At 58.1% G+C, this 55,769-nt stretch carries 62 protein-coding genes and 1 pseudogene (1 of these 63 running past the window's edge); 42 read left to right on the forward strand and 21 right to left on the reverse strand.

Features of this window, described 5'->3' with window-relative positions:
* Positions 1–129 precede the first annotated feature (129 nt).
* Positions 130–819, forward strand: a pseudogene (locus tag FYJ31_RS09580) (ATP-binding protein); the annotation flags it as partial.
* A 496-nt stretch (positions 820–1,315) separates the two neighbouring features.
* Here FYJ31_RS09580 and FYJ31_RS12920 read toward each other — a convergent pair.
* Both FYJ31_RS12920 and FYJ31_RS12925 read right to left on the reverse strand, forming a co-directional pair.
* Entirely contained in the window at positions 1,316–1,864 is a 549-nt protein-coding gene (locus FYJ31_RS12920; RefSeq protein WP_071477897.1) for a transposase, read from the reverse strand.
* Positions 1,848–2,162: a hypothetical protein gene (locus FYJ31_RS12925; RefSeq protein ID WP_229774041.1), complete on the reverse strand. Its 315-nt coding sequence runs from the start codon at positions 2,160–2,162 to the stop codon at positions 1,848–1,850. Before FYJ31_RS12925 ends, FYJ31_RS12920 begins: the two co-directional genes overlap by 17 nt.
* 511 nt (positions 2,163–2,673) lie before the next feature.
* On the opposite strand from FYJ31_RS12925, the gene xylA reads away from it, so the two are divergent.
* Entirely contained in the window at positions 2,674–4,023 is a 1,350-nt protein-coding gene (gene xylA / locus FYJ31_RS09590) for a xylose isomerase (RefSeq protein ID WP_136501113.1), read from the forward strand.
* A gap of 208 nt (positions 4,024–4,231) precedes the next feature.
* On the opposite strand, the gene FYJ31_RS09595 is transcribed toward xylA, so the two are convergent.
* Positions 4,232–5,251: a LacI family DNA-binding transcriptional regulator gene (locus tag FYJ31_RS09595; protein ID WP_154536569.1), complete on the reverse strand. Its 1,020-nt coding sequence runs from the start codon at positions 5,249–5,251 to the stop codon at positions 4,232–4,234.
* A gap of 353 nt (positions 5,252–5,604) precedes the next feature.
* Here FYJ31_RS09595 and FYJ31_RS09600 point away from each other — a divergent pair, with 353 nt between their 5' ends.
* The 4 genes from FYJ31_RS09600 to FYJ31_RS09615 all read left to right on the forward strand — a co-directional run bounded on the left by FYJ31_RS09600 (position 5,605) and on the right by FYJ31_RS09615 (position 10,597).
* Positions 5,605–6,894, forward strand: coding sequence for an extracellular solute-binding protein (locus FYJ31_RS09600; RefSeq protein WP_154536570.1), 1,290 nt, complete (start codon positions 5,605–5,607; stop codon positions 6,892–6,894).
* Between the two features lie 126 nt (positions 6,895–7,020).
* Positions 7,021–7,998: a carbohydrate ABC transporter permease gene (locus tag FYJ31_RS09605; protein WP_442778615.1), complete on the forward strand. Its 978-nt coding sequence runs from the start codon at positions 7,021–7,023 to the stop codon at positions 7,996–7,998.
* An 8-nt stretch (positions 7,999–8,006) separates the two neighbouring features.
* Entirely contained in the window at positions 8,007–8,888 is an 882-nt protein-coding gene (locus FYJ31_RS09610; RefSeq protein ID WP_154536572.1) for a carbohydrate ABC transporter permease, read from the forward strand.
* Positions 8,889–8,965: 77 nt separating this feature from the next.
* On the forward strand, positions 8,966–10,597 hold the full coding sequence (locus FYJ31_RS09615; protein WP_071477901.1) for a glycoside hydrolase family 43 protein: 1,632 nt from the start codon (positions 8,966–8,968) through the stop codon (positions 10,595–10,597).
* A gap of 153 nt (positions 10,598–10,750) precedes the next feature.
* Here the strand turns inward: FYJ31_RS09615 and FYJ31_RS09620 are convergent, their stop codons facing one another.
* The 10 genes from FYJ31_RS09620 to FYJ31_RS09665 form a co-directional block, all read right to left on the reverse strand.
* Complete coding sequence (locus FYJ31_RS09620; RefSeq protein ID WP_154536573.1) at positions 10,751–11,986, reverse strand: ISL3 family transposase; 1,236 nt, start codon at positions 11,984–11,986, stop codon at positions 10,751–10,753.
* A 124-nt stretch (positions 11,987–12,110) separates the two neighbouring features.
* On the reverse strand, positions 12,111–12,956 hold the full coding sequence (locus FYJ31_RS09625) for a Cof-type HAD-IIB family hydrolase (RefSeq protein ID WP_065472387.1): 846 nt from the start codon (positions 12,954–12,956) through the stop codon (positions 12,111–12,113).
* A 97-nt stretch (positions 12,957–13,053) separates the two neighbouring features.
* Positions 13,054–13,902: an ABC transporter ATP-binding protein gene (locus FYJ31_RS09630; protein ID WP_154536574.1), complete on the reverse strand. Its 849-nt coding sequence runs from the start codon at positions 13,900–13,902 to the stop codon at positions 13,054–13,056.
* 151 nt (positions 13,903–14,053) lie between these two features.
* On the reverse strand, positions 14,054–15,304 hold the full coding sequence (gene glgA / locus FYJ31_RS09635) for a glycogen synthase (protein WP_154536575.1): 1,251 nt from the start codon (positions 15,302–15,304) through the stop codon (positions 14,054–14,056).
* Between the two features lie 128 nt (positions 15,305–15,432).
* Positions 15,433–15,897, reverse strand: a complete 465-nt coding sequence (locus FYJ31_RS09640; protein WP_071477515.1) for a hypothetical protein — start codon at positions 15,895–15,897, stop codon at positions 15,433–15,435.
* Positions 15,898–16,004: 107 nt separating this feature from the next.
* Positions 16,005–17,900 (reverse strand): DUF5696 domain-containing protein, encoded by a 1,896-nt coding sequence (locus FYJ31_RS09645; protein WP_154536576.1) that lies wholly within the window; start codon positions 17,898–17,900, stop codon positions 16,005–16,007.
* 159 nt (positions 17,901–18,059) lie between these two features.
* Complete coding sequence (locus FYJ31_RS09650) at positions 18,060–19,700, reverse strand: peptide ABC transporter substrate-binding protein (RefSeq protein ID WP_154536577.1); 1,641 nt, start codon at positions 19,698–19,700, stop codon at positions 18,060–18,062.
* Positions 19,701–19,888: 188 nt separating this feature from the next.
* Entirely contained in the window at positions 19,889–21,424 is a 1,536-nt protein-coding gene (locus tag FYJ31_RS09655; protein ID WP_154536578.1) for a glutamate synthase subunit beta, read from the reverse strand.
* A gap of 1 nt (position 21,425) precedes the next feature.
* Positions 21,426–25,997, reverse strand: a complete 4,572-nt coding sequence (gene gltB / locus FYJ31_RS09660; protein ID WP_326831203.1) for a glutamate synthase large subunit — start codon at positions 25,995–25,997, stop codon at positions 21,426–21,428.
* A gap of 158 nt (positions 25,998–26,155) precedes the next feature.
* Entirely contained in the window at positions 26,156–27,202 is a 1,047-nt protein-coding gene (locus tag FYJ31_RS09665) for a LacI family DNA-binding transcriptional regulator (RefSeq protein WP_154536579.1), read from the reverse strand.
* Positions 27,203–27,464: 262 nt separating this feature from the next.
* On the opposite strand from FYJ31_RS09665, the gene FYJ31_RS13105 reads away from it, so the two are divergent.
* Together FYJ31_RS13105 and FYJ31_RS13110 are read left to right on the forward strand one after the other, a co-directional pair.
* Complete coding sequence (locus FYJ31_RS13105) at positions 27,465–27,596, forward strand: hypothetical protein (RefSeq protein ID WP_256755803.1); 132 nt, start codon at positions 27,465–27,467, stop codon at positions 27,594–27,596.
* 117 nt (positions 27,597–27,713) lie between these two features.
* Positions 27,714–27,842, forward strand: coding sequence for a hypothetical protein (locus FYJ31_RS13110; protein ID WP_014484945.1), 129 nt, complete (start codon positions 27,714–27,716; stop codon positions 27,840–27,842).
* 148 nt (positions 27,843–27,990) lie between these two features.
* On the opposite strand, the gene FYJ31_RS09670 is transcribed toward FYJ31_RS13110, so the two are convergent.
* The 3 genes from FYJ31_RS09670 to lepA form a co-directional block, all read right to left on the reverse strand.
* Positions 27,991–29,055 (reverse strand): glycerate kinase family protein, encoded by a 1,065-nt coding sequence (locus FYJ31_RS09670; protein WP_229774052.1) that lies wholly within the window; start codon positions 29,053–29,055, stop codon positions 27,991–27,993.
* Between the two features lie 99 nt (positions 29,056–29,154).
* A complete protein-coding gene (hemW, locus tag FYJ31_RS09675; RefSeq protein WP_065472376.1) occupies positions 29,155–30,333 on the reverse strand; it encodes a radical SAM family heme chaperone HemW in 1,179 nt (392 codons plus the stop codon).
* Positions 30,334–30,396: 63 nt separating this feature from the next.
* A complete protein-coding gene (gene lepA / locus FYJ31_RS09680) occupies positions 30,397–32,277 on the reverse strand; it encodes a translation elongation factor 4 (RefSeq protein ID WP_154536581.1) in 1,881 nt (626 codons plus the stop codon).
* 146 nt (positions 32,278–32,423) lie between these two features.
* On the opposite strand from lepA, the gene rpsT reads away from it, so the two are divergent.
* On the forward strand, positions 32,424–32,684 hold the full coding sequence (gene rpsT / locus FYJ31_RS09685; protein ID WP_012577807.1) for a 30S ribosomal protein S20: 261 nt from the start codon (positions 32,424–32,426) through the stop codon (positions 32,682–32,684).
* 211 nt (positions 32,685–32,895) lie between these two features.
* On the opposite strand, the gene FYJ31_RS09690 is transcribed toward rpsT, so the two are convergent.
* Together FYJ31_RS09690 and FYJ31_RS09695 are read right to left on the reverse strand one after the other, a co-directional pair.
* Positions 32,896–33,666 carry a trimeric intracellular cation channel family protein gene (locus FYJ31_RS09690; protein ID WP_143724705.1) on the reverse strand — a complete coding sequence of 257 codons (771 nt, stop codon included), beginning with the start codon at positions 33,664–33,666 and terminating at the stop codon, positions 32,896–32,898.
* Positions 33,667–34,195: 529 nt separating this feature from the next.
* Positions 34,196–35,095 carry a MazG nucleotide pyrophosphohydrolase domain-containing protein gene (locus FYJ31_RS09695; RefSeq protein WP_195839491.1) on the reverse strand — a complete coding sequence of 300 codons (900 nt, stop codon included), beginning with the start codon at positions 35,093–35,095 and terminating at the stop codon, positions 34,196–34,198.
* 353 nt (positions 35,096–35,448) lie between these two features.
* On the opposite strand from FYJ31_RS09695, the gene FYJ31_RS09700 reads away from it, so the two are divergent.
* Entirely contained in the window at positions 35,449–36,840 is a 1,392-nt protein-coding gene (locus FYJ31_RS09700) for a site-specific integrase (protein ID WP_071477943.1), read from the forward strand.
* A 68-nt stretch (positions 36,841–36,908) separates the two neighbouring features.
* Here the strand turns inward: FYJ31_RS09700 and FYJ31_RS09705 are convergent, their stop codons facing one another.
* Positions 36,909–37,700: a 3'-5' exonuclease gene (locus tag FYJ31_RS09705; protein WP_326831204.1), complete on the reverse strand. Its 792-nt coding sequence runs from the start codon at positions 37,698–37,700 to the stop codon at positions 36,909–36,911.
* Positions 37,701–38,033: 333 nt separating this feature from the next.
* On the reverse strand, positions 38,034–38,285 hold the full coding sequence (locus tag FYJ31_RS09710) for a hypothetical protein (protein WP_071477945.1): 252 nt from the start codon (positions 38,283–38,285) through the stop codon (positions 38,034–38,036).
* Between the two features lie 144 nt (positions 38,286–38,429).
* Here FYJ31_RS09710 and FYJ31_RS09715 point away from each other — a divergent pair, with 144 nt between their 5' ends.
* Positions 38,430–38,744 (forward strand): helix-turn-helix domain-containing protein, encoded by a 315-nt coding sequence (locus tag FYJ31_RS09715; RefSeq protein WP_071477946.1) that lies wholly within the window; start codon positions 38,430–38,432, stop codon positions 38,742–38,744.
* 115 nt (positions 38,745–38,859) lie between these two features.
* Here the strand turns inward: FYJ31_RS09715 and FYJ31_RS09720 are convergent, their stop codons facing one another.
* Positions 38,860–39,057, reverse strand: coding sequence for a hypothetical protein (locus tag FYJ31_RS09720; RefSeq protein ID WP_015713547.1), 198 nt, complete (start codon positions 39,055–39,057; stop codon positions 38,860–38,862).
* Positions 39,058–39,135: 78 nt separating this feature from the next.
* Between FYJ31_RS09720 and FYJ31_RS09725 the strand changes: the two genes are divergently transcribed.
* From FYJ31_RS09725 to FYJ31_RS09870, 31 genes are all read left to right on the forward strand, one after another.
* The gene (locus FYJ31_RS09725; protein WP_143081261.1) at positions 39,136–39,636 is read left to right on the forward strand and encodes a solute carrier organic anion transporter; all 501 of its coding nucleotides are present in this window, start codon (positions 39,136–39,138) and stop codon (positions 39,634–39,636) included.
* Positions 39,637–40,096: 460 nt separating this feature from the next.
* Entirely contained in the window at positions 40,097–40,996 is a 900-nt protein-coding gene (locus tag FYJ31_RS09730; RefSeq protein ID WP_071477947.1) for a prohibitin family protein, read from the forward strand.
* A gap of 332 nt (positions 40,997–41,328) precedes the next feature.
* Positions 41,329–41,607: a hypothetical protein gene (locus tag FYJ31_RS09735; protein ID WP_154536584.1), complete on the forward strand. Its 279-nt coding sequence runs from the start codon at positions 41,329–41,331 to the stop codon at positions 41,605–41,607.
* A gap of 146 nt (positions 41,608–41,753) precedes the next feature.
* Positions 41,754–42,344 (forward strand): hypothetical protein, encoded by a 591-nt coding sequence (locus tag FYJ31_RS09740; RefSeq protein ID WP_071477950.1) that lies wholly within the window; start codon positions 41,754–41,756, stop codon positions 42,342–42,344.
* A complete protein-coding gene (gene bet / locus FYJ31_RS09745; RefSeq protein WP_154536585.1) occupies positions 42,338–43,297 on the forward strand; it encodes a phage recombination protein Bet in 960 nt (319 codons plus the stop codon). Before FYJ31_RS09740 ends, bet begins: the two co-directional genes overlap by 7 nt.
* A complete protein-coding gene (locus FYJ31_RS09750) occupies positions 43,281–44,036 on the forward strand; it encodes a hypothetical protein (protein WP_071477952.1) in 756 nt (251 codons plus the stop codon). Before bet ends, FYJ31_RS09750 begins: the two co-directional genes overlap by 17 nt.
* 184 nt (positions 44,037–44,220) lie before the next feature.
* Positions 44,221–44,784, forward strand: a complete 564-nt coding sequence (locus FYJ31_RS09755; protein ID WP_071477954.1) for a hypothetical protein — start codon at positions 44,221–44,223, stop codon at positions 44,782–44,784.
* Positions 44,771–45,124: an HNH endonuclease gene (locus FYJ31_RS09760; protein WP_071477955.1), complete on the forward strand. Its 354-nt coding sequence runs from the start codon at positions 44,771–44,773 to the stop codon at positions 45,122–45,124. Before FYJ31_RS09755 ends, FYJ31_RS09760 begins: the two co-directional genes overlap by 14 nt.
* Before the next feature lie 426 nt (positions 45,125–45,550).
* Positions 45,551–46,156 carry a hypothetical protein gene (locus FYJ31_RS09765; protein ID WP_229774042.1) on the forward strand — a complete coding sequence of 202 codons (606 nt, stop codon included), beginning with the start codon at positions 45,551–45,553 and terminating at the stop codon, positions 46,154–46,156.
* The gene (locus FYJ31_RS09770) at positions 46,153–46,404 is read left to right on the forward strand and encodes a hypothetical protein (protein ID WP_154536586.1); all 252 of its coding nucleotides are present in this window, start codon (positions 46,153–46,155) and stop codon (positions 46,402–46,404) included. The genes FYJ31_RS09765 and FYJ31_RS09770 overlap by 4 nt, the downstream gene beginning before the upstream one ends.
* A complete protein-coding gene (locus FYJ31_RS09775; protein ID WP_071477956.1) occupies positions 46,401–46,646 on the forward strand; it encodes a hypothetical protein in 246 nt (81 codons plus the stop codon). The genes FYJ31_RS09770 and FYJ31_RS09775 overlap by 4 nt, the downstream gene beginning before the upstream one ends.
* A 54-nt stretch (positions 46,647–46,700) precedes the next feature.
* The gene (locus tag FYJ31_RS09780; protein ID WP_071477957.1) at positions 46,701–47,195 is read left to right on the forward strand and encodes a class I SAM-dependent methyltransferase; all 495 of its coding nucleotides are present in this window, start codon (positions 46,701–46,703) and stop codon (positions 47,193–47,195) included.
* Positions 47,196–47,438: 243 nt separating this feature from the next.
* A complete protein-coding gene (locus FYJ31_RS09785) occupies positions 47,439–47,891 on the forward strand; it encodes a helix-turn-helix domain-containing protein (protein ID WP_195839492.1) in 453 nt (150 codons plus the stop codon).
* Positions 47,884–48,087 (forward strand): hypothetical protein, encoded by a 204-nt coding sequence (locus tag FYJ31_RS09790; protein ID WP_071477959.1) that lies wholly within the window; start codon positions 47,884–47,886, stop codon positions 48,085–48,087. Before FYJ31_RS09785 ends, FYJ31_RS09790 begins: the two co-directional genes overlap by 8 nt.
* The gene (locus FYJ31_RS09795; protein ID WP_012577832.1) at positions 48,077–48,364 is read left to right on the forward strand and encodes a hypothetical protein; all 288 of its coding nucleotides are present in this window, start codon (positions 48,077–48,079) and stop codon (positions 48,362–48,364) included. Before FYJ31_RS09790 ends, FYJ31_RS09795 begins: the two co-directional genes overlap by 11 nt.
* Entirely contained in the window at positions 48,357–48,641 is a 285-nt protein-coding gene (locus FYJ31_RS09800; protein ID WP_071477960.1) for a hypothetical protein, read from the forward strand. Before FYJ31_RS09795 ends, FYJ31_RS09800 begins: the two co-directional genes overlap by 8 nt.
* Positions 48,638–48,802, forward strand: a complete 165-nt coding sequence (locus FYJ31_RS12525) for a hypothetical protein (RefSeq protein ID WP_174773053.1) — start codon at positions 48,638–48,640, stop codon at positions 48,800–48,802. Before FYJ31_RS09800 ends, FYJ31_RS12525 begins: the two co-directional genes overlap by 4 nt.
* Complete coding sequence (locus FYJ31_RS09805; protein WP_143081262.1) at positions 48,799–49,044, forward strand: hypothetical protein; 246 nt, start codon at positions 48,799–48,801, stop codon at positions 49,042–49,044. The genes FYJ31_RS12525 and FYJ31_RS09805 overlap by 4 nt, the downstream gene beginning before the upstream one ends.
* The gene (locus FYJ31_RS09810; protein ID WP_069483776.1) at positions 49,041–49,253 is read left to right on the forward strand and encodes a hypothetical protein; all 213 of its coding nucleotides are present in this window, start codon (positions 49,041–49,043) and stop codon (positions 49,251–49,253) included. Before FYJ31_RS09805 ends, FYJ31_RS09810 begins: the two co-directional genes overlap by 4 nt.
* Before the next feature lie 36 nt (positions 49,254–49,289).
* Positions 49,290–49,529 carry a WhiB family transcriptional regulator gene (locus FYJ31_RS09815; RefSeq protein WP_081356701.1) on the forward strand — a complete coding sequence of 80 codons (240 nt, stop codon included), beginning with the start codon at positions 49,290–49,292 and terminating at the stop codon, positions 49,527–49,529.
* A gap of 2 nt (positions 49,530–49,531) precedes the next feature.
* Positions 49,532–49,858, forward strand: coding sequence for a hypothetical protein (locus FYJ31_RS09820; protein WP_015713524.1), 327 nt, complete (start codon positions 49,532–49,534; stop codon positions 49,856–49,858).
* Entirely contained in the window at positions 49,855–50,064 is a 210-nt protein-coding gene (locus FYJ31_RS09825) for a hypothetical protein (RefSeq protein WP_154536588.1), read from the forward strand. The genes FYJ31_RS09820 and FYJ31_RS09825 overlap by 4 nt, the downstream gene beginning before the upstream one ends.
* A 380-nt stretch (positions 50,065–50,444) precedes the next feature.
* Positions 50,445–50,837: a hypothetical protein gene (locus FYJ31_RS09830; protein ID WP_154536589.1), complete on the forward strand. Its 393-nt coding sequence runs from the start codon at positions 50,445–50,447 to the stop codon at positions 50,835–50,837.
* The gene (locus FYJ31_RS09835) at positions 50,834–51,208 is read left to right on the forward strand and encodes a hypothetical protein (protein WP_071477963.1); all 375 of its coding nucleotides are present in this window, start codon (positions 50,834–50,836) and stop codon (positions 51,206–51,208) included. The genes FYJ31_RS09830 and FYJ31_RS09835 overlap by 4 nt, the downstream gene beginning before the upstream one ends.
* Positions 51,209–51,214: 6 nt before the next feature.
* Positions 51,215–51,493, forward strand: coding sequence for a hypothetical protein (locus tag FYJ31_RS09840; protein ID WP_229774043.1), 279 nt, complete (start codon positions 51,215–51,217; stop codon positions 51,491–51,493).
* Between the two features lie 606 nt (positions 51,494–52,099).
* The gene (locus FYJ31_RS09845) at positions 52,100–52,876 is read left to right on the forward strand and encodes a hypothetical protein (RefSeq protein WP_229774044.1); all 777 of its coding nucleotides are present in this window, start codon (positions 52,100–52,102) and stop codon (positions 52,874–52,876) included.
* Positions 52,860–53,351 carry a hypothetical protein gene (locus tag FYJ31_RS09850; protein ID WP_025221607.1) on the forward strand — a complete coding sequence of 164 codons (492 nt, stop codon included), beginning with the start codon at positions 52,860–52,862 and terminating at the stop codon, positions 53,349–53,351. Before FYJ31_RS09845 ends, FYJ31_RS09850 begins: the two co-directional genes overlap by 17 nt.
* Before the next feature lie 128 nt (positions 53,352–53,479).
* Positions 53,480–54,331 (forward strand): hypothetical protein, encoded by an 852-nt coding sequence (locus FYJ31_RS09855; RefSeq protein ID WP_081356702.1) that lies wholly within the window; start codon positions 53,480–53,482, stop codon positions 54,329–54,331.
* Positions 54,328–55,107 (forward strand): phage antirepressor KilAC domain-containing protein, encoded by a 780-nt coding sequence (locus tag FYJ31_RS09860; RefSeq protein ID WP_071477967.1) that lies wholly within the window; start codon positions 54,328–54,330, stop codon positions 55,105–55,107. The genes FYJ31_RS09855 and FYJ31_RS09860 overlap by 4 nt, the downstream gene beginning before the upstream one ends.
* Complete coding sequence (locus tag FYJ31_RS09865) at positions 55,104–55,361, forward strand: hypothetical protein (protein WP_071477968.1); 258 nt, start codon at positions 55,104–55,106, stop codon at positions 55,359–55,361. The genes FYJ31_RS09860 and FYJ31_RS09865 overlap by 4 nt, the downstream gene beginning before the upstream one ends.
* A gap of 23 nt (positions 55,362–55,384) precedes the next feature.
* Positions 55,385–55,769, forward strand: the 5' portion of a protein-coding gene (locus FYJ31_RS09870) for a hypothetical protein (RefSeq protein WP_154536591.1). Its footprint extends 101 nt past the window's final position; the window shows 385 of its 486 coding nt (coding positions 1–385); the start codon lies at positions 55,385–55,387; its stop codon lies off the right edge, out of view.

The raw sequence follows: 55,769 nt of genomic DNA on the forward strand, positions 1-55,769 counted from the left end.
AGATCGAACGCGGCGCACGCGACCTTCCCGAACTCGAGCAACGGGCCATCCAGTGGATACACTCGACAACCAACCCAAAACAACACACCCAAACGCTTGACAATGTATAGGAGCATCGAAATACAGGTGTCCAAGCCGTTCGACACGGAACCGGCCAACAGGGAACGTTCGAAATGCGAGCGGCTCCTGCGCCGCGCCGAGTTCTCCGTCGCCAAGGGCCTGGACGGCTACGACTTCTCGAACGTGAGGCTCCCGGACGGGTACGCGCTCGACGGTCTGCCGGACCTGGACTTCGTGCCCCGCGCGCAGGACCTGGTGTTCCACGGCAAGACCGGCAGGGGCAAGAACCGCCTCGCGATCGGCCTGGGCATGAGGGCCGTGGAACGGGGCCTGAACGTGCGGTTCCACCAGACCGCGGAGCTCGTGCTCCAGCTCGGCAAGGCCAAACGCGACGGGAACCTCGACGCGATGCCCGGGGACATCGGCAGGGCCGACCCGATCATCTTGGACGAGTTCGGCTACGTGCCGTTCGACATCGACGGGGCGCGCCTGCTCCACCGGATCATCGCGGGCAGCTACGAGAGGCGGAGCATCGCGTCCGCCACGAACATCGGGTCCGGCAAATGGGGCACGGTCTTCGCGGACGACAAGCTCGCGGCCGCGATCATCGACAGGATCGTGCACCATGGACGTCTGCTCGAGTTCACCGGGCAGAGCCACCGCGCCGGCGAGGCGCTCATGTTCGGAAGGACGTCCGCCGGACCCGCGTCCGAACCCAAGGAGAAGACAAAGGAACAGGCCGGAACGCTCCTTGGCTAAAACCGAAAATGTTTCGTGACTAATCACGAAACGCCGACTTGACTAAATACACAAAACACATTCTTCGGACGTCTCAAGCAGGAGTCTTTCCATAAACGCAGCTTCGCGAACGTCCCATGGACTGGTTCATCGGCATGCTCGGCGACTGCATGGTCCGATACCGGGACAAGATGATCAAGACGGAGTCCGGACACGGGCATCATGGATCGTTGACGCGAGCTCGGCCTTGCGACATGATTGGCGGCGATGGAATCAATGATGAGTCCAACAAAACGTCACCATCCCCCTGCCGTACAACAAACATGACGACTTTATTAGAGCCTTCTGCTGTTTTCGTGGGTTAGAGGATGGGTGTTGGCAGGTGGATGGGTAGGCCGCTGCGTCGGAGTTTGATCATGGCGATGAGATTGTCGACGTGGCGGAAGACGTAGGCCATGTGGATGGTGACCTTGATCTTGTCGTTGAATGCCTCGGGCCCGGCGTTGGAGTGGCCGAGTCAGATGGCCCCGAGGATGTCGTCCTCGCGTCCGCGGGTCTTCCCGCATGGTTCGACGATCTCGGGGATGCGGCTGTGTGAGGCCCGGAAGATCCATCGTTCCAGACCGGCCCCGGCTTGTCCGACGGGCCGGCGCGGGAGCGTCCCGGGGAGTTCCTTGGGTTGCCATGACCGGTAGGGCCGGCCCTTGGGATCCGTGTCCCCGAGCGCGGCGAGGGCCGTGTCCGGCCGTTCGGCGAGATCCTCCGGGTTCTTGAGCACGGCGTATCTGACGTCGCGCGTCGCCCCGGTCGCGGTCTTGTCGTTGCCGCACCGGGCCTGGTTCCGCAACCGTTTGCGCACCTGGTCGAGCGCATCGCTCATCCGGGAGACGATGCGGAACGGGTCCAGGAAGCGCCCGGCGTTCGGCGGGTGCTTCCTCACGCCGGCGTCGATCCGTATGGAGGCGCGCCGCTCGTCGGTCGGCTGTCGGAAGAACGGGCCGAGCGCCTCCTTGCCGTATCCGTCGTGCGCCCGGACGACCCGTTCGCGCTTATGGTCGACGGCCACGGTGATGCACGTGTGCCCCCTTCCCGTAGCTGGTCTCGTCCACGCCCATCGCGGTGAGACCATCGAACATGGACGGCATCGAGGATTCCAAGCGGGCGGCGACCCTGCGCGCGATATGGCCGGCCGTCCTGCACGCGATGCGTGGGAATCCGCCCACGGTCTTCTGGTTGGCGGCCGCCACCGGCCACGCATACCCCATCCCGAAATCCCTGGTGAACCGGCTGCCCGGCTCCGCCCACGGCACTCGGGCGACCACCACGCCATGCTCCGCGCACGCCTCGCGCGGCGCCAAGCCCATGAGCTCGACCCCATGGCGGCCGAAGTCCTGGTGGCGCCGTCGCCGTCGCCGCCCCCGTCGTCGCACTCAGGGCACTTGCGCCCGCAGCGAACACCGGGGTGCCGCCTCCGGCACCGCACCCGGACCACCGGCGCGAGAGCGGGACGCAACGGGGAATCGTCCGCCGGCACGTCCTCAACGACCATGCCTTTGACGTTCGGCAATCGTTTGAATGGGCTCTTCGGCCAAGGCGCTTTCTTCGGTTGTGTTTCTTGGTCGAAAAACAAACCTGCAGGAAGCGCCCCTCACACATTGGAATTCAACGGCTCACCGACGAACCACCACCCACGAGAACAACAGAAGAGCCCTTTATCACTGCTCTGATAAACGGCGATTCCCCAACAGAAACACCGTATAATTCACTGAATTGACAAAGTTAGGTAATTCATTTTATTATCTATTATGTCAAGGGTGAAAACCCGTTGGGACAATCAAGCTTGCGAATAGTAAGCCAATAGCAAAGGAGCATTCCATGGGACTTTGGGACATCGACAAGATTCCATACGTCGGCCGTGAAAAGGGACCGCATGAGGGTCTGGCTTTCCATTATTACGATGCTGACAAGATCGTCGCCGGCAAGAAGATGAAGGATTGGCTGCGCTTCGGCGTTGCTTGGTGGCACACCTTCGACCAGCAGCTTGTTGATCCGTTCGGCACCGGCACCGCCCAGCGTCCGTGGTGTGGCAAGTACTCCGATTCGGAGGACGAGGCCTTGGCCAAGGTCGATTACGCTTTCGAGTTCTTCCAGAAGCTTGGCGTCGAATACTTCTGCTTCCACGACCGTGATATCGCTCCGGAAGGAGATACCCTGCGCGAGACCGACAAGAACTTGGACAAGGTCGTCGACAAGATCGAAGAGAACATGAAGTCCACCGGCATCAAGCTGCTGTGGAACACCTCCTCCCTGTTCACAAACCCGCGTTTCGTGTCCGGCGCCTCCACCTCCCCGTTCGCCGACATCTACGCCTATGCGGGCGGCCAGCTGAAGCACTCTTTGGAGATCGCAAAGCGTCTGGGTGCCGAGAACTACGTGTTCTGGGGTGGTCGCGAAGGCTACGAGAACCTGTGGAACACCCAGATGAAGCGAGAACAGGAGCACATGGCCAAGTTCTTCCACATGTGTCATGACTACGCAAAGGAAATCGGTCTGGACGCCCAGTTCCTGATTGAGCCGAAGGCCAAGGAACCGACGATGTTCCAGTACGACTTCGACGCCGCCACCGCCATTAACTTCCTGCGCACCTACGATCTGATGGATGTCTTCAAACTGAATTTGGAAGGCAATCACGCCAACCTAGCCAGCCACACCTACCAGCACGAGATTCGCACCGCCCGCGAGGCCGGCGTGCTCGGATCCTTGGATGCCAACCAGGGCGACAAGCTCATCGGCTGGGATATGGATGAATTCCCGACCGACCTGTACGAGACCTCCACCGTCATGTGGGAAGTCCTCGCTGAAGGCCAGATCGGCCCTCACGGCGGTCTGAACTTCGACGCCAAGCCACGTCGTACCTCCTTCACCGCCGAAGATCTGTTCCGATCCCACATCGCCGGCATGGACTCCTTCGCCGCCGGCCTTCTGGTCGCCGCCAAGATGCACGAGGATAAGGTCATCGAAGACCTGCAGGCCGAGCGCTACAGATCCTTCGATTCCGGCATCGGCGCGACCGTCGAGAATGGCAGTGCCTCCTTAGTTTCCTTGGAGGAGTACGCTCTGGATATTCCCCAGTCCAAGCTTATTGAGGCCACCAAATCTGATCATCTCGAGTCCGTCAAGGCCACGATCAACAACTACATGATCGACGCCTTGGCCGAGGCGTGAGCCGAATCAGGAGTTTCCGTCAGGACTCCTGATTCATCGCTGGATCAAACAGTGGGACCCGACTGGAACAGGGCTGCATGTGGTTTGCCGAGGCGCCGGCGCTTCGGCAAACCACATGCAGCCCTTCCTTCTTCCTAAAGATACCTTCGCATGCAAGCTGTCTGCCGGTTGTCACCGGCAGACAGCTTGCATGTGTTTTTGTGCTGGATCACGCTTTCAACTGCTGCGTGCTGTTGCGTACTACGAGAGAAGTCGGCATGATGATGTGTGGTTGGAGCACGTCACCGGTGGTCAGCGCTTCGACTATCATGCGTACCGATGCGCGTGCCATATCTTGAAGCGGCTGTTTAACGGTGGTTAGCGCGGGACTTAACAACGCGGCGGTCTGTATGTCGTCGAAGCCCACAACGGAAAGGTCTTCGGGGATGCGTAGTCCGAGTTGCCTCGCGGCCTCGTAAACACCCATGGCCTGCCGGTCGCTGCCGGCGAAAATGGCGGTGGGGCGGTTGGGTTGCCTCAACAGCGAGATTGCTTGCGCATAGCCTCCAGCCGTGGTGAAATCACCGTCAGTGATGTACTCGGGGTTGGCCTCAATACCTTCCCCCACAAGAGCTGATGTGTAACCATCTAGGCGAGCTTTGGAGCACATCATTTTTTCTGGTCCTGTGATGATGCCGATGCGCGCGTGACCGAGTGCGAGCAGATGCCGAGTGGCGATTATCCCGCCGGTCCAGTTATCGGCCTGCACCGATAAGGCGCTCGGGTCGGGATTCCCGAACGGATCGAACAAGGTGAATGGGATGCCTCTTGAATGCAGTTTGTTCCGTTCGATGCGTGTGAGGCTGGAGAAAACGAGGATGGCCCCATCCGTCTGCCTGCGTAGCATGTTGTCGGGCCAGGACGAGTCCGGATGTTGATGATCGCCGCTTTCCGTGGTGGTCACACTCAGGTTGTGCAGTTTGGCTTCGCGTATTGTGCCGCGAAGCACTTCAAGGGCCCAAAGACTGTCGAAATCTTGGAATACAATCTCGATGGTTTTTTGATTTTTCCCGGTAGAAGGTTTATGGGGGTATTTGTACCGTTTGAGGGCGGCGTTGATGATTTGTCTGGCCTCCTCGGAAATATCGGTTCTGCCGTTGAGGGCCTTGGACACGGTGGATAACGAATACCCCGTTTCCTTGGCGATGTCCGCTAATCGAATTGATGGCTTCTTTGCTGTGCTGCGCATAGGAATCACCCCTTGTAAGAATCATTATAGACGAAAGACATAACGAAACTTTCGGTAATGAATATTCGAAATTTTCGATAGTTGAACATCTCGGGAAAATGTTGAAAAATCAACGAAGATACTAAGTTCATTGATTTAATAAAAAACTTGACTTCAACTTACCGTGCTCAATATACTGTGAGTCACAGCGAAAGCAAAACGAAGCTTTCGAAAAGAATTAGCAAGTAATTCAATACACATCGAACATGAAATCCGCGACGAAAGACAAGTTGCGCTTTTCAATCCCCTGTGTATGAAAGTGATTGCTTCGTTGTCGTCATGCAAATGATGGTTTGGTTAACAAGGAGACAACAATGAGGTTCAAGACTATTGCGGCGGCCACTCTCGCTATGGCCACCATGTTGGGCATGGGTGCCTGCGGGTCGAATGGCGGCGCCAATAACACCACTTCTGATGGCAAAACGGTCATTACCTTCTGGACCAATGCCACAACAGGAGAAGGCAAGACATATTTCGCCGATATCGTCAAGCAGTTCGAATCGACCCACAAGAACGTGAAGGTAGAAACCCAGGCCATTCAGGATGGGGATTTTGATGGAAAACTGCAGACCGCTTTACAGGACCCGAGCTCCGCGCCTGATGTGTTCTTCCAGCGCGGCGGACAGAAGCTCCGCGATATGGTGGATGCCGGTCAGCTGAAGGACATCACCAAGGGTCTGGATCCGGCGGTGAAGAAAAGCGTCGGCAGCGCGATAGATGCCACCACGGTGGATGGCACGCTTTACGGTATCCCCTATGCGGTGACCCCTGGAGGCATCTGGTATTCCAAGGATTTGTTCGCTAAAGCCGGCATCGAAGGCACTCCTACCACTTGGGACGAGCTCAAGACGGATATCAATAAGCTCAAAGACGCGGGCATCACTCCGATTGCCCTGGGCGCCAAGGATGCGTGGCCGGCAGGCCATTGGTGGTATTGGACCGCACTGCGCGAATGCTCTACTGATGTGTTCAACAAGACCATGAAGAACAAGGATTTCAAGGACAAGTGCTGGATCAAGGCCGGCAAGGATGTGAAGGAACTGTTGGACATGAACGCGTTCAATGATGGTTTCTTGACTACCTCAGCCCAGCAGGGTGCTGGTTCTTCGTCTGGTTTGATCGCTAATCACAAGGCCGCGATGGAAGTCGTGGGTTCTTGGGAACCGGGCATCATCAAGAATCTGACGCCCGACAAGAAGCCGTTGAGCGACCTCGGCTTCTTCACATTCCCGTCCACTGATGGAAAGGGAGACGCCAAGGCCATGATGGGCGGCGCCGATTGCTTCTCCGTCAGCGCCAACGCTCCCGATGAGGCTGTGGAGTTCGTCAACACCATCATGAGCGAAAAGAACCAGAAGGCGTATGTCAAGGCATTTGGCGCCCTTCCCGCCAATAAAAAGGCTCAAGGCGTTGTGAGTGAGAATGCTTTGAAGGAAGCTCTTGACGCATACAATAACACTCCTTCCTATTCGCAATGGCTCGATACCCAGTTCGGTTCCAACGTCGGAAACGCTCTGAACGCCGGCGTGGTGAACATGCTTTCCGGCAAGGGCGGCCCCGAGGACATCGTTAAGGCTGTGACGGACGCTGCGGCCAAGGGGTGACGGATTCCATGCGTTGGGTGCCGAGCCGACGCGATTCGGCGGGTTCGGCACCCTTCCGTGTGATGAAGATATTCGTATGAGGAGGAAGTTGCAATGAATGAATGCAATGGCAAACGTGGACGTGCGATGTCATCGTCCGTGCGTGGAACGCAGAAAAGAAAGCTGATTTCCGACAAATGGCGTTCGGGGTTCGAGATCATGGTTCTCTCCGCTCCGGCGATCATGCTCTTCTTAGGATTCGTGATTTTCCCGGTTTTTATGGCGGCATACTACGGCTTCTACCAGTGGAAGGGATTCGGATCCCCCTCCGTCAACGGCAAGTTCGTCGGCCTCGGGAATTATGTCACTATTCTTAAGGACCCGGCTTTCCAGCAGGCGGTCGGCCATAACTTCTTCATCCTGATCATGTCGCTTGTGGTGCAGATACCTCTGGGTATCCTTTTCGCCCTGCTGATTAACCAAAAGATGAAGGGGCGTGCGCTGATTCGTACGCTTATCTTCGTGCCTTATGTGATTTCCGAAGTCATCGTTGGCACCGGCTGGTCGTTAATCCTGCAGACCCAGGGCGCGCTCAATGACTTGTTGGGAAAGATCGGCATCAAGGGCGTTGACTGGATCTCGAATCCGAAGATAGCGATTTGGACGCTGATTGCCATCATCTCTTGGAAATATATTGGTTTCTATGTGATTCTGATGCTTGCCGGCCTGCAGTCCATTCCTGAAGAATTGTATGAAGCGGTGAAGGTCGATGGCGCAAGCTACTGGCAAATCCAGAGAAACATCACGCTGCCTCTTCTGGGGCCGACGGTCCGCATCTCGTGCTTCATGTCGATCATTGGCTCTCTGCAGCTGTTTGACTTGGTGTACATCATTTGGGGCCAGTACGTTTCAGCGACCGCTGGAACATCGACCATGGCGACATACATGGTTCGGGAAGGACGTCTGTCCAACAATTACGGTTACGGCAATGCCGTCGCTGTGGTGCTGTTCCTGATTTCCTTGGTCATCGCCTTGGTCTATCAGAAATTCGTATTGAGCCATGATCTGGAAGGCGCCTTGACCGATAAACACGAATCCAAGCGCCATCACAACAGGAAGGGATGAGCGAAGAAATGAGTGGTGCAACAATGAGCGCGAAATCTTCTGCGTCGGCAATGAAGATGCACAAGTCATCGAAGAATCCGTGGGGTAATCCCATCGTGTATTTCTTCGCCCTGCTGCTGGTCGATGTCTGTATTGTTCCGGTGCTGTACATCATTATCGGCGGTTTCCGTACGAATTCGCAGATCACCAATGATCCATCCGGTCTCCCGCATCCGTGGATTGTGGAGAATTACCTGCAGGTTCTTCATTCCAGTGCGTTCTGGAATGAGATGGGCAATTCTCTGATCGTCGGCTTATGCGTGATGATCGGAACTGTGATGCTGGGATTGATGGTGAGCTTCGTCATCGCCCGCTATCCGTTCCGTCTCAGTGGCGCGATGTATTCGCTGTTCGCGGCTGGCCTGATGTTCCCGATGACGGTCGCCATCACCCCGTTGTATCTGCTGCTGCGCAATCTTGGCCTGTCCAATTCGCTGCTTGGCTTGATTCTGCCGGAGATCGCTTTCGCCCTGCCACAGACCATCATCATCTTGGTGCCATTCCTGCAGGCCATTCCAAAGGCGCTGGAGGAGGCGTGCGCTTTGGACGGATGCTCCCGTCTCGGATTCTTCTGGCGTATGGTTATCCCGCTGGCCATGCCTGGCGTAGCCACGACCGGTATCCTTACGTTCGTCAACAGCTGGAACAACTACATGCTTCCGTTGTACATGATCAACTCCGAGTCGAAGTACACGGTACCACTTGGCGTCCAGATGTTTAGTTCCCAATACGCGGTCGATACCGCCAAAGTGCTGGCGTTCACATCAATGTCGATGATTCCGGCCCTGATCTGCTTCTCGATTTTCCAAAAGCAAATCGTTGGCGGTCTGACCGGTGCCGTCAAAGGCTGACGAAACATAATAATCCACGCCTAGAAAGTCTTCATCGTCGACTTTCTGGGCTTTCCATCCATGCGAAGAGGCACATCATGAAGATTTCCAACCCGGTGCTCACCGGATTCCACGCCGACCCCTCGATGATTCGCGTTGGCGACACCTACTACATCGCCAATTCCACGTTTGAATGGTTCCCGGGCGTTCGCTTGCACGAATCCAAGGATATGGTCCATTGGAACGTTCTGCCGAGCCCACTGAACCGCGTCAGTCAGCTCAATATGAAAGGCAATCCCTCCTCGGGCGGCATCTGGGCTCCGGATCTGAGCTACGCGGATGGGCGTTTTTGGCTGATATACACCGATACGAAATCGGTCGATGGCGCATTCAGGGATTGCACCAACTATCTGGTCACCGCCGAGGACATCCACGGGCCATGGAGCAAGCCGATTCGCATCAATGGGGTCGGTTTCGACGCCAGCCTGTTCCACGACGATGACGGCCGCAAGTATCTGGTGCAGCAGACATGGGATTTCCGTGAATACCATCATCAGTTCAACGGCATCACCTTGACGGAATTCGATGTCGATACCATGAAGCTCAAGCCTGAAACGGCCCGCATCATTTGGGATGGCACTGCGGTGAAGGTCACCGAAGGTCCTCATCTGTACAAGAAGGACGGCTGGTACTACCTGTTCACAGCGGAAGGCGGCACGGTGTACGAGCACCAGGAGTCCGTGGCACGCTCCCGTACCTTGGACGAGCATTCCTTCGAAGTCATGCCGAACGGTCCATTCATCAGCAACTTCGACACTCCTGAGTCTTATCTGCAGAAGCAGGGCCATGGAGCGCTGGTGGACACCCCGTCCGGCGAGTGGTACTACGCCTCCCTGTGCGGTCGTCCGTGGCGCCATGATACCGAGCCGGCCCACGGCATCCGCGGATGGTGCACGCTCGGACGCGAGACCTCCATCCAGAAAGTCGAATGGAATGAGGACGGCTGGCCGCGCGTGGTCGGCGGTCATGGCGGCCAGCGTTACGTCGACGCCCCGAAAGACGCCATCGAGACCGTGGTTCCGGCGACGCGCGACGAGCACGATGAGTTCGAATCCAACGAACTCGGACCGAATTGGAACACCCTGCGTGTCCCGTTCACCGACGCCATGGGCACGGTGGGCGACGGCAAACTGGTATTGCGCGGACAGGGCTCGCTGTGCAACCTGTTCGAGCTGTCCCTTGTGGCCCGCCGCTGGCAGGCGTTCGACTTCGACGCCGAAACCGAAGTGCGGTTCAATCCGAAGAACTACATGCAGATGGCAGGCCTGACCAACTACTATGACAATCTGTGCTGGTCGTGGGCGTTCGTCACTTGGGATGAGAAACGCCATACAAGGGTCATCGAAGTGGCCCAGAACGATTTCAACCAATACACGTCATCCCTCAAGGACGATGCCATCGTGGTGCCAGACGATACCGAAGCGGTATGGCTGCGCACCAAGGTCCGCACGGAATACTATTCCTACGAATATTCCTTCGACGGGGAACACTTCACTGAGATTCCAGTGAAGCTCGACGCGAAGGTCCTGTCCGACGATTATGTGAACCAGCGCTACGGCGGCTTCTTCACCGGCGCGTTCGTGGGCCTCGCCTGCGTCGATGTGTCCGGCTATGACGCGAAGGCCGAATTCGACTATTTTGATTATCGGGAGCTCTCCGACAACCGGTAGACGATGTTGATGGACGGCGATTCGTTGCATTCGTCGTCCATCAGCCCATTCGGTGGAACTGAATGCAAGCTCAATGGAGGTAGGGGGCTGCGGACGTTTTCTTGGAGACTGGACAAAAGGATTTGGCTATTCGCTGTTTGTGGTGGGTGATGGTCAAGTGGTGGTGACGGCTTTGAGGTCGAGTCTGCCGCAGGTCAGGTAGATCATGGTGGCGGAGTGGTCCATGTCGCGGAAGCCTCTCGCCCGTCGTTTGACGTTCCGGATGACGCCGTCGGCGCCCTCGAGCACGGCGTTGGCGTACGGGTGCCCGAAGTAGACGACGATCCCAGCGAAGTGGCGTCGGACCATGCGGGCGAGGTCCTTCATGGGCTCGAGCCTCGAGCGCATCATCCATGAGCACAGGCGATGCAGGCGCACCCATGCCTCGGACGGGGTGCGGCCGTCCGTGCAGATGTCCTGCGGGACCTCGCGCATCCGGCAGGCGCGGCCGGTCTTCAACCGTTGCCCCGTCAGGTTGCGCTTGGTCTCCACCTGCAGTTCGGCCAGGCTTTCCTCGTTCCTGAGCCACAGGTACTCGGTCCGTTTGGGCAGCGGGTTGGAACGGCCTTCCGTCTTCCCGGCCTTGCCGACGGCCTCGTCGGCGTGCCCGGCCACGTGGAACCTGTCGACGATCCGCCGCGCATGGGGCAGATGCTCACGGATGCCCTTCCGGAAGCCCGGGCTCATGTCGCAGGCGACCAGACGCACATATTCCGGGACCCCGTTGTGGCCCATGAAATCACGCGAGAACCGTTCGACCGTGGCCGGGTCCCGGCCCGGCGTCACGTCGGTCACGTCGTGCTCCACGAGATCGGCGACCACGGTGATGCAATTGCGGCCCCTGCGGCCGGTCCCGTCGATGCCGACGGCCTCCACACCCATGTAGTCCTCCAGCCTCCTCGCCTCGTCGACGTAACGGGCGACGGACCGCCACAAACGGGTGTCGGTCTCGTCCAATTGCCCGGCGAGCGTGCCGGCGGGCAGGTGGCGGGCCGTCTCCACGGCCCACGCCTCGAACAGGAGCGTGAACCCGCCGCCGGGCCCGGCCCACGGGGCGGGCACCGTCCTCACCCCGTGCTCGGGGCACGTGACGCGGGGCATGGCGGCGTGGATGAACGCCTTGCACCGGAAGAAGTCCAGGTGCCGCCACACACGCGCCCGCCCGTCATGCACCGGGCAGGCGTCTTCCCGGCAGCCTGTCTCGGGACAAGGGAAGCGGGCGCCGGGCTCGAAGACGATCATGATGCGCAGCTCCTGCCGGCCGCCGTCGGCGTCACGGAAGTCCACGGACCCCACCTTCCAAGGTGACTGCAACCGAAGCGCGGCGGTGAACAGGTGAGAGGTATCCATGCCTCCAACCCACCCGACCGGCATCACCCCGCACCCAAACCACCCACCACAAACAGCGAAAGGCCCTTATTTATTAGTACTACAGCACGAAAGGATCCTCCGTCTGAGAGCAAACGACATAGCCTCACACCAGTCCCAACGTTTTGAAGGCGTTGGCCAGGCCGTCCTCGTGAATGTCGGTGGTGGTGAAGTCGCAGAAGGCTTGGATGCCATGAATGGCGTTGCCCATGGCTACGGATGTGCCGGCGGCTTTGAGCATGGCGGTGTCGTTGTCGGAGTCGCCGATGGTGATGGTGTCGGCAATGGCATAGCCCAGCAAAGAAGCCACGTCGCGCACAGCGGTACCTTTGTCGATGCCGTTGATGAGCAGTTCGCCGTTATTCGGCGAGATCTTGTCGTATGAGCCGTGCACGAGTTCGAACCAGGGGGCAAGATCATGCTGGGTGTCCTCGAAGGAAACATCCGGCTCGGGCCCGGTGAAATACGATCCCTTGCTCACATGAATCGTATGTCCCAACGTGGAGCCGGCCGGAACCTCGACCTCGTCCAGCAGATGCCAGAACCGCGCAAACTCACCACGATTCCACGTCTTGCCCTTGGACTCCAGATGGCGGCGATAACCTTCGGAAATGTACATGCCGTCCGCACCCTGCCATTGGTAGCTTTCGATATGATGCTCGGCGAAATACGCCATCGCCGCATCAATTGCCTCGGGCGATATGAGGTGCTGGAACAGCAGCTTATCGCCAATATTCGCCTGCGCGCCGGCTACGGAAACTACACCGTCGAATCCAAGATCCAGAATGCTGCGTTCGATTTTTGGCATGGAGCGACCGGTGCAGATGAAGAGCTTGTGGCCGTTGGCCTGGGCTTGTTTGCAAGCGATTTTGGCAGATTCGGGTACGACGTGGTTTTCGTCGGCTAGGGTGCCGTCGATATCGATGAATACGAGTTTGCTATTGGTTGTCATGGTTACCTTCGTAACTGGTTGGACCTCCCCCAGTCAGCTTACGCTGACAGCCCCTCCAGAGAGGGCGAAGAAAATCCCGCCTAAAAACCTACAAGCATCACACGGCGTAGGCGGCCCAGCGGCCGTGGGTGTGCTGGACTTCGATGGGCATACCGAACAATTTCGACAAGCGTTCGTCGGTCAGGCCATTCTCCAACGAACCAGTGTAGACGATGGTGCCAGCACCGGGATTACCCATTGAATCCACGCCCGCTTCGGTGGCGTCCTCGGCAGGAATCGGCTTGCGTCCCATGATAGCGATGTGGTCGAAACCAGCCGGAATCTCCTCCAAGCGGTGGGTGACCAGCACCACGGCACGCTCGGAGCTTTCCTCGCCGATTCGGCTCAGCGTGCGCATCACATGCTCACGACCACCCAAGTCGAGGCCAGTAGTCGGCTCATCCATGATGAGCAGCTCAGGATCGCCCATAAGCGCACGGGCGATCAATACGCGGGTGCGTTCGCCTTCGGACAGTCGCCACATCTCCTTGCCTTCCAGATAGGAGACGCGAAAATCGCGCAGCAGCTGGCGGGCGCGGGCGTATTCCTCTTGCGTGTAGGTGTCGCGCCAGCGCCCGGTCACGGCGGACAGGCCGGTGACCACGGCGTCCAGCGGGTCCTCGAACTCGGGGAACTGCCGGCCCAGGTCGGCCGAGGCGAAACCGATGCGGGTGCGCAGTTTGAATACGTCGTATTTGCCGAGTTGATGGCCGAGGATGAATACGCGGCCTTCCGAGGGGAACGTGCGGGTGGCCAGCATGTCGACCGCGGTGGATTTGCCGATGCCGTTCGGACCGAACAGCACCCAACGCTCCCCCGCGTTGATGGTGAGGTTCACGTCGGTGATGATGACACGACGGTTGCGCCGGAATTCGACGTTGTCGAGTTGGAGGACGGTGTTTGTCATGAGTGAAATACTACCTATGATTCGCGGTCTGACGACTCCCCTCAGTCACCTGCGGTGACAGCTCCCCTCAGAGAGGAGAGCCAAGAAACCGGTACCTGAGGGGAGCTGGCCGGCGCAGCCGGACTGAGGGGAGCACTCGTTGCAGCGCTACTTACTTCTTCTGCTCGTCGAGGACGGACTGGTAGACCTCCACGGTCTTGTCGCCGATGGACTCCCAGCTGAACACGTCACGGGCGCGCTCGTAGCCGGCCTGGCCCATCTTCTTGGCGAGTTCGGGGTCGGCCATGATCCTGTCGATGGCGGCAGCCATGTCGTGCACGAACTTGTCCGGATCGGTGGGGGTGCCGGTGCCGTCGTGCAGCTGATCGATCGGGACCAGATAGCCGGTTTCGCCGTCGACCACGACTTCCGGAATACCGCCAGTGGCGGATGCGACGACCGGCAGACCACAGGCCATGGCCTCAAGGTTCACGATGCCCAGCGGCTCGTAGATGCTCGGGCAGATGAAGGCGTCGCAGCCGTGCTCCAGCGCGTTGAGCTCGGGCTTCGGGAGCATTTCTTCGATCCACACGATATTGCCGCGCTCTTCGTCCAGCTTGGCGAACGCGTTCTTGACTTCCTCGGCGATTTCCGGGGTGTCGGGCGCACCGGCGCACAGCACCACCTGGATGTCCTTGGAAATCAGGTGCAGGGCCTTGAGCAGGTACGGCAAACCCTTCTGACGGGTGATGCGGCCCACGAACAGCAGGGTGGGCTTCGAACGGTCGATGTTGTAACGATCGAACACCTTCCAGCCCGGGTCGTCAGGGGCCGGGGTGGCGAAGTCGGCCATGGTGATGCCGTTGTACACCACGACGACCTTGTCCGGGTCGAGGTTCGGGTAGGCGGTCAGAATATCCTTGCGCATACCGCCGGACACGGCGATCACACGGTCGGCGTGCTCGTAGGCTTCCTTTTCGCCCCAGGAGCTCAGGTTGTAGCCGCCGCCGAGCTGTTCGCGCTTCCATGGGCGGAACGGTTCCAGGGAGTGGGCGGTGATGACCAGCGGCGTACCGTGCAGCATCTTGGCCAGGTAGCCGGCCAGGCAGGCGTACCATGTGTGTGCGTGGATGATATCGGCGTCAACGTCGTTGGCAATCTGCAGATCCACGCCGAAAGTCTTCAATGCGGGGTTGGCGTCAGCCAGCTCAGAAGGCGTGTCATAGCCGACGACCTTCAAGCTGCCCTTAGCATCGGCAGCATTCGGGATAGCAGGAATGTCCGCCTCGGTGCGCTTGCCGTCAAACGCACGCACGGTCACGTCAATGCGCTCGGCCAAAACCTTGGACAGTTCCTCGGCGTGTACGCCCGCGCCACCATACACGTGCGGCGGGTATTCGCGGGTTAGAATATCAACTTTCATCGGACTGCCTCTCCTTCGTGCGTCAGAAAGAAACTCAAGCACTATCTACTCTAGGGCACTGTATACAAGAAAACGCACAACTTCCGTCGTGCGTTTTGCTTTTCAAGCCAGATTTACCAGGCAAAAGATCAGACGGCCGTGCCGTTCTGATCCAAATTCGGATTGTGCTTGGAATCGCCAGCGGTGAAGAACAGGCTCAGCACACCCACAATGAACACCGCGGAAACGGTGATGATCAGCCACATCGGATGGCTTGGCAGCCACATAACCACGAAGAACGCGATAATCGCGATGGCGATCAGCGTCCAGCTGCCCACACGGAACCACTGACGCAGCGAATGCGGTGCCTTGAACATCTTCGGATTCGTGTAGTTCGGGTTAGTGGTCAGCAGGGTTTCGGTGTCCGCAATCGTACCGCCGCTGGGCTTCCATTCGGTGCCGTCGGTGCCGTCAATCATACGCTCCGACTTCTGCTGCAGCTGGTATTCGTCAATCATTCCCGAGCGACCGCGGCCTTGGGTCTGGTCATACTGCGACGGCACTCCCCTGCGGCCTGCTTTGGCTTGGGCACGGCGTTCTGCACGATTCGGCATTCCACTACTCCTGTTTCGACGGTGACACTGTTGGCTATATTACTCGCTTATCGGCGGCAATTTGCCACCAGTCCATCGGAACCCACTGTGTGTCATTGTATTTTCAGTCAGTGATGCGGGCAGTCGGTGATGCGATAGGTTTGCGTATGGAAGTCGCAAGTGACCGCAGTGCCGTCCGCGAATACCGAACGCTGCACCAGCGGATCATCATCCACGAACTCGTGACGAACCAGTTCCTGCATGCCGATCCGCTCATGGAATGCAGCGACCGTATGGCAGCGTTCGATGTCGTTTTCCGTGCGAGCGCGCTGTTCGTCGTCCATGTCGCCGTCAACGCCGATGTATGCGGCATCGCGAATCAGGTATGGAGCTCCGCCGTTGAGTAGGGCGTACAGCATGTAATCGTCGCCGTTCGCCACACGCTCCATCATCCATGGTTCGATAATGCAATCATGGTAGACGAGGTTATACAGCGGCACCGGCACACCTTGGCGCGGCTCGTTGGGTGAGCGCATCTGGAAGTCGTATGGCGCGTAATGGCAGAATATCAGGCTTGGCACTGCCCAGTCCGATACCTCTTCGGACGAGGAGAGGATGCCGTGCGAGAGCAGATATTCGAAGCATTCGGCGCGGCGGTCAAAGCATTCGCGGCGGGTCATGCGGTGTTCGGGGTTCGAGCATTCGTCACCTTCGTTGCAGGTGAAAACATCCAAGTATGCACAGTCGAGCTTGATGCCGTGTGCGGCGATTTCGGCGAAATTGCGGCGCACGTAGTCCGGTGCGAGCTCGGCGCACAGGTAGGTCTGGTGGCCGCCCGCCCAACGTGCGTGTTCGGGCATCGTACCGTCTGCCAGCCGAATCGCATTGTTGGCATCAAAGGTTTGCGCGGTGAAGTAGTAATCGCGGTACTGGTCATGCGTGCCGAAAATATCGCCTTGCTCATGGCAGGCGTCGACCAGCGACTTCATGCCTTCCCAGCCGCCTGCCTCCTGACAAGCCGGCAGATAGTCGGGGTGTGCGTTGTCGTATCCGGGCTGTGCCCAACCATCCAAGTGCATGTACAGTCGGCCTGCACCCATGCTGTGCAATGTTCGCATTTGCTTTTCGCGCTGCGCAAAGGTGACCAATGAATCGTTTTTCTCGGGGTGATCCTTATCGTAGTAGTACGAGTCGGGCTGTACTTTGGTTTTGATGCCGATGTGCACCCATGAACGACCAATCAGGTCACGCACGGAGGGATTGCGCGCCGCCTTTTCGGCGAGCGTACGCAAGCGACCTCGTTCATTGACGTACGAACGATAGGCCTTGCACACCGCCGTGTGATCGGCGTGGTCGAGGAACTGGTAGCGTACCACGCGGCGATAATTCATTGTGCCGAGGCTTGGCTCAAACCAAGTATTGATATGGGTGTACGGGCCATTGCTGGGATGGTCGATGCCGTAACCGGCATTCCATGGAGTTTCGCAGATGGCGATATACCCGTGTCCGTCTGCGCGGAGCTGCGCGAACCACGGCATGTAACCGCCAGCCGTTTCGAAGCGACCGTCGAAGGCGATGCCTTTGGTGCTCACGGCGGTAGGCCATGTGTTGGGGATCATCACACCTTGTTCATGGGTGATGAGTGTCGTGTCATGGTCGTCGGCGCAATCGAAGTCCATGGCTGCAGGCCACGTCACATTGGTGATGTTCAAGCCTTGCTCATTGAGCGGAATCCATTCGAAGAGTACATCGCCTGAGGCACGCTCCACCCATACATAGGTTTCAAAGGAGTATGCGCTGTGCCCAAAGCCGGTGAAGATGCTGCGAATGCCGGTTCCCGTGCCGGTTTCACGCTGCTCATGGGTGATGGAAGTGGCATCTGCGAACGCGAAGGTGCCTTGCGCGCATTGCAGGGTCGGCTTGAAATCAGCGCAGGTATTCCATTCGGCACCGTCGCGCGTAAAAGCGAACTGCATTGTTCGTTCATCGAATCGCACAGTAGTGCCGGATACGGTGAATTCCATAGTTAATGTGCTCCTGTATGTTCTCGATTGCTCCCGATTACGGGAGCTCGCTCATATAACAAGATTAGGGGTGGTCTGCTGTTTGAGACCACCCCCAGTCGGCTTTGCCGACAGCCCCCGCCAGCAGGGGGCTAGCGCTGTCTGTTTATTACTTACTGCTTACGGCTTCTTGGTCAGTGCGGTGAACACTGGGCCGCCGCCGTAGTCGAATGCGACACCGGAGACTGCGGAGGTGCTGGCTGCGGTGGCATTCTGGTTCCACAACGGGATAGCCGGAAGGTCCTGCAGCAGAATCTCCTCACCTTGCTGATAATACTTATCGGCTTCCTCGGTGGACGGAGCGGAAAGAGCCTTGTCCATCATGGCATCGAAATCGGGGTTCTTGTAGTTGCCGCTGTTGCCGCCCTTGCCGTCGGCCGAACTGGAATCGTACAGCTGTACCAGATAGTTGTCCGCGGATGGATAATCAGGGCCCCAACCGCTGCGGTATGCGGAGGTCATCTTGCCTGAATCCACATTGGACAGGAATTCGTCGGAAGTGGACATCGGGATGCTCTTGGCATCGATATCCAGCGTGTTCTTGATGTAGTTGCAGATTGCCTCAACCCAGTTCTTCGCAGTGCCATCAGCATTGTACGCAATGCCGAACTCACCGCTCCACGGGGAGATGGCGTTGGCCTTGGCCCACAGTTCCTTGGCCTTGGACGGGTTGTACTTCAGTACTTCATTTCCCTTGAGTTCCTTGGAGTAGGCGCTGATTGGGGCCGCAAGGAAGTCGACGGCGGGCGTGGCGGTGCCGTGGAAGATCTTCTCGGCGATGGTCTTGCGGTCGATGGACATGGAAATGGCCTGACGACGCAGGTTGCCTTCCTCGTTCTGGCCGAAATGTTCCAGCCATTCAGGAATGGTGAAGGTGAGCGTATTGCCACCGGGCTCGTTGTATGCCTTCAGCGACTTGTCGGATTGGAAGGAGGTAAGTGCGGTGTCAGGAATCGTGCTCGTGAAGTCCAGGTTGCCACCGCGTAGGTCGGCGTATGCCGAATCAGGCGAGGTGTAGATCTTGAAGTTCAGGCCATCGTTCTTGGCGACACGATTGCCCTTGTAGTCAGGGTTCTTCACCATTTCGATGCTGTGGTTGTGCTGCCAGGACACGAACTTGTATGGGCCGTTGCTCACTGGGTGCTGACCGAACTTCTTCGGGTCCTTGAACGCGGATTCGGGCAACGGCATGTAGGCGTGGCTGCCGGCCTTGACCGGGAATGCCGAGTCGGGCTGGCTGAGCTTGACATCGATGGTGTTGTCGTCAACGACGGTCAGGCCGCTCAGCGTGGCCTTGGGGTCCACGTCCGGCTTTTGCAGATCATCATAGCCTTCGATTGTGCTGAAGAAGCTGGCGCTGGCCTGCTTGTTGGCACTGTTGGCGGTGTAATTCCAAGCGTCTACGAAGGAGTGCGCGGTCACCGGAGTGCCATCGGTGAACTTCCATCCGCTCTTGAGCTTGATGACGTAATGCGTGGCGTTGTCGCTGGAGGTGATGCTGTCTGCTACCTCGTTGTGGATGCCGCCCCGCGCATCATAGGTCACCAGACCGGCGAACAGCTGGTCTACAACCTTGCCGCCACCGGCCTCAGTGGTGTTGCCGGGGAGTAGTGGGTGTGCCGGCTCACTGCCGTACACGGAAATGATGTTGGAATCTGAAGCATTACTGGAATTGGAGATACCGGTCGATCCGCAGCCGCTGAGCAGCATGACGATTGCCGCACCGGCCGCGACCAGTGAAGTGACATGACGTGTGTTCATGAATCTCTCCCAAATATTTTGGCGTCGTCTTTTTGGCGACGAAAGGCACCATAGGAGCTTCATGTTAACCGTGTATGCAATATTCTCGAAATATAAACATTACTGAAGACTCAAGGCAGTAATTAATCCCAGAAACGCAAAAATCCCCTCACGAAGAAGGGATTTTCATGTTTCTGTTTGGAAAGTATTCAGCGAGGCAGCATCATCGGACGCTGGCTGGCCTTAATCGGGGCCGGCAGCTCGCTCTTTTCCTTGGAGAGGTACTCGTCCACGGCTACGGCGCAGGAGCGGCCTTCGGCGATGGCCCAGACCACGAGGCTCTGACCACGGCCGGCATCGCCGCACACGAACACGCCGTCCTGGGAGGTGGCGAACTTGTCGTTGCGGGCGATGTTACCACGCTTGTCAAGTTCGACGGGCAGCTGGTCGAGGATGGTCTCGGTGTCCGGGTGCAGGAAGCCCACGGAGATGAGGACCAGATCGGCCGGCAGCACGCGCTCGGTGCCGGGCTGGCGGGTGAAGGGGCCGTTCTCGCCGGGGGCCACAGAGACGACCTTCAGGCCGGTGACGTGACCGTGTTCATCGGCCACGAAGCCTTCGGCGGTGGTCGAGTTGTCGATGGTGACCTTGGCCTTCTCCTCTTCGGTGCCTTCGAAGTTCACCGAGTCGGTCGAGTAGATGTACTCGCCACCCTCTTCCATGGAGGAAGTCTTCTGGTAGGTGCGGGCGAAGGTCGGCCACGGGCTGTTGTCTGGGCGTGAAAACGGCTCTTTCGGCATGATCTGCAGCACGGTGACATCCTTCGCACCCTGACGGATGGAGGTACCAAGGCAGTCGGAACCGGTGTCGCCACCGCCGATGACCACCACGTGCTTGTCCTTGGCGGTGATGTCGTGCACCGGCTTGACGCCGAAGATACGGCGCGTGGCGTCGGGCAGGAAGTCGAGGGCGAAGTGGATGCCGTCCAGCTCGCGGCCTGGAATCTTCATATCGCGCGGCACGCGGGAGCCGATGGCCACCACGACGGCGTCGTAACGGTCACGCAGGTCATCCCACGTGATGTCCTTGCCAATTTCCACGTTGGTGCGGAAGCGGGTGCCTTCGGCCTCCATCTGCTTGACACGGCGGTCGAGCAGACCCTTCTCAAGCTTGAAGTTCGGGATGCCGTAACGCATCAGACCACCGATGGCGTCGTCCTTCTCGTAGACGACGACAGTGTGGCCAGCGCGGGTGAGCTGCTGTGCGGCGGCGAGGCCGGCAGGGCCGGAGCCGACGATGGCGACCGTCTGGTCGGTCAGACGCTGCGGCGGCAGCGGCTTGACGTAGTCCAAATCCCATGCCTGATCGATGATGGTCTGCTCGTCAAGCTTGATCATGGTCGGCGGCTGGTGGATGCCGAGCACGCAGGCCTGCTCGCACAGGGCCGGGCAGATGCGGCCGGTGACTTCGGGGAAGTTGTTGGTCATGGACAGGCGGTTGTAGGCGTCTTCCCACTTGCCCTGACGGACCAAGTCGTTCCACTCGGGAATCAGGTTACCCAGCGGGCATCCGGTCATGCAGAACGGGGTGCCACAATCCATGCAGCGGGCCGCCTGCGTTTGGGTCCACGGTTGCAAGCCGGTTTCGGCGTGAACGTCGAACCAGTCCTTGATACGCTCCTCAACGGGGCGTTCAGCCAACTCTCGGCGGGTACGGACCTTCAGGAATCCTCTCGGGTCGCCCATGTCAGCGCGCTCCTTCCATAACCTGCTCGTACACCTTTTCCCAGGCGCCGGGCGCATTGAAATCTACATTGTTGGCCTTGGCTTCTTCCATGGCCTTCGTCATGGCCACGAACTGCTTCGGCACCACGTGAGTGAACCGCTTGACGGTTTCGTTCCAGTCCTCCAGCAGGGCCGCGGCGAACTGGGAACCGGTCTCTTCGGCATGCTGCTTGACCAGTGCGTACACCAGCTTGGAGGTTTCGGCATCAAGCGACTTGAAGAGCAGTGCACCGGACTTGATGGCACCCGGGTTGACCTTCTTCATATCGAGGTCAAGCACATAAGTGTTACCACCGGAGAAGCCTGCACCGAAATTGCGTCCGGTGGGGCCGAGCACCACAACAGTGCCACCGGTCATGTACTCGCAGCCGTGGTCGCCCACGCCTTCGACGACGAACGTGGCACCGCCGTTACGAACGCCGAAACGTTCGCCGGCGCGACCGGCCACGAACATCTGGCCGGACGTGGCGCCGAAACCGGTGACATTGCCGGCGATGACGTTGCTGTGCTTGTCGAAGGTGACGTTGTCTTCCGGGCGCACGATCATGCGACCGCCGGACAGGCCCTTGCCGGCGTAGTCGTTGACTTCGCCGTAGATGCGCATGGTCTCGCCGCGCGGGATGAACGCGCCGATGGACTGGCCTCCGGAACCGTGCAGGGTCATGTCGATGGTGTCGTCCGGCAGACCTTCCTCGCCGTAACGGCGGGTGATCTCGTAGCCGACCATGGTGCCGACCGTACGGTTGACGTTGCGAATCGGCATTTCGATGCGCACGGGTTCCTTGTGTTCGAGGGCCGGCTGGGCAAGTTCGATGAGATTGTTGTCCAGCGCCTTCTCCAGCTCGTGGTTCTGCTCGGTGGTCTGGTGCAGAATCGTGCCGGGTACCGGGCCGGCCTGCTTGAGGACGTTGGACAGGTCGATGCCGCCGGACTTCCAGCGCTTGATGGCCTCGTTCTGGTCCAGGCACTCAACGTGGCCGATGGCCTCCTCAAGAGTCCTGAAGCCGAGCTGGGCGAGGATCTCGCGCACCTCCTCAGCGATGAACATGAAGAAGTTGACCACATACTCGGGCTTGCCGTTGAAACGTGCGCGCAGCTCAGGATCCTGGGTGGCAATGCCCTGCGGGCAGGTGTTCTTCTGGCAGGCGCGCATCATGACGCAGCCTTCCACGATCAGGGCTGCGGTAGCGAAGCCGAATTCCTCGGCACCAAGCAGGGCGGCGATGACCACGTCACGACCGGTCTTAAGCTCGCCGTCGCACTGGACGACGATGCGGGAGCGCAGGCCGTTCAGGATCAGCGTCTGCTGGGTTTCGGACAGGCCGATCTCCCACGGGGTACCGGCGTGCTTGATGGCGTTGAGCGGGGCTGCACCCGTACCGCCGTCATAGCCGGAGATAAGCACCACGTCGGCATGGCACTTGGCCACACCCGCGGCGATGGTGCCGACGCCGAACTCGGAAACGAGCTTGACGTGGATACGTGCCTTCGGGTTGGCCATCTTCGCATCGTTGATCAGCTGCTTCAGATCCTCGATGGAGTAGATGTCGTGGTGAGGCGGCGGGGAGATAAGCTCCACGCCCGGGGTGGCGTGACGGACCTTGGCGATCCACGGCGGGACCTTGGCTCCGGGCAGGTGTCCACCCTCACCAGGCTTGGCGCCCTGGGCGAGCTTGATCTGCAAATCGGTGGCGTGCACGAGGTAATCGGAGGTCACGCCGAAGCGGGCGGACGCAATCTGCTTGATGCGGCTGTAGCGCTGCGGATCATTGATACGGTCGTCGGATTCGCCGCCCTCACCGGAGTTGGAGCGTGCGCCAATCGAATTCATGGCGATGGCAAGCGTCTCGTGCGCTTCCTGCGAGATGGAACCGTAGCTCATGGCACCGGTGGAGAAGCGCTTGACGATCTCAGAGGCCGGCTCGACTTCGGAGATGTCGATCGGCTTGCGGTTGGTGTTGAACTTCATCAGGCCACGCAGGGTCATGAGACGGTTCGATGTGTCGTTGATGTGGTGCGAATACTTCTTGAACATCTGGTAGTCGCCACGGTGGGTCGACTGCTGAAGCAGGAAGATGGCCTCGGGATCGTTGAGGTGATCCTCGCCGGTACGACGCCACTTGTAGTCGCCGCCCGTACGCAGGTTGCGGTGCGGGGATGCGCTCCACTGGTTCGGGTAGGCCACGCGGTGACGGATGGCCACTTCCTCGGCGATCTCGTCAAGGCCAACGCCGCCCACACGGGAGGTGGTGCCGGTGAAGTATTCGTCGATGACTTCCTGGCTCAGGCCCACAGCCTCGAACAGCTGCGCGCCACGGTAGCTCATGATGGTGGAGACGCCCATCTTGGACATGATCTTGAGCACGCCGGTGGAAAGCGCCTTGGTGAGGTTCTTCACGGCGGTGTCCGCGTCGACCTTGAGGTAGCCGTTACGGGCCAGATCCTCAACGGATTCAAAGGCCAGATACGGGTTCACGCAGGCGGCACCGTAAGCGATCAGCAGCGCGACATGGTGAATCTCGCGCACATCGCCGGCCTCGACGGCCATGGAAATCTGCGTACGGGTGTGGTGACGCAGCAGGTGATGCTGCACGGCGGAAGTCAGCAGCAGGGACGGAATCGGGCCCCAGGTGTGGTTGGATTCACGGTCGGAGAGCACGATGAAGTTCTTGCCGTTGTCGATGGCCTCATCGATTTCGGCAAAGATCTCGGCAAGTCGATCTTCGAGGGCCTTGCCGCCGCCGGCGACCTGGTAGAGGCCCTTGACCACGTACGGGCGATAGTAGCCGCCGAGGATGCGGGCCTTGTCGAGGCGCTTGAGCTGGGCCATCTCATCAGAGTTGACCACGGGCAGCGGGATGAGGATCTTCTTGGCGTGCAGCTCGGAATCGGACAGCAGGTTCGGCTCAGGGCCGATGGCGGATTCAAGCGAGGTGACGATCTCCTCACGCTCCCAATCCAGCGGCGGGTTGGTGACCTGCGCGAACTTCTGGGTGAAGTAGTCGAACAGCATGCGGCTGCGGCTGGAAAGCGCAGGCATAGGCGCATCGTTACCCATGGAACCGAGCGGTTCCTTGCCGGTGTTGGCCATCGGAGTGAGCAGGAGCTTCAGATCCTCTTCGGTGTAGCCGAAGGCACGCTGACGGCGCTGGACGGATTGTCCGGAGTGGCTCACGTGCTCGCGGCGGGGCAGGTCGCTCATTTCGACCGAGTTGCCTTCCACCCACTTGCGGTACGGGTGCTGGGAGGCGAGGGTCTTCTTGACCTCTTCATCGGGAATGATGCGGCCTTCGGCGGTGTCGACCAGGAACATCTTGCCGGGCTCAAGACGGCCCTTGGACACGATGTGCTCCTGCTCGATTTCCGGAAGCACGCCGGCCTCGGAGGCCAGAACGATGTAGCCGTCGTCGGTGAGCTGCCAGCGGCCGGGGCGGAAGCCGTTGCGGTCGAGCAGGGCGCCGACCTGGGTGCCGTCGGTGAAGACGATGTGGGCAGGGCCATCCCACGGCTCGATAAGCGTGTTGTTGTACTCGTAGAAGGCGCGCACGTCCGGGTCGAGGTCGGGGTTCTTCTCCCATGCCGGTGGCAGCATCATGCAGATGGCGTGCGGCAGGGAGCGGCCGGCGAGGTGCAGCAGTTCGAGGCACTCGTCGAAGGTGCCGGAATCGGAGTAGCCCGGGGTGGTGATCGGCAGCAGCGGCTCGAATTCGCCGAGCAGTTCGCTGCTCAGGCGGCCTTCACGGGCGGAGAGCCAGTTGCGGTTGCCCTGGATGGTGTTGATCTCGCCGTTGTGGGCCAGCAGACGGAACGGCTGGGCCAGCGGCCAGCTCGGGAAGGAGTTGGTGGAGAAGCGGGAGTGGACGATGGCGATGGTGGCCTTCATGCGCTCGTCGTTCAGATCCTCGAAGAAGTGAGTGAGCTGCATGGTGGTGAGCATGCCCTTGTACGTGATGGTACGGGCGGACAAGGAGGCGAAGTAGACGCCTATCTCATGCTCGACGCGCTTGCGGATGCGGAAGGTCTTGCGATCCAAGTCCACGCCGGCCAGAGCACCGTTCGGAGAGGCGACCACGAGAGTCTTGAACCCCGGCATGGCGGCAAGGGCCTGCAGGCCGAGTCCATCGGGGTTGGTGGGCACCACGCGCCAGGCGAGAACTTCGAGTCCCTCCTCGCGCACGATTTTGGCGATGGCCTGTTCCTGCTGACCGGAGGTTTCGATATCGCGGTCGAGGAAGGCGATGCCTGCGGCATAGTGGCCGGCTTCGGGCAGTTCGGCGGGCACGGTGGCACGCATGAACTCGTCCGGCATGCTCATCAGGATGCCGGCGCCGTCGCCCGTGTTCTCCTCGGCACCCACGGCACCGCGGTGGTCGAGATTGACCAGCACCTCGATGGCGTCAGTGACGATTTTGCGTTCAGGACGCTTGTTCAAAGTGGTGACCATACCCACACCACAGGCGTCATGCTCGTTGGCGGGATCATACATACCGTCCGGAGCGTGGACCGTGAGATCGAGCGGGGCTTTGAATGTCACCGGAATCACCTCAATTGGTTGTGGACACGTAAGGGAATCGTGTCTCTTCGTTCATTGCTGTTGACACAGTACCGTTGCTCCATGTCATTTACGTTTCGCGTGTCCATATTCCGAATCAGGCGATCCGCGACGATGACGGGCGGGACGTGGTCGGCCCGCTACAGGGCTTCGCCGCCGTCATACGCACGTTCGGAGGCGCGAAGACAGGGTTCGCCCTGCACCACTTCGACCTGCGAGGGCGGCATGCCGTCACCGGTGCGTTTGGCTTGGATCCGCTCGAACAGCATGCGGAAGGATCGCTCCCCCATGTCCAGGAAATTCTGCGTGTAACTGGTCAACGCGGGATTCCACATGGCACCGAAGTTACGGTCGTCGAACCCCACGACGCTCACATCATCGGGCACGCGGCGCCCGACCTCCCTCAGGCCTCGGATCACGGCCACGGCGATCTCATCGTTGTCGGCGAAGATCGCGGTCACCTCGTCGCGTCGTCCCAGGACGCGACCGGCCTTGACCGACTCATCCAGATCATCGTCGGGCACGATGATCGGATCGGGCGCCGCGATGCCACGTTCCTCGAGCGCATCGCGCCAGCCGTTGGTCCTGGTGTTGGCGGTCGGCCCCGCCGGGCGCCCCACGTGGAAGACGGTGCGATGCCCGAGATCCAGCAGGTGCATGGTCATCCAGCGTCCGCCATCCCTTTCGGCGTTGATGATCTGATAATCGCCGTCTCCGAAACTACCGCCCACCACGACCATCGGCATGTCTTTGGGAATGTGTTCGAGCGCGGCGATGCCGGCCCGATCATATTCGTAGACGATCACTCCGGCCGGCCTGATCGACCGGCCCATGCGCACACGCGCCTCGACGGATTCCATGTCGGATTCATCCAGGGAAACGATGTTCAGCAGGAACCGGCGCCTTCGCGCGGCGGCCTCCACGCCATGATTCGTTTCGGATGTGGAGAAAGCGGACGGGTTGGCGGCGAACACCACCACGGAATCCATCTCCCGGTTCGATAAGGCACGCGCCACGATGTTCGGCTCATAGCCCAACTGGCTGATGGCTTTGGCGATGCGTTCGCACTTGTCCTCGGCGACGTTGACGGTGCCGTTGAGATACCGGGAGACGGTCGGTGCCGAAACCCCGGCCAACCTGGCCACATCCTTGATCACCGGTCTGGTGCGGCCCGTGCTTTTCGCCATCCTCATCTCTCCCGCCATAGCCGCCGGACATGGACGCCGTCATGCACCCGCGTCCCGGTCACGAATCCTTGGTTTTCCGCGTCTCATTGTAGGCCATGGCGCGGAGGGCGACGTATGGGCCGGATGCGCCAACGAGCGGGAAACGCCGAGGGCGGAATTTCGCTCTTGCGTTTGTCATCGAACCGCGCTATTCTGAAACCGGTTTCAAAAGGAAGCCAGTATATAACTCAAAGCCACAAGGCTTTGACCAACGAAAGGAAACATGATGTCTTTCAAGGATTCCATGATGCGCGGTCTCGCTATGTACGGCATGAGCTCCACGACCCAGTACGGCCGCGCCAACGACACCATCCTCGCCGACCTGATCAACGAAGCCAACAAGAGCGCTCGCTGAATCGACGGGACGCACGCCTGACGACGGATGTCGCATCAGGACCCGAACGTCATCGACAGCAAGGAAACAACAGGAGCAAGGCCGTTTTCGGCTCTGCATGAACGAAAGGCAGTGACTATGTCCTTCAAGAATTCCATGGTGCGCGGTCTCGCCCTCTGCGGCATGAACTCCGTCGCCCGCGCCGGATACGCCGACAGCAAGATGTTCTCCGACATCATCGCCGGCACCGATAAGGACGCCCGCTGAACCGCCGCGGACGATTCCCGTTCAGACAACCGATAATTCAACACAGTGATAATCAAACACAGTGATAACTGAATGACAATCGGACAACGAAGTCCACTTCTCTCTCGCCCCCATGCCATGTGTCCGGGTAGGCGGCTTGACGAAACGTTCATTTCATCCGCATGACCCGCACGATCTGCTCGGTGGTGCGCGTCACATTGGCGGCCGCATCGGCCAGCAGGTCGTTGAGGCTCGAAGCGCCGGGCGCGATGCCGAAAACCGCGTCGATGCCGAGTCCATGTAACCCGTCGATTCCCACACCAACACATCCGGCCACGGCGACAACGGGCTTGCCATACCGTTTGGCCACTCCGGCCACACCGGCAGGAGCTTTGCCGAATCCGGTCTGAGCATCGATGGCGCCTTCCCCGGTGAACACCACGTCAGCCCATCGCACGGCCTCGTCAAGACCGGATTGCTCGATGACGATATCGACGCCCGATCGAAACTCGGCGCCAAAGAAACCCTTCAACGCGGCACCGATGCCGCCCGCGGCACCAGCGCCGGGCACATCGCTCACGTCCACGCCGAAACGGCTTTCGATCAGACGCGCGAAATGCGCCAAGGCGGCGTCCAACGTGACGACATCATCGGCACCGGCCCCCTTCTGCGGTCCGAACACCGCGCTGGCGCCAGTGGGACCGGTCAACGGATTGGTTACATCGCAGGCGGCGATGATGGACACGTTCCCAATGGCCGGATCCATCGTTGTGATGTCGATGACGGATACATCGGCCAAGGCCGCTCCCCCACGTCCCAGCTCGTCGCCGTTCGCGTCCAGGAGACGCACGCCGAGGGATTGCAGGAGGCCGGCGCCGGCGTCATTGGTGGCGCTGCCACCGAGACCGACGATGATTCGTCGAACGCCAAGACGGGCGGCGGCGAGCAACAGTTCGCCGGTACCATAGGATGACGCGATCAGCGGGTTTCGTTCCTCCGCGTTGAGTCTGGCGAGACCGCTGGCCTCGGCGGTCTCGACCACGGCGGTCGCGCCATCGGCAAGCACTCCGAACCGGCCTTCGATAAGTCGACCGAGCGGATCATGAACCGGAACGGCATGCATCGTCCCCCCGGTGGCGTCGACGAGCGCATGCACGGTCCCTTCACCGCCGTCGGCCATGGGAAGACAGCGAATCTCGGCATCGCGATCGGCATTCTCAATCCCCCGAGCCATCGCCTCGGCCGCCTGCATGGCGGTCAAGCTCTCTTTGAAGGAGTCGGGGGCGCATAGGTAGCGCGTCATGATTCGAGCATACTCCACGACGCTCCGTTCCTAGATACCGGCGAGATCGAAGAACCGTTCGATGACCGTGTCATTGATGAGCCTGCCGCGCCGCGTGGGCACCACCCGGCGTCCATCGACCACGGTGACCAGGCCCTCTTCGATCATCGGCGTAAGCCGATCCACGGCAATGACGCGATCGATGCGCTCCAGATCGAGCCCTTCACGCATACGCAGACCAAGCATGATCAGTTCCTCGAGGTTCTCCTCGGCGGTGATCCGCTCACTATCGGCCCACGGCACACGGTGTTCGTTGATGGCGACTCCCCAGAGACGGGGGTGGGCGATGTCCCAACTGCGCAGGCCGTACCCATTGGAAGACACCGCATGGCAACGGTAATGGGAATGGGCGCCGGGACCCAGCCCCGCCCAATCGACGTTGCGCCAATACCCGAGATTATGCCGGCTCTCGTATCCGGGGCGGGCCCAGTTGGAAATCTCATACCAATCGAGACCGGCTTGGGTGAACAGCTCGTCGGCGAGCTCGTATTTGGCGGCCTCATCATCGTCATCCGGCTTGGGCAAGGTGCCGGCGGCGATCCGACGGCCCATTTTCGTGGTGGGTTCCACGGTCAGCGCATAAGCGGAGATATGATGCACACCGAGATCGAGAGCGGCCTCAACCGAAGTGCGCCAATCCTCAAGGCTCTCCCCCGGCGCGCCGTAGATCAGATCCACGCTGGAACGCAGTCCGGCCATGGTGGCGGCGTCAACGCCGGCGGCCACGTTGGACGGCGTGTGCGTGCGGTCGAGCGTCGCCAGCACGTGCGGCACGGCTGACTGCATGCCGAAGGATATGCGGGTGAAACCGCCGTCGGCAAGCTCGGCTATGTAAGCCTCATCGACCGTATCCGGGTTGGCTTCGGTGGTGATCTCGGCGTCGGGCGTCAGACCCCAGATCCCGCGGATGGCATCCACCATGGCCACCAGATCGGCGGCGGCGAGAACCGTGGGAGTGCCTCCGCCAAAGAACACGGTGGAGGCGGCAGGCTCCTCGATGCCGTGATCGCACTGCCATTGCCTGATCAGAGCCATCTCCCGGATGACCATCTGGGCGTAATGACCGCGCGAGGCGCCCGCACCGAGGTCCGTGGCCGTATAGGTGTTGAAATCGCAGTAGCCGCACCGCCGCAGACAGAACGGCACATGAATGTAGATCTCGTAGGTCAACCGTTACTCCCCTCAGCCATCCGTGCCGAAGACTCCCCGGCGAGGCGAGCCTCCGGCACCCGCTCAGCCTTCCGTCTTCTGCGCGGCGCGGATCTTGTCTTTGGTGTCGCGGTCGTTGGAATCCTCGCCGGTGGACAGGGCGGCGATGAACGCCTCCTGCGGCACCTCTACATGGCCGAGCATCTTCATACGCTTCTTGCCAGCCTTCTGCTTTTCGAGCAACTTGCGCTTACGGGTGATGTCGCCGCCATAGCATTTGGCGAGCACGTCCTTGCGTAACGCACGAATGTTCTCACGCGCGATGATGCGCGAACCAATCGCAGCCTGAATCGGAATCTCAAACTGCTGGCGAGGAATCAGACTACGCAATTTCTTGGTCATCATCACACCATACGAATACGCCTTATCGCGGTGAACGATGGCACTGAACGCATCGACCTTCTCGCCCTGAATAAGGATGTCCACCTTGACCAAATCGGCGGACTGCTCGCCGTCCTCGTGGTAATCAAGGGAGGCGTAGCCCTTGGTACGGGACTTGAGCTGATCGAAGAAGTCGAACACGATTTCGGCCAGTGGAATGCGGTAGTGCATCTCCACACGGTCGGTGGAGATGTACTCCATCGTGCCCATAATGCCGCGGTGGTCCTGGCACAGATCCATCACCGCACCGATGAATTCCTTGGGCGTGATGATGTCGGCGGCAACCATCGGCTCGACGATCTTCTTGATCTTGCCGTCCGGGAATTCGCTCGGGTTGGTCACATGATGCTGGCTGCCATCCTCGGCGGTCACGTCGTAGGTGACGTTCGGGGCGGTCTGGATAAGGTCGAGGCCGAACTCGCGGGAGAGTCGCTCGTTGACGATTTCCATGTGCAGCAGACCCAGGAAGCCACAGCGGAAGCCGAAACCCAGAGCCACGGAGGTTTCCGGCGTGTAGATCAGGGCGGCGCCGTTGAGCTTGAGTTTGTCGAGTGCATCACGCAGTTCGGGGAATTGCGCGTTGTCGATCGGGAACAAACCGGCGTAGACCATCGGCTTGGGGTCGCGGTAGCCAGGCAGCGGCTCGGTGGCCGGGCGGACGGCCGAGGTCAGGGTGTCGCCCACCTTGGACTGACTCACATCTTTCGCACCGGTGATGATGTAGCCGACCTCGCCGGCACCGAGTGCCTTGGTGCGGGTCATGTCCGGACTGATCACACCGATCTCGATGGGATCATGGGTCATGCCGATACCCATCATGTGCACTTTTTCGCGGTCGTGCAGTTCGCCGTCCTCCATACGGATGTAGGTGACGATGCCGCGGTAGGAGTCGTAGACAGAGTCGAAGATCAGCGCGCGGGCGGGGGCATCGGGGTCGCCGTGCGGGGCGGGCACGTCCATGACGATCTGGTCGAGCAGGTCGGCCACGCCTTCGCCGGTTTTGCCGGAGACGCGCAGCACGTCGCTCGGCTCGCAGCCGATCAGACCTGCGATCTCCTCGGCATGCTTGTCCGGTTCTGCGGACGGCAGGTCGATTTTGTTGAGCACGGGAATGATGGCCAGATCATGGTCGATGGCCATGTACAGGTTAGACAGGGTCTGCGCTTCGATGCCCTGGGTAGCGTCGACGAGCAGCACCGCGCCTTCGCAGGCGGCCAGTGCGCGGGACACCTCATAGGTGAAGTCCACGTGGCCGGGGGTGTCGATCATACCGAGCGTGTATTCGGTACCGTCAAAGGTCCATGGCACGCGCACGGCCTGGGATTTGATGGTGATGCCACGCTCCTGCTCGATATCCATACGGTCAAGGAAGCGATCGCGCATCTCTCGCTCGGGCACAATGCCGCTCAACTGCAGGATGCGGTCGGCCACGGTCGACTTGCCGTGGTCGATGTGTGCGATGATACAGAAGTTGCGAATCACCGACTGATCAGTGGAACCCGGCTGATTGTGTTGGATGACCAACGCATTCCTCCTCTTGGCATATACTCAAACTTCACCTAGTGTAGCCGAGGGACTGTATTCGGCGTGGCATTGCGCGGGTTTTTCCGGGGCTCATGCTATCCTTTAACTCTTGTATGTCCTTATAACACACATTGTTTGGAGTAAACGTGGCAAACATTAAGTCGCAGAAGAAGCGCGTGCTCACCAATGAGAAGGCGCACCTTCGCAACGTGGCTGTGAAGTCCGGCCTGAAGACCGCCATCCGCGCCACCCGCGAAGCCATCGCCGCCGGTGACAAGGCTGCCGCCGAGGCCGCCTACAAGGTTGCCGCCCAGAAGCTCGACAAGGCTGCTGGCGCTGGCGTAATCCACAGGAATCAGGCCGCCAACCGCAAGTCTGGCCTCGCTGTTGCGATCAACGCTCTGTGAGCATAAGCCTCTTAAGGTTTTAGCAAGTCCCCGCAAGTCATCTGGCTTGCGGGGACTTTTTATATCTCCGTTCAAAGAGGTACATTGGCGGTCTTGCGAAATGACATCTCCGTTCAGAGAGGTACCGGATACGGGAAAACCCAATTATAAACGCCGTCATTGCAACGCTTATACTCGATGTTTCGTGCTTCAGGTACCTCTTTGAAAGCAACTAGCCCTGAGGCGGTCTTGAATCATCCTGAGGCGTACCCCCATCATCCATGGTATTAGCGTGGTCTCGGCCAGCTGATTGCTGAATATGCCGTTTTTCGCTAGGCAGATACACACGATGACGTTCGACGGCTCCGGGCAGAGTGACGTTGAAGCCTACCGAAAACAGTCGCAGCGCCACCACGATGATAACGATCAGTACATCGAGCAGCATTTCCGAGCGCATGTCGAACCAGCCGTATCTCGCGCCACGCCATACCAACACAGTCAATATGCAGCCGATAAACGAGGGCACAGCATAGAGGTGTTTGTCCCGAATAATCATTGGCACGTCGCCAATGAAGATGTCACGAATGAGGCCGCCGGCCAGTGCTGTGAACATGCCCAGGAATACGGCGGTCATGCTTGAGGAACCGTATGCCAGCGCTTTTGCGGTGCCATTGACTGCGAATAGTCCGAGGCCCAGAGCATCGATGACAGTCATCGTCCATTTGAGTTTGGTAATCTCCGGGTGGGCCACCACCACGATAATGCCGGAGAACAGCGTAGTGAGCACAAGGCCTTTGTCGGTGATGCCGACCGGCGGCAGGGCACCGAGCATTACGTCGCGCACAAGACCGCCGCCGAGTGCAGTCAGCCAGCCGCACAGCATAATGGTGAAGATGTCATAGCCCTTGCGAATGGCGGCAAGTCCGCCGGACAGTCCCCAACACAAAATAGCGAAGTACTCGATGACCACAAAAACGATGTTGTTCTCCAACGCCACCTGCATGAGCCGCTCCCCTCTTGTGCCGCTTCGGTTCGTTTCAGTCCGTCTTCGTTCTGTTCCCATTCATCCTTATCCGGCGCTACCGCCCGCCGTACCCGAGCTTACAACAGGCCTTGCCTGACGCAATTGGACTAGAGAACAAACCGAATAAATGCTATTGCCGGTTCGACTCCACTCTTTTTCTCTTACAGCGTCGCCAGCGCGCCAAACTTTGAGCAGCCACCGACGTTAGTCCTTCTCATTTGTCGGAGGTCGGCCAAAGTTTGGCACGGCACCAACGATCATGCGCTCCAGTATCGTTGCCGTGCCAACTTATGTACAGCTAACGACGCTAAGCCCCTTTTTATCGTCGTTTGATCGCCAGAACTTGACCCGTTAACGACGCTAAGGTGTCTCAGCGACGTCAGCAGTCCAAACCTTGAACCATTACTGACATTGAACATCCCCCAGCGTCGCCAGAAGCTCATGTCTTGTCTCACCACCGACGCTATAGCAATGGAGGCCTTCATCAAGAGCCCAAAAATAGATTCACTCATCGCATCCGAATGTAGTTTTCAATGGATTCAACGCGTGATTCAGCATCGCGTAGACAGTTGCACAATGCTGCTTCAATATCGATACCGTCCGAGCGGGCTCGACGCACGATGGCGAGGATTTCATCGGCGTAGGCATCGGCCTTCTCATGTTCAGGAGAATTGTCACCGTTTGATTCGGATTGAATCGCCGCTTGAGGCTGCTCGTCATCTTGCTTCGTGTCAGCCGCAGCCGGCTTATCAAACGCCGCGAACAATCTATCAGCATTCGGCGATTTGGAGATACGAGAAACGACTTTGGCCGCGCGAGGCGACGCACCTTGAGCGCGGGAAATGCCCTCAAGCACGGATTTACGATGCTTTTCCTGCTGTTTCATCTTTTCCCATAGAGCCACTACGGCTTCCGGGGATTCGGGTTGGGTAGTCTCTCCACCGTCGTTGCCGTCAGCATCAAAAGCATCAGAAGATTCGGAGGAATTGCCGGCATCATCAGCCGCAAACACATGCGGATGCCGAGTGATGAGCTTGTTCACCAACCGGCCGGCGACCTCGTCAATACCAAAAGGATCCTCGGCATCCGATTCGCAGACCCGCGCCTGAAACACGGATTGCAACAGCACATCGCCCAGTTCCTCGCGCATGTTGTCACGGTCGTGAGTTTCCACCGCGTCGACGTATTCGTAGGTTTCCTCAAGCAGATTCTTGAGCAGTGGCTCGTTCGTCTGCTTACCGTCCCACGGGCAGCCGCCCGGCGAATACAGCACGTCCACCACGGCCTTGACCCGGTCCAGCGCCGTAACCGCCTCAACCATCGGCTTTAATTTCGAACAATGCTCGAAGCCTGACGGCAAACGGTAGGCTGAAGCATGGTATTCCGTCATGTCACTCATCTTGCTCATAGGTTTGCTCCTGTTCTCATCTGGATGAACCATAACCAACGCCCGCAACGTGTAGAAGACCTAGATCATATTATTTGTTGCGAAATGTTGCTAAATCCATCTGCATCTCTCTAGCCAAGAACATTTTCAATACGCCAAGACCCCTTGGAATTGTTGACGTTCCAAGGGGTCTTAGTCAGAAACAAAAGGTGCTAGTTCAGCACACCTTCCACATCCAGTAACGTATAATGAAATCAACGGCCCCCACGGAAAGAACGGCGGAATTCCAACGATTTGATACGATTGGTATACCATTGGAATACCATTCGCCACGGATTGTTTGTTGGAGAATGTTGGAGAATGAAGGATGCTGAATGCCTAGGATAAGGAAAACCGGAGCGGTCTACCCCATCCGCCACGAGCAGCGGAAAACACTCAAGGACGGCACGGTAAAGACATACGTGAACTGGCAGGCCAAGGTGGACGGCCGATGGGTGTCCGCCAAGACCTACAAGGAATGCGACAGGAAAATAGCCGAAGCCCTCAAGGAGAAAACCGAATGGGGCATGGGCGTAGACCGCGCCACCCGGCTCGGCGAGTACGCGGAACGATGGTTCGAGCTGAAACGACGCGACCTGAAACCCAAGTCCATCAACAACTACGCGAGCCTCATAAGCGTGCACCTGTGCAAGTACGCGAACGAGAAGCTGGGCGAAGTGACCGCCTCGGCGGTGCAGCGCATGATAGCCAACATGCGCAACCTCGACGGCACCCCATGCTCGTACAACCGGCAGCTTGGCTTCTACAACATCCTTAACCAGATATTCAAGGCGGCGGTGGCCGACCGGCTGATACCCACCAGTCCGGTCACCAGCGCGGCAAGGCCGAAACGCAGGGACACGGGATTGGCCGGGGACCGGCGCACCATCAACGGGCCCGTGGCCGTGTCGGCGGACAGGCGCAGCGGCACGCAGGACCGCAAGGCGTTCACCGTGGAGCAGATGCAGGACATGCTCGAAGCGTCCTCCGACGACCTGTTTCTGGGGGCACGCCAATGGTGGCGTCTGCTCACCGGCATGAGGCAGGGGGAGATACTGGGAGCCACGTTGGACGATCTCGACCTGTGGCGGGACAAGACGTTGGAAACCCCGGACAGCGGCGAGATATGGATAGGCACCTACACGGTGAACTGGAAACTGGAAAGCCTCGACAAGGAGCATGGGTGTGGGGAGCCCGGCAGGGACGGAAGATACCCGTGCGGCTTCAAACGGCCTTCGAGCTGCCCCCGATACCGGTGGAGGGTGCCGGACGGATACGACATGATACACCTGTGCAAGGGGTACGCTTTGACGCCGCCGAAGTCCGCGAGAGGCAAGGTCGTGCCGATAATCCCCCAGTTGGGCACCGTCGTGCACCGGTATCTGGAGGCCACGGAGAATATCATCCCGAACCCGTACAACCTGATATTCAGGACGCGCGAGGGTATGCCGTTGGCCGCGTTGGATGACAGGGCCGGTTTCCGCGACCTCATGCGCAGGGCGGGCATCCCCGACTACGAGAACCGGTACGGGCATGAATGCCGCAATTCCGTCGTATCGCTCCTGTTCCACATGAAGGTTGATCCCGGCATCATCCAACGCATCGTCGGCCATTCGAGCATAGCCATGAGCGAGCATTACCGCACCGTGCCGGTGGAGGATTTGATGCGCGGCATGGAGACGATAGGCGACGGGCTCGATTTGAAGCAGATCGAATGGAAAGCGTGAGCATATTCCCGGCTTCAGAAAAATGGTCCCGTCCCTTAGTACAGGAGGACGGGACCATTCACTTTCGGCTAACTATAAATAGAATAATGCGTAGAAATAGGTCGGAAGTTCTTAATAACTGAGGCAAGGTCTTTGGCTTGTTTTAATGCCTCGGCTTTGCACTGGGTGCCGCACATGCCGCTTTTACGTGCGGTATATGAGGCATCGTCTCCTATCTCTTTTCCGCACCGTACGCAGGCATCGCCCTTCTTAACGGTCGGGTGCATCCCTTCCAGCCATTTATTGGGCGTATCTCTTTCATGCGATTTCGCGTATGAAACCAGATCGTCGGGGAATCGTCCGCTCACATTGTATTTGGCGTCATTCCACGCATACTCCAGCGCTTCAAAATCATCGGCATGGGCGGATTGCGCGAGTTTGAGCAGTATTTGCCCAGCTCCATTCGCATCGTCAACCGCCTGATGATAGGAGCCCATGTCGATGCCGAAATGTTTGCATATCGTCTTGTACCTGTGATTCGGCAGGTTCGGCAATAGTTCTTTCGCTAAAGCCCAGGTGTCAATCCAACCGTTCTCCAGCATCGGCATACGGTACAAAATGCAATCCTCACGCATCATCTTCGCATCGGCGTTAGCCGCTCGATGCGCGACAAGCGGGAGGTCTTCTACGAAATATGATTCAAACCGTCCCAGTACTTCCGGCCATTCTGGCGCTTCGAGAATGTCGCTCTTCGTTATATGGTGGAGCTCCGTATGCTTTTCATATTCGAAGAGATTGAGTCGTTCATGTGGTTTGACAAGACTCGCGAACGAATCCACTGGTTCTCCGTCTCTAAATTTGACCGCGCCGATCTGGCATATTTAGGCTGGATTGTTGTTCGCCGTTTCGAAATCTAGAGCTACAAAATCCAATGACATGGGCAACCCCCCTGTTTTTCGTGTACAAGAAGAGTCTACGCTCGCGACCGTATAGATGAATCGGCATATTCAATTGCGGTTATCCAATATCTGGTGCACAATCAGAATCATGCAATCAAACAAATGTTCTATCGGATTGACGGAACCGCCGTCTGAGATGAACCTTGCTCGAATCAACGGGAACGAAAAAGAGGTCCGCCCATCCCGCGAAGAACCGGCGAACCTCTCAGCATTGCCACACCACCAGAAGGAGGCGCGACATGAGCTAGTCTAACACTATTCGACTCGCCTGCGGCCTACCGAAGCGGCTATGAGGGCAAGGGAATCAGGAAGTCCGACCATCGGCGCGATGATATCCAGCTCGGAAATCAGGAATGACTTTTTTCCCGTCAGCCGATCGCTGACATAGGACTGGGCCTTTCTGCCTATCGCTTTTGCGATATCCATCTGAGTGAGATGCTTGTCCTTCATTCTCGCGTCAAGGTATGCACCTATTGCGATATCTGTGTTTGAGATTTTTGCGTTCATAACAAACAGTATATCTCATATAACATATCTTGTCGGGCGTGTCGTTATTTGACATATCTTAAATAAGATATATAGTTGTAACCAGCAAATCGGAATACGGTACAAACACATTGTTAAATATCGTATATAAGATACGGAGACTTCATGGACACCAACGCATTCATCTCGCAGGCAATATCGGTACGCCTTCTGCGAATCAAGAAGAAGCAGTATCAGCTCGCGTCCGAACTGAATATCGACCAGACAGTGCTTAGTCATTACATGACCGGCAAAAGCTCTTGGAACGCCAAGGTAATGGACCGCATTGCCCCTCTCCTCGGTTGGGGCTCTGCTGTTGACATCGCGATTGCCGCAGAAGAGGAACGACAGATTATGCGGTCGATTCCCCCTTCTGAGTCTCCCAAGCCAGAAGCTGAGCAGCGTCTTTCTGAGTCTCCTGTATTGGAGGTAACAGCATGAGTACAGAAAACATGGAAGCCCCTGAGATTTACAGCGGAAAGGTAGGAGTGGAGATCGTACCGGATATGCGCAAGCTCAGGAGCTTCGCCAAGGACTTCATCGCCCTCGTGGACAGTTACTGGCCGGAGGAAACAGGTAGTCCCTTGGCCACGCAATCCAGGCAGACCGGCAACTGTGATTCGCCTACACCGGACATGTCCTCGACTTCGGCACCACAGTAATAGCAGCGATTGCCGTTCTGCTCCTTCACAGCACGAACGGCCATCTGTTTCAACCGGTCATCGAAGTCCTTATTGAACTTGACGAAAGCCATATTCACCTCCTCTCAATGAATCGAGACATTATGAACACTTCGAATCGTAGTCTGACCATCACGGAAACCGAGTAACCCATGTTTGGTTTCAACAAACGTTCCGAAGAGCCGGAAAACCTGTATGAAGAGCCACCCGTACCGGAGATCAAGCCATGCCCCATCTGCGGCAAGACCCCATCGGTCTACTGCGCCGGATGCTCAATGCTCGGAAGCGGTGCCAGCACCAGGTTCTGGAATTGCCGGTGCATCGACTGCGATTATCCCAAGCGTCCTTCCGGATTGAGCGTCAATTACTGTAATAAGGCCGACGCTGCCGACCATTGGAATGAGTTGGCGGACCGGTCTGAGAAAACACTGGACGCACCTCTTCCCGAATGCCCCATCTGCAATAAGCGTCCGACGCTTGTAGAGATCGTCGGCAAAGGAATGGTCTACGACTGCGGATGCGATTGCGTGAGTATTTCAAGCCCCTCCCTCAACCCGATAGAAGTCAAGAAAGACTGGCTGAGAGAAGCCGCCCGCAGAGCGGACTACCTGAGAAGGCTTCGCTCCTGCACGGATGTGCTGTCAAGAAATTAACAAGTCTTGCCGCAGTGGGTCGTTTTTTATCCACCTATCGACTACAGGCAAATAAATACCATACTGCGATCTGCTGCGGCAACCATCGGCCGGAACCCTTCGGGGTGTCTGGACACGCACCATCGCCGCCACACCATAGGACTCGTCATCCATCTCTCAGAAACCAGAAACACGGTGGCGGCAAGGACGTTCTCGGTTCGAATCCGAGTCCGGCCACGCGGAAAGGACATGTCATGAACAGGAAAACGTATGGGGCTCACTGCTCCGGCTGGCAGCATTCACCTGATGAACGCCGGCACCGGCATGAGAACACGAAGACAATCACTTGTCTGACGTTGGCGGCGACCGGGTTCCTGATTCTCTCACTGCAACCCTATGCGGGCCCGTGGAGCATTCTCGCAGGCTTCATGTGCTGTTCGCCCGTCATGCTCTCGTTCGCATTGTCGAAAGGAACACAAAAATGATCTGGTTCATACTCGCCGTAACACTCCTGCTCATCGGAGTCGGCATGATAGCCGTCGCACTCGCCAACGGTGGCGACGGAGCCGGTTTCGGCTTCATTCCCATCATCGTCGCCGCACTGTTGATGATTCCGGCATGCCTATACTCGCTGGACGTAGGCGAGGTGGCCGTCATCCGCAACATGGGCGGCTCCGTCGCCGGTCATGCGGAGAACGCGGGCTTCCATGCGAAGGCGCCGTGGCAGTCGGTCATCAAATACGATACGCGCAACAACCTCATCAACTTCTTCAAGGACACCGACTACAAGTACGACGGCGGCAGCGCGGAAGGCAAGGAGATCACGGTCAACGACCGTAGCGGTGCCAGCGCGAACATCGACATTCAGGTCAACTATTCGCTCGAACCGTCCGCCGCCGAAATGCTCTACTCGGAATACGGCAAGCAGACCACGTTCACGCAGAACTACATCGGCAACGACCTGCGCAGCGTGGCCCGTGAAACCTCCGGCAAGTTCGACACGATCACGATGCTCACCGACCGTGGCAAGTACACGAAGGCCGTGCAGGACGCGCTCACCTCGAAATGGAAGAGCATCGGCCTGACCGTCGAACAGGTGTCCGTGCAAGACATCCGCTACCCGAAGTCCATTACCGACAGCTACGCGCAAGCCCAAGCCGCCGAGGTCGCCAAGCAGAAGGCGAAGAACGAGCAGGAGACCGCGAAGGTCGAGGCCGAGACGAAGCGCATCAAGGCGCAGGGCGAGGCCGACGCGAACAAGGTGCTGAACGATTCCCTGACCGACAACGTGCTCCGGCAGCATTACATCGACGCTTTGAAGAACGCCGACCAGCTGATCGTCACACCCGAGGGCTCCAACACCCTCATCCAACCCAAATGATTCTTCCGGGCGGGGTTCTTTATTCCTTTACTTCCTCGTCCGGTGGCAGCCAAGCGCATGGTGCCGCACCTACGAAGCCTTCCAATGGTCATGGACTTCTCCAAGGTGCACCGGGTTCGACTCCCGGCTTGGCGCTCAGAAAATTTAACCCCTTCGCGTCCTACGCCGGAAAAACCAATACAAGGGTTTTCGGACGTGTCAGCTCCGACGCAGAAGGACAACAACCAACCATCCCAGTGGAGGGACAACATCATGGCAATATCACCGTTCGACCAAATGAGTCTGCTCATGGAGAAAACGTGGGCTCAGATTCAATCGGAGGACGCGGACTGATGGCATCTGATTCCAACTCTATCGCCAGAGCCATCCGTTATCTCGGTGATTGCGTCCGTTATCTCGCGGACAAGTATGTGGCAGTGAACGATCGCGTGTACTCGGATTGGAACGAGGCGTCGAAGGTCGTCGGGGATGTTGGCCGTGACCATGTGGCCGATTATGCGGAGGCGTCACACAAGCAGGGCAAGTCGCGTACTTGGCGTCACAGTCACCTGATGGAACGAGAGGAACAATTGTCCATGCAGTCGAGGGGTTCTCATGTTGACCCCGAATGATGTCCGCGCAGAAAGTTCCGCACGTATCGTTCCCTGCTTCACGGCGAGGTCTACGACGTGGAGGATGTTGACGATTTTCTGGACGCGGTGGCGGGCACCATTCGTGTCCTGGGTATTGAAGCACGCAAAAGAAGAAAGGAAGAATAATGGCCAAGCTCACCCCTTTTATCTCGGATGATTTCGACGCGAGTGAACTGCGTCCCGATCAGGTCAAGACCCTGCTGGCGCAGACGGACGCGCTTATCGCCGGCTTCACGGAGATAGGAAAACGACTGCGCTCCCAGATCGAGGATGACATGGACGTGAACAACCGTTCCGATTCCATCAACATCAACGGCCTGCATGTCGCGGACATCACCCTGCGCGTGGGAGGCAAGGGCAAAAGCAAGTGCGTTGACCAGCAAGCGTATGTGGATTGGCTTCTTGCGAACGGCAAGGAGGATATGACCGAAATGGTCACGATTCCGGTGAAGGCGGCTCTGGAACCTTCGTATATCGACAATCTGAAGTCTTTGGAGTTCGCGGACGAACAGTCGGGCGAGGTGACGAAACCGGCTGGCGAGTATCCGGCTGGCTGTGAGCTGGGCAGAGGCAGTTCGGGCGGTATCAGCGTCTCCTACGTGAAGGACGTGTACCGGGACTTGCTGGCCACGTTGCAGCCTTCGAACGTGATGGGCTTGCTTACCACGGGCCATGTCGAAGAAGATTCAACGGAAGAGAGTGAACCAGAATGGTGAACGATCTTACCGTAACCAAGGAGCAGGAATGGTGGTCGAACACGCAGCTTGCCGCCTTGCAGCACATGGGTGTCCAGGATGCGCCGAATGCGGACCTTGCTGTGTTCCTTCACCAGTGCAAGCGTACCGGTCTTGACCCGTTCAGCCGTCAGGTCTACATGATCGGACGCAAGAACAAGGTCAAGCAGTGGCAGAACGGCCAGCAGGTCGATGTGTGGGAAACGAAGTGGACGATTCAGACCGCCATCGACGGTTTCCGCCTCATTGCCCGTCGAGCCGCCGACCATAACCGTGAGAAGTTCGCGGAACCGGAGACCCTGTGGTGCGGGGAGGATGGCGTCTGGCATGACGTATGGCTGGGCGCAGGCCATCCCTCCGCCGCGAAAGTGGTCGTGGAACGCGGCGATGGGGTGTTCACCGCAGTCGCGTTGTTCAACGAATACTGCGGCACCCGATACGACAAGACGCTTCGCAAGCAGGTGCCGAACAGCATGTGGGCTTCCAAGCCCGCCGTCATGCTCGCCAAATGCGCCGAGGCTCTGGCTTTGCGCAAGGCTTTTCCCCAAGACCTGTCGGGCCTGTACATGGCTGACGAGATGGATGCCGTCGAAGAGGTTCAGGCGACCGTCGTAGAGGAACCCCAGGAGAAGAAACCGGAATGGACGGCTCCCAGCGAAGGCGTGCTCATGGCTTCCGAAACCGATTTGAACAAGCTGCACGAGACGAAGAATCAGTGGCTTGCAGTATTCGCTTCGGCTTCCGAACGGGACTTCAACAACGAGATGCGTCGAATCGTGGGACGCCGCGACGTGAACGGGAATAACATCACGCTCACGGAATGCGAGACCGCGACACAGGCGCTCCAAGCGCAGATCATAAAACAACGGACTCAGACGGACGACGGCCAGAAGGCCGAGACACAGAAGGAGGCTCCAAATGAGCAAGCAGATTGATTTGAAGGACGCGAAGGAAGGCATGTGGGTCGAGTTCGACAGCATCGAACACGACGAGCCCAATGGCCGTGTGCCGGAAGGCCATTTCGCCGGAAATCTATTGGATATAAGCAAATTGACCGATATGACTTTTCTCAGCTACCTGATTCAAGACTACCGGGCGTTCGGCGTGCTGGGGAGCGTGGTGTGCCCTGATACCGATGACACCGTGTTCACCTTGTTCTGGGTATGCGATGGCGAGGTCAAGCCGCAAGAATATGTGAGGAATATCCGCCTCTACGAGTCGAAGCCCGAAGCCGCAACGGAAGATGATGGCGAGCGTATCACCGACATCACGAAGGTCATGGTGAAGGACACGGTGGTGCTGAAGTCCGGCAACAGATACACGGCGGTCGATGTACGTCCCTACTGCGAGAACGGCCAGACCCTGTACCTGCGTGCCGAGGAGTTCGGCGCTTTGGACGGCTGGTGGGCGTATGACGAAGACTTCCAGTATGCGGTTCACGGGACCTTCGACAAGTTTGGATGGCCGTTGAGGACCGGCTTCTACAAGGATAACGCGAAACAGGTATGGCATTTCGACGCCAAGCAGAACAACCTCATGCGCGTGTTCACCGATGACGGTTCTCCGGCCCAGTCCACCCAGTCGCCCGTATACGGTTACGGACGGTTCAAACGTCTCGCCGACGAACAGAATCTATGGCCGTTGGCGGAGACGAGTCTGGTGGAGGCCTCGTGAAGTTCACCCCGAGGCAGGGCTGCAAGTGCGAGAAATGCCTGTGGGTTCACGGGGACAAGATCACTCTCCACCAATGCCCCACCTGCGGCGCCACTGATTGCGCGGGAGCCCAATCGCACATGCTGGTCTGCAATCGGACGGCCAGCGAGAAACACAAGACCAATTCGTACAGGAGGTACAGCTGATGGCCGGAGAGCCGAGCATCGAACTGAAAGGCTATGTAGGCAGGGTCAACGACTTCCAGAACGGCGGCAGCATTGTCACCGTCGGTGTCACCCCGTCCTATCAGGACAAGAACACGTCGCAGTGGGTGGACAAGCCCCAACTCTGGTTCGACGTTCGTCCCATCTCCAACGAGGCGAAGGGCGTGGTTGACGAGATCAGGAACGCGAAACAGAACAATCTCAGCGTCCGTGTGCTTGTGAACGGCGGCTTGTCGAAGCGCGTCAGCGAGAAGGATGGGAAAACCTACGAGCATCTGGAAATCGCGGCCCGCACGCTCGTGGTCATGTCCGCGAAACCCAAGCAGCAGGGCAATCAGAACGGTTTCCAACCGAACTACGGCCAGCAGAATTACGGTCAGGGAGTTCAGAACTATGGTCAGCTAGCCAATCCGATGACCCCCGCCTATGGTGCGACGCAGGCTTCCCAGACCGGTCAGCCGGCAGTTGACCCTTGGAGCCAACCGCAGACGGCACAAGCGCCGCAGACACCGCAGGGGGAGTTTGAGCCGGATGACGAGTTCTAACCCGTCGCGCGAGACGTGCCGTCTTGTGGATAGGCGGGATGGTGAACGGTGCGTCCGTTGCGGCACCACCTACAACTGGGCGGGTTTCTCCCGTCATCACAGGCATCTGAGAAGCCACCCGTTCCCCGGACTCCACCTGCCATCAAATCTCATACTGCTGTGCGGAAGCGGTTCGAACGAGGGTTGCCATTTGTGGGTGCATACCCATCAGCGTGAGGCGATGGACAACGGGTGGCTGGTCAGCGGTTTCAACGACCACCCCGAACAGGTGCCAGTCATGGTTTACGGCAAGGGCCTTGTGCTCTTGGACAACATGGGAGGCTTCACGTTATGCAGTTAGACGAAGCAGTCGAAGCGCTCTACAAACTGTTCTGCCGTGCCCCGTCCTTCCATATCGCGTTATGCAGGCTCGACCCGGTGGCGGCGTCCAGATTCATGAACGGAGATATTCGACTATGACACAGGCGAGGAAAGGGCCGCGACTGCCGTTAAGCCGTCAGGATGAGGCGATACTTGCCGGCCCGTGACTGTCAACCCAACTGGGACGCAACCTACGTGCAGCCGAGGCGCAGACGTTCGGACGCATGGTCTACGACGAGTGGACGAAAACCCATCCGGGCACACTCCCCTACACGGTAAGAATCGATTCCAGTCAGAAAACCGCGTACCTGCCAGAAGACCTGCCCCTATTGCACAAGGCGCTCACCCGGTACACGAACAGCAAATCATATCAACGTATTCAAACGGAAATCAAAGGAGAACACCAATGAGTGAGAAACCATTCTGGGAAGGCAAGACCGGTAAGGAGATGGCCGGACTGCACGTCAAGGCCACATGGAAGAACGGCGCCATTGTTACTGGAGTGTTAGATGACACAGGAGATATTGATTTAGGCGATAACCGTTCTTTGTACACGTCACGTGGCTATGACTCTTCCTGTGATTTTGAGCCAATGGGCGATATCCAATCCATCGAACTGTTGGATGACCCCAAGTATAAGCGCATCGACAACATCGAAAACGTGCAAGTGGGCGATATCTTCGTGGCCGATGACGGGAATCAGTATCTGATTGACGCCGCGGACAAAGACGATAAGGCAGCCACTTTCAGGGCATATCTTTCCTATGCCGGCGAAATGTGGCTCAGCAACTGCGCGTTCGCCTACGCATTGCGTCCGAAGCCGAAGCTGCCCGACCATGACGGACTGTGGCTCGACAAGGACGATAACATGTGGACGATGCGCGACGGCAGCGTGCAGTGCACGTGCATCGGAGCCGATAACTGGAACTTCATCCGCGCGTGGTTCTCACCGGATAGCGTTCAGGTTCTAAATTCCGCGCCATTCCGCCCGGCCAAGGTGGTGGAAGCATGAGCATCATCAGCAGCAAGGCGGAACACGTGTACAAGGGCAACGCGCTCCTGCAGGAGGCGTACATCGCCGGAGCCACGCGCCCGCCCACGGACGAGGAAATCGAAGCCGGAGCGAAAGCGCTCTATGATGCGCTGAACTCCGTCTGCTTTTTCTCGTGGGAGTCCGCCGATCGGGCGTCGCGGGCCGACTATATCGATGCCATGAGGCTTGCACTCAAGGCAATACAAGGAAAGGCAACGGAAGAATGAGCGACATGAGAACCTTCATCAAGGTTGAGCACAGTCGTTTCACTTTGATTTTGCGCAAAGGAATGCTCCCGTTCCACTGGATTGCGGAATCCCACGTCTACCCGGACAAAGGTTATGTCACGGCGGTACGCGAATGCACCAACTACGGCGCTGTATGGGCGTTGAGCAGTAGTGGCGCTCTCGATCAGGTCATGCCCTCGATCTGGGAGGACATCAAATGGTTGGACGAAAGGATGAACTGATGCGTGTGCATCGTCCGAGACTACAAAAACCAAACCGAAGGAGGCAACGGAAGAATGAGCGCTACTATTCTTGATCCCGCGTGCGGTGGACGCATGTTCTGGTTCGACAAGCATGACCCGCGCGTGCTGTTCGGCGACTGCCGCGACGAATCATGGGAGTTGTGCGACGGACGCCGCTTCGATGTGAAACCCGATCAGCTGATGGACTACCGTCATCTGCCATTCCCTGACGACTCGTTCCGGCTCGTGGTGCTCGACCCACCGCACATCAGACACGGAGGGCGCACCTCGTACATGGTGCGCAAGTACGGGCTTCTGGACGAGCATGGCTGGCCCGATGACCTCACGAGCATGTTCGCCGAGTGCTTCAGGGTGCTGGAGCCGTCCGGCATCCTGATCTTCAAATGGAACGAGACGCAGATCCCCGTATCCCAAGTATTGGCCTGCACCCCGCAACATCCTCTGTTCGGCAACAAACAACCGAAACAGACCGGCACCCATTGGATCGTATTCATGAAGGAGGCACTTGATGAAATTCCACAGGATTAGCCCGTGTCCTCGTTGTGGGGGCAAGGTCAGGGCGAAGTGGGAGCGGGACGAAGTACTGGCTTTGCCTGAATACACGTTCTTTATCGTGATGTTCCGCTGCACTGCCTGCGGGCTCAGCCTCGATGGAGGTTGTTCTCGGAAGCCAGCTCCATATCAGTTGCAACGCAGCATCGTCGTATGAAACCGCGTCTGCAACGGTGATAAATGCTTCACGTTGCTCTACAAGATTCTGGCAGGCGGACGATGAGCGGGACACGGCAGTATTACCGACTTTCGGCCGAGACGTTGGACACGCTTCTGAGGCTTATCTCTGAGGATGAGTTGACACCGAAGCAGATTGCGGAGCGTGCCGGAGTGCCGCGCCAAAAGGTCTACGAGTATCGCAAGAAGCTCAAGGACCGCAGGAAGAGTGCGCCGTTGACCGACATCTCCACGCTCGTGATTCACCAGCGAGTCGTATTCCGCCCGGACGCGACCATCGAGAACCCGGAGGATGTGAACGGGCCGAGTTTCATCGACCCGGACAGCGGCTTCGACTGTTCTCGATGCGGACAGTCCATGAGCCGTGACTGGTTCACCATCCAGGGCAACCTCATCAAACCGGATTTCGGCTATTGTCCCGGCTGCGGCGGCGTGGCCACTCCTTACAGGGATGACACGATAAACCCCGATGCAAGGGAGGCGGGCGATGAGTGACGTGCAGAAGATTATCCACGATGAGATCGTCAAGTGCTCCACGTATGGGGTGGGCGACGATTTCGACACGGGACGTATGGCGGGTCTCTCGTTCGCGTTGCATCGCGTGGTCGAGGCTGACAGAGAGAACCGTACCGGCTGCAAGCATTTCGATCTGCACAATCCCGGACAAAAGGAGATGAACCTTGAGCATTGAGACGGAATCGTTCGACTTGACCTTTGGCAGCATCCACTATGCCGGCACGAGGCTCACTATCCCGATTGACGATGACGAATACATGGTTTATCGGGTAGAGATCGCCAATCATCGGCGTGGCTCTTCCAGCTTGGTGACGTTTCACCTCGACCGGGACGACTCCCGCCCGGAGCACAAGACCGTTGGCCAATCTGCAAGCGCTTATCTGAGCGTGGACGAGGCGAAACAAATCATGCAGGCACTGCAACAGGCAATCAAGGAGGCGGACGATGAGTGACAAGGCGATGCCGTTGGGCAGGAAGTTCAAGGTCCGGTTGACCATCACGCCGGAGGAAACCGGAACGCCCGTGGACATGCTGGGATTCACGTTCACCAGCGGGCGGAGCGGGCATACGACACTGAACGCACAGTACAGCAACATTCCCAAACTGGTTGACGACGGGCTCGACTCACTGTCGATTCTTGTGATCTTCAAAACACTGGAGATGTGGGCCCAGAAGGGATATGAGCTGTGCCAGCCCATCGTTCAACGATTTTACGGAGGCAGACGATGAGCTATAAGGCGAGGATATTCACCCGTGAGGAGTTTCGCGAGGTCGTCGCAGCCGCCATCTACGACTACGCACATACGCCCGCGAAATGCCTCTACACGACCAAGGATGCGGCAGACCAACTCTACGGCCATTACGGCGAGGAAACCGAGGTGGAGGAATGAAACCACGAGTGTATGACGATTTGGTCCAATCCGCCGTCGAATTGAGTTGCTTCGGTACAGGCCAGTCAACCATCGAGGAAGGCCGAGCCGCCTATCAAGCATGGCTCAAGGAGCATGACCGGCAGATAGCCGAAAAAGCATGGGAAGAAGGGTATATCCAAGCCGTCAAGAACATGAATCCCATGCCCGGCGAGGAATCGCCCGAATACACGCTAAACCCATATCGAAAGGAAAACGCATGAACGAGATTCAGCTTACAGACCATTTGGTTGCGCATATCGGCGCGGAAGGCACCTGCGGCCGTTATCAAGCCAAAATCTGCGAAGACGGCAACTTCAGAGACTTCCTGTACGCCATGAGCCTCAAACGTCTCAAGCGCAAGTGCGAGAAGTATGCGAAGCGTGAACGCAAGGCCATCGCATATGTCGCCACGCTCAAGGAGGAATCATGAGCGTAAGTAGTCTCAAAACGCGAAGAAGGAATTGAATTGAGCGGCTGGCGTGACAAGGCCGCGTGCCGTGACATGGACCTTGACCTGTTCTTCCCAACCACGTCCAGCGAGGAACGATTGGCGCTCAAGGCCTGCGCCCAATGTCCGGCGATATGCGAATGCGCACGGTACGCGGCGGAACATGCCCTGATAAACGGCTACCCGCTGCAAGGCATATGGGGCGGCATAAACAGAAGCAAAGGCAAGAACTACAGGAACAACGAAAAGGAGATGTAGGAATGAGCATCGCGGACGATGAAGCCGAGAAGGCGTATCCGACCCGCCACTGGGAAGGAACGCATGTCAAGAAACAGTTTTACTGCGACACGGACGATTTACAGGAAGCGTACCTGCGCGGCCGCAATGCGCCACCGGCTGACGCCGAGATCGAAGCCGTGGCGAAACGGCTCCTCTGGAACAGCTGCAAAAGGTATGACGACGAATATGCGGCAAAGGACGAGGAAGAAGCATGGGATCGCGAAGGCTGCTTCCCCGGATGGCAGGAAGACTATATCCGACAAGCCAAGGAACTACTCGCACTGGCGCGGAAGGCGGTAAACGAATGAGTCGCTATGGCAAGGCCGCAACACTCGCCATCGCCGCCGCCGTACTGTTCTTCGTACTGTTCTTCGCCTTCGTTGCCTATCTCGGCTGGGCTGAAGAAACGGCGGACACCATCATCCTCCGCGACGGCAGCCGATCATACGTATGCCAGACCAGCAGAATCTCACAAGCGCCACACAACTGCAAACCGGTCAAGGAGAAATCATGAGCATCGGATACGTGGAATGCGACCACTGAACCATCTGACTTGGAGCATCACCGACTATCGGGTGCGTATCAGCTCTAATTTGGAGAAGGGGGCTCATGTTGAGCAAAGCGGCAAGTAAAGCATGGCAACTGCTCATTGAAGACTCGAACCGTCCGGCAGAGGAGATTCGCTTGGCTACCTGACTTCGGGTCGATGTGATCGAGCAGATGCGCGGGGACGTGCAAAAACGATTACGAGACAACCCGGAGTTCTGATATGAAGCCGAGTTATTTGCCCGTCCAGTATGAGCATTGCCCGTACTGCGGAGGAATCATCAATGTTTTCGGAAACTGCGTGGACTGCCAGTTTCACGATGACCCGACTGAATGGTGGATGGACGAATGAGCCGACAGAAAGCCAAAGGCACACTGCTTGAATCCAAGGTGGTCAACTATTTGCGCGCCCGGTTGGGTGACAGCGAGCAGACGATACACCGTGAAGTGTTGCATGGGACGAAAGACCAGGGCGATATCACCGGTCTGCGTATCCACGGCCAGCCGGTCGTATTGGAGTGTAAAAACTACAGCACCTATCCGGGGAGACTCAAGGAGTGGATGCAGGAGGGCCGTACCGAGGCGGGGAACGCTGACGCACCTTACTGGTTCGTCGTGTTCAAACAGAAGGGTCTCGGCTTGGACTCGCTGTCAAGCATGGACAACCAGCCCGTGCTCACCGACTTAAAGACCCTCGCATTGATAGCAGGACATGGAATCATCGAAGGAGACGAAGAATGAGCTACGACCTGTTCATAGTGGACAAGGATGTGCCGGAACCGGAATGGTTTGACGTATGCGAACGGGACGGCGAGCATGTGCGGACCGGCGCTCATGGCCGTTATTTCAACTACACGTATAATCTATCCGCGTTTTTCACCGATTACAAGGTCCATCCTAAGCATGACCTGGACGGGTTGACGGCCGGGGAGGCCGCAGCCCGTATCGACAAGGCGTTGAAAGACATCTACTTGGAACCATTGTATGTTTTGCGCGGCAAATACAATCCGCCGAACTATTGGGGCAGCGTGGACAGCGCCATCGCATGGTTGAAACTGATATACGACTATTGCCGGGAACACCCGGACTATATCGTGAGGGAACGCTCCTAAGGGGAAATGATGGAAGATAGGAAACTCGTTGATTTCGCCCGTTGGCTGAACGATCATCCGGGCGAATGGAATCTTTGGCCGTATCTCATTCCCATACAGGCCGACCGCAGGGATACCGTCGCATCGATGAGGCTTGTCATGGAACGCATCAAAAACCATCAGTACGACGAGTTCCGCGTGGACACCGTATTGCTCGAATACGAACTATTCAACGGTTTCATGGGCTTCGATAAGGGCAGCGTGCATGAAAACGGTCTCGCGTTGAAGATGAGGCTCAAAGCATGACCGCGCGGGGGGACGACCGGAAACTCATGCACTGGATAGCCTCACACGGATACACGGTGGTCAGGGCCACGACCGGCCACTGGAAAGTCTACGACAACGGCGTGCTGCTCACGGTGACGAGCGGCACGCCCTCGGACTGGCGAAGCCGCCACAACTTCATACGAGATTTAAGGAGACGAACATGTTCAATCTAGCATCGAAGATTCGGCACTGCTGCCCCCTCTACGGATGTGTCCCGCTCATATTCGAATGGAGAGGCCGCTACATGTTTTTCTGCACCCACTTGGAAGCCCCTTATGCCGATACGAGAGAGGAAGCATGGGACAAGTGGTGCGGAATGGTTGAGAATATTTGGGAAAGGGACAGGAAATGACCTGGATCATACGAAATTCTGGAAGGCAGTAGCCGAGAACCGCAGTGAGAACGCGGTCGCTGCCCTCGAAACCATGATTGAGGAGACGGAATGAGTCTGGTGAGTTTAGATTTCAGGAAAGTGGTATAACGATGGCCCGAAAAGGATACATCCAGCTTGTCAACGGCTTCTACATGAATCGCAAGGTGCGAAAACTCAGGCACACATGCCCGAGCGCGATAGGTGCGTTCACGATGATGCTTACCTTCTGCGGAGATAATCTTTCAGACGGTCATATCAGTGAAGATGATGCGCTTTACGTGCTGGATATCACCGATTCAGAACTTGAGGCACTGTGCAATGTCGGCATGATCGAACCGGACGGGAACAACGGGTACTATATTCACGATTATCTTATACACAATCGCAGTCGCGAACAGGTACAAAAGAAGCGCGAAAGCAATGCTGAAAATTACCGTAAAAATAAAAACGAGGTAAAAACCTCCGATTCAGATGACTTTCAGACGGCTGAATCACGTCTGAATCGGGACAAACACCAGAACACCAGAACACCAGAAGAATTATCTAAAGATAATTCAACTCCCCCTACCCCCTCGAAGCCGGACTTCGGTAATCTGCTTGACCGTATCGAGGCTTTCTATCCGACGAACAGGTTTGACGGGAAAACCTCCCAGTCCCGTATGCAGCTGGAGGTCGATTGGCCGAAGATCGTGAAAGCCGCTGGAGACTCCGACCCGAGCATGTTTCTCGAAGCCAAGGCTCGAGCGTATGCGGAGGCCACCGACGAGCAGTACGTGAAAACGTTCAGCCGGTTCATCGGCGGTGAACTGTACGCCCGCAACTGGGAGAAACCCAAGCCCGAAGCGCCGAAGCCACGACCAGGGCAACCGTTGAAATCCCGAAGCCAGCAGAACCTTGAGGCGAATCTGGCGAAAACATGGCAGTACATGACACCCGAGGAACGTGCAAGATACCAGCAGCAGGGAGGTTTCAATGCTCAGCAGGGGTGAGGCAGCAGCCGTATTGTCGCTTATCAACGCGCATCACGGCAACGCGCAATGGGATGACGTTCAGCTTGAAGCGTTCCATTCGGAACTGAGGACGGACATCACCGCCGCCGAGGCTCAGGAGGCGGTGAGACGCTTCTATGCGGAGAACGATACCGGCCGTTGGTGTGGTTCGGGTGACATCAACGCCATCGTCCGCCGACTGCGCGGCAAGGCGAAGCCCTCGGAGGCGGAGATCGCGCGTGAGTGCGATGCGCGGGGCTTGGAGGGTGACGCGGCGTGGCTGTACCGGCGTCAGCGCATGTTGGGCCGTCAACCCGAGGAGGCGGCTCGAATCACGGCCTCGAGTCGCAACCCGTTGGAGTTGGAGCCGGCGAAGCCGAAGCGGCGTACACCGGTACGGCATTTCCTCGGCGCGGGCGACTTGGGGTTGGGTGACATACTGCCGCGACACGCCGAACCACATTTGGAAAACTAGAGACGCCCGTGCATTATTGATCTTGCTGACACGTCCGAAGCTCTTAATGAGTGAAGGTCTAGGTCAGTTTGTCTTTTTCCCCTGAAAACACGAGGCTCTGCCGCTATGACGGTTGCTGGCGGGAGATCGTGACCGACGCGCCGTCCATGCTCATCGGGCATGGGATACCCGAGAACCGGAGCCTGTTGTGCGCATGGCATGAACGCCAGCTCTCCAACGACCTGCAATGGTTGGAACGCAACCTGCCCGACCTGACCGAGTATCGCATCAACCGCGCCTACGGGCACAAGAACGGTGGCGGCGGGAACGCGGGCACGGCTCCAGCGCCCGTAAGGGAAACCCTGCACGACCTGCTGTACGCTGACGACGACCACGGTTATCCGGGCTTGCAAGGCACACTCTACGAGTGGGTGCGCAGCCTGAAACTGAACCTGCGTGAATCGGCGCCGCTGGCCGACATGGTTTACCGAATCGCCAATCACCCGAAACTCGACGAGCACCCGTCCACGCCCGTGTACGCGGAACCGGTTCACGGGCTGGTGCGCAAACTGCGTCGTTTCCTCACGGACGATGACGGGGAAACCGTGTTGTACGGGCCATGCCCCGCCAACGGGTGCCTGGGCCAGCTCTCCGGCTATGCGGACGCGGAGACGGCGAAATGCCCGCAATGCGGTTTCAGTATGCCGGTCGCCCTTATCAGGGCGGAACGGGTGAAGCGTCTCCTCCAATCGGAGGCGGTGAGAACCCGTGGCGAACTATTGGACATCATCAAGGCGTGCGGGATGCGCGTGAACCGCAGCACTTTGCGCAGTTGGATACATCGCGGCCAGTTGCCCCAGCAGGGCGAGGACTCGTACAGCAATCCGCTTTACAGGTTCAGTGATTTCTACCGGCTCACAACCGGATTGTCCGAGAACGCGGACGTGTGGGAGATCATGCAAGCCGCACAAAACCAATCCAAGGAAGGAGACAACCAATGAGCAGCCAGATTCAACCATTCGACTTCAGGGGCATTCAGGTGCGTGTCCTAACCGATGAACACGGCAACCCGTGGTTCCTTGGAGCGGACGTATGCACCATTCTCAGTACGGCCACCAACCATATTCGGGAATACCTCGATGCCGATGAAATCACCAATATCCGTAGTACGGATATTGCTCAGAACGGTGGCAAGGCACCCGTTTTCGTGTCCGAGTCCGGCCTGTACTCCCTCGTGTTACGCAGCCGCAAGCCCGAGGCTCGCGAGTTCAAACGCTGGGTGACGCATGAGGTGCTGCCATCGATTCGCAGGCATGGTGCGTACATGACCGAATCGACTTTGGAAAAGGCAGTCACCGAACCCGACTTCCTTATCCGACTTGCCACACAAATCAAACAGGAGCGGGCGGAAAAGGAGAAGGCCCAAGCACAGGTCGAACGGATGCGTCCCAAGGCATTGTTCGCTGACGCTGTGGAAACCTCGAAGACCAGCATCCTTGTGGGCGACTTGGCGAAAGTCCTGAAAGGCAATGGCGTGGATATTGGCGGCACTCGCTTGTTCGCGTGGCTGAGGGACAACGGATGGCTGATGAAAACCGGCAGCTCTCGCAACATGCCCACGCAGAAATCTATGGAATTGGGCTTGTTCGAGATCAAGGAAACCACCGTGGTTCACTCGGACGGTCACACGACCATCAACAAGACGCCGAAAGTCACGGGCAAAGGTCAGACGTTCTTCGTCAACAAGTTCCTCGGACACAGGGAGATTACTCAATGAGCATCAATCTTGGTACCACGGAAGTGGTATTGGGCTTGTATTCCAAGGCGCTTCAACTAGCCACGTTCACCGTGGAAGTCCCGGTGGTGGGCGAACTGGAACCGGGCAGCGTGTTTATAGGTGACGACATGCGACCATGCGCGCACGTGACCGTGATGCCGTCGCCCGACGGTTCCGTCGAAAAGGCCGTTGGAGCCGGTGTTGAAGCGTTTCAGAAGGCGTTCAACGAGTCGATGGAATCGAGGGGCATGTGAACCGGCTGAAACGACTGTTGCACTTGGAGGAGCCGGAACCGGTCGAAAAACCGGAACCTGAACCACCGGTAGTGGAACCATGCCCCATCTGCGGACTCGTACCCAAACTGAAGCATGTGTGCGTCACCCGCAACTACCGCGACTACTGGCTGGAAAAAGACTCGTGGCAGCTCTTGGAATGGTGCGATCACGTCGAAAGCATCCTTTCGTTCGCCTCGTTTTTTGAAGACGAGAGTGTTCAGAAGTGGAATACCGGTTGCAGACGGTTGAAGGCAGTGGTTGACGAGCCGGTTCCCGAATGCCCCGCCTGCGGGGAGAAACCCGTCGTGCAAACGGACTCGGAGTCGGACATCCCCCAGCTTGTCTGCTCATGCAACGAACTGTTGAGCAATGTGGAGATAACAAACG

The organism is Bifidobacterium sp. WCA-178-WT-4B (genome assembly GCF_009696495.1).
Lineage (GTDB): Bacteria > Actinomycetota > Actinomycetes > Actinomycetales > Bifidobacteriaceae > Bifidobacterium > Bifidobacterium infantis.

Excerpts from the sequence above, each read along its gene's own strand:
- FYJ31_RS09800 (WP_071477960.1), top strand. The coding sequence starts at position 48,357 with ATGAGTGACAAGGCGATGCCGTTGGGCAGGAAGTTCAAGGTCCGGTTG.
- FYJ31_RS09810 (WP_069483776.1), top strand. The coding sequence starts at position 49,041 with ATGAACGAGATTCAGCTTACAGACCATTTGGTTGCGCATATCGGCGCG.
- FYJ31_RS09830 (WP_154536589.1), top strand. The coding sequence starts at position 50,445 with ATGAGCCGACAGAAAGCCAAAGGCACACTGCTTGAATCCAAGGTGGTC.
- FYJ31_RS09725 (WP_143081261.1), top strand. The coding sequence starts at position 39,136 with ATGTTTGGTTTCAACAAACGTTCCGAAGAGCCGGAAAACCTGTATGAA.
- FYJ31_RS09750 (WP_071477952.1), top strand. The coding sequence starts at position 43,281 with ATGAGCAAGCAGATTGATTTGAAGGACGCGAAGGAAGGCATGTGGGTC.
- FYJ31_RS09865 (WP_071477968.1), top strand. The coding sequence starts at position 55,104 with ATGAGCATCAATCTTGGTACCACGGAAGTGGTATTGGGCTTGTATTCC.
- FYJ31_RS09720 (WP_015713547.1), bottom strand. The coding sequence starts at position 39,057 with ATGGCTTTCGTCAAGTTCAATAAGGACTTCGATGACCGGTTGAAACAG.
- FYJ31_RS09715 (WP_071477946.1), top strand. The coding sequence starts at position 38,430 with ATGGACACCAACGCATTCATCTCGCAGGCAATATCGGTACGCCTTCTG.
- FYJ31_RS09780 (WP_071477957.1), top strand. The coding sequence starts at position 46,701 with ATGAGCGCTACTATTCTTGATCCCGCGTGCGGTGGACGCATGTTCTGG.
- FYJ31_RS09615 (WP_071477901.1), top strand. The coding sequence starts at position 8,966 with ATGAAGATTTCCAACCCGGTGCTCACCGGATTCCACGCCGACCCCTCG.
- FYJ31_RS09655 (WP_154536578.1), bottom strand. The coding sequence starts at position 21,424 with ATGGGCGACCCGAGAGGATTCCTGAAGGTCCGTACCCGCCGAGAGTTG.
- FYJ31_RS09610 (WP_154536572.1), top strand. The coding sequence starts at position 8,007 with ATGAGTGGTGCAACAATGAGCGCGAAATCTTCTGCGTCGGCAATGAAG.
- FYJ31_RS09730 (WP_071477947.1), top strand. The coding sequence starts at position 40,097 with ATGATCTGGTTCATACTCGCCGTAACACTCCTGCTCATCGGAGTCGGC.
- FYJ31_RS09710 (WP_071477945.1), bottom strand. The coding sequence starts at position 38,285 with ATGAACGCAAAAATCTCAAACACAGATATCGCAATAGGTGCATACCTT.
- FYJ31_RS09700 (WP_071477943.1), top strand. The coding sequence starts at position 35,449 with ATGCCTAGGATAAGGAAAACCGGAGCGGTCTACCCCATCCGCCACGAG.
- glgA (WP_154536575.1), bottom strand. The coding sequence starts at position 15,304 with ATGAAAGTTGATATTCTAACCCGCGAATACCCGCCGCACGTGTATGGT.
- FYJ31_RS09605 (WP_442778615.1), top strand. The coding sequence starts at position 7,021 with ATGTCATCGTCCGTGCGTGGAACGCAGAAAAGAAAGCTGATTTCCGAC.
- FYJ31_RS09765 (WP_229774042.1), top strand. The coding sequence starts at position 45,551 with ATGAGTGAGAAACCATTCTGGGAAGGCAAGACCGGTAAGGAGATGGCC.
- FYJ31_RS09690 (WP_143724705.1), bottom strand. The coding sequence starts at position 33,666 with ATGCAGGTGGCGTTGGAGAACAACATCGTTTTTGTGGTCATCGAGTAC.
- FYJ31_RS09640 (WP_071477515.1), bottom strand. The coding sequence starts at position 15,897 with ATGCCGAATCGTGCAGAACGCCGTGCCCAAGCCAAAGCAGGCCGCAGG.
- FYJ31_RS09785 (WP_195839492.1), top strand. The coding sequence starts at position 47,439 with ATGAGCGGGACACGGCAGTATTACCGACTTTCGGCCGAGACGTTGGAC.
- FYJ31_RS09850 (WP_025221607.1), top strand. The coding sequence starts at position 52,860 with ATGCTCAGCAGGGGTGAGGCAGCAGCCGTATTGTCGCTTATCAACGCG.
- FYJ31_RS09600 (WP_154536570.1), top strand. The coding sequence starts at position 5,605 with ATGAGGTTCAAGACTATTGCGGCGGCCACTCTCGCTATGGCCACCATG.
- FYJ31_RS09695 (WP_195839491.1), bottom strand. The coding sequence starts at position 35,095 with ATGAGCAAGATGAGTGACATGACGGAATACCATGCTTCAGCCTACCGT.
- FYJ31_RS09595 (WP_154536569.1), bottom strand. The coding sequence starts at position 5,251 with ATGCGCAGCACAGCAAAGAAGCCATCAATTCGATTAGCGGACATCGCC.
- FYJ31_RS09755 (WP_071477954.1), top strand. The coding sequence starts at position 44,221 with ATGGCCGGAGAGCCGAGCATCGAACTGAAAGGCTATGTAGGCAGGGTC.
- FYJ31_RS09820 (WP_015713524.1), top strand. The coding sequence starts at position 49,532 with ATGAGCATCGCGGACGATGAAGCCGAGAAGGCGTATCCGACCCGCCAC.
- xylA (WP_136501113.1), top strand. The coding sequence starts at position 2,674 with ATGGGACTTTGGGACATCGACAAGATTCCATACGTCGGCCGTGAAAAG.
- FYJ31_RS09840 (WP_229774043.1), top strand. The coding sequence starts at position 51,215 with ATGATGGAAGATAGGAAACTCGTTGATTTCGCCCGTTGGCTGAACGAT.
- FYJ31_RS09835 (WP_071477963.1), top strand. The coding sequence starts at position 50,834 with ATGAGCTACGACCTGTTCATAGTGGACAAGGATGTGCCGGAACCGGAA.
- FYJ31_RS09770 (WP_154536586.1), top strand. The coding sequence starts at position 46,153 with ATGAGCATCATCAGCAGCAAGGCGGAACACGTGTACAAGGGCAACGCG.
- FYJ31_RS09740 (WP_071477950.1), top strand. The coding sequence starts at position 41,754 with ATGGCCAAGCTCACCCCTTTTATCTCGGATGATTTCGACGCGAGTGAA.
- FYJ31_RS09860 (WP_071477967.1), top strand. The coding sequence starts at position 54,328 with ATGAGCAGCCAGATTCAACCATTCGACTTCAGGGGCATTCAGGTGCGT.
- FYJ31_RS09845 (WP_229774044.1), top strand. The coding sequence starts at position 52,100 with ATGATGCTTACCTTCTGCGGAGATAATCTTTCAGACGGTCATATCAGT.
- FYJ31_RS13105 (WP_256755803.1), top strand. The coding sequence starts at position 27,465 with ATGATGTCTTTCAAGGATTCCATGATGCGCGGTCTCGCTATGTACGGC.
- FYJ31_RS09630 (WP_154536574.1), bottom strand. The coding sequence starts at position 13,902 with ATGACAAACACCGTCCTCCAACTCGACAACGTCGAATTCCGGCGCAAC.
- FYJ31_RS09670 (WP_229774052.1), bottom strand. The coding sequence starts at position 29,055 with ATGGCTCGGGGGATTGAGAATGCCGATCGCGATGCCGAGATTCGCTGT.
- FYJ31_RS09805 (WP_143081262.1), top strand. The coding sequence starts at position 48,799 with ATGAAACCACGAGTGTATGACGATTTGGTCCAATCCGCCGTCGAATTG.
- FYJ31_RS09645 (WP_154536576.1), bottom strand. The coding sequence starts at position 17,900 with ATGGAATTCACCGTATCCGGCACTACTGTGCGATTCGATGAACGAACA.
- FYJ31_RS12525 (WP_174773053.1), top strand. The coding sequence starts at position 48,638 with ATGAGCTATAAGGCGAGGATATTCACCCGTGAGGAGTTTCGCGAGGTC.
- FYJ31_RS09760 (WP_071477955.1), top strand. The coding sequence starts at position 44,771 with ATGACGAGTTCTAACCCGTCGCGCGAGACGTGCCGTCTTGTGGATAGG.
- FYJ31_RS09620 (WP_154536573.1), bottom strand. The coding sequence starts at position 11,986 with ATGGATACCTCTCACCTGTTCACCGCCGCGCTTCGGTTGCAGTCACCT.
- FYJ31_RS09735 (WP_154536584.1), top strand. The coding sequence starts at position 41,329 with ATGGCATCTGATTCCAACTCTATCGCCAGAGCCATCCGTTATCTCGGT.
- FYJ31_RS13110 (WP_014484945.1), top strand. The coding sequence starts at position 27,714 with ATGTCCTTCAAGAATTCCATGGTGCGCGGTCTCGCCCTCTGCGGCATG.
- FYJ31_RS09790 (WP_071477959.1), top strand. The coding sequence starts at position 47,884 with ATGAGTGACGTGCAGAAGATTATCCACGATGAGATCGTCAAGTGCTCC.
- FYJ31_RS09825 (WP_154536588.1), top strand. The coding sequence starts at position 49,855 with ATGAGTCGCTATGGCAAGGCCGCAACACTCGCCATCGCCGCCGCCGTA.
- FYJ31_RS12925 (WP_229774041.1), bottom strand. The coding sequence starts at position 2,162 with ATGGGCTTGGCGCCGCGCGAGGCGTGCGCGGAGCATGGCGTGGTGGTC.
- FYJ31_RS09650 (WP_154536577.1), bottom strand. The coding sequence starts at position 19,700 with ATGAACACACGTCATGTCACTTCACTGGTCGCGGCCGGTGCGGCAATC.
- FYJ31_RS09665 (WP_154536579.1), bottom strand. The coding sequence starts at position 27,202 with ATGGCGAAAAGCACGGGCCGCACCAGACCGGTGATCAAGGATGTGGCC.
- FYJ31_RS09625 (WP_065472387.1), bottom strand. The coding sequence starts at position 12,956 with ATGACAACCAATAGCAAACTCGTATTCATCGATATCGACGGCACCCTA.
- bet (WP_154536585.1), top strand. The coding sequence starts at position 42,338 with ATGGTGAACGATCTTACCGTAACCAAGGAGCAGGAATGGTGGTCGAAC.
- FYJ31_RS09775 (WP_071477956.1), top strand. The coding sequence starts at position 46,401 with ATGAGCGACATGAGAACCTTCATCAAGGTTGAGCACAGTCGTTTCACT.